We start from the raw sequence: 53,810 nt of genomic DNA, 5'->3' as shown, positions 1-53,810 counted from the left end.
CATTGTGCAAGGGCAAATTCAAGGCCGGCGGCAAGACCTCCTATTTGTTCGAGGACCCCGTCAGCCTGAACGCCGGCGGGATGATTGCCGGGCTGAAAGCCGCCGGCGTGACCGCCTTGAAGATCGAAGGACGCCAGCGTGGCAAAGGTTACGTAACGGAAGTGGTCCGCGCCTTCCGGAAGGCCGTCGACGCCGTCGAGCAAGGTGGCGACGCGATCGAGATCGATCGGATTCTTGCTGGCCAGTCGGAAGGGTCCCGGCAGACGGCAGGAGCGTACAGCAAGAAGTGGAGATAGAACCTTGTCCGCAATTGCGTTGACGCTTGGGCCGGTCTTCTTCCACTGGTCGCCCGACCGCCTCTTGGACTTCTACCGCAGGATAGCAGACGAGGCTCCGATCGACCGCGTCCATGTCGGCGAAGTCGTATGCGGCAAACGGATGCCGTTTTCGGACCCGGCATGGCCCGAGATCATCGAACGTCTCGAGCGCGCGGGAAAGGAAGTGGTGCTGTCCACGCTTGCGGCGCCGGCAACCGTTCGAGAACGCAGAAGCATCGCGGACCTCTGCACCGACGAGCGGCTGGTGGAGATCAACGATGTCACCGCCCTGCCATCACGCGCCGGCAAGCTCTTCGTGACCGGTCCGTTCCTGAACGTCTACAATGAGGCTTCCGCGCAGTTCCTGATCCGGCGCGGTGCCACAACGATATGCCCGCCCGTGGAATTGTCGCTCGCCGCCGTCGGCGCCATGGCCGGCGCATGTCCGGAGGCGGAATTCGAGATTTTCGTCTTCGGTCGGCTGCCGCTCGCGCTTTCCGGCCGATGCTATCACGCACGCATCCACGGCCTTCACAAGGATTCCTGCCAATTTACCTGCGAACGGGACCCGGATGGTCTTGCCGTGGGCACGCTCGACGACCAGCAGTTCCTCGCGATCAATGGCGTGCAAACGCTCTCCAATCAGGTGCAGGCCTTCTGCCCCGCACGCGCGGATATCACCTCCAGAGGCGTCCGGCGTATCCGCCTGTCTCCGCATGCGTGCGACATGGTCGAGGTGGCAAAGATCTATCGAGCGCTTGCCGATGGGAGCGAGGATCCCAAGGCTGCCCGCTTCATCCTCTCGTGCCTCGATCTGCCCAGCACGCTCGTCGATGGATACGCCCTTGGCAAGCCCGGCTGGCAGGCAGCGACTTCGATCTGAAGCCGGGTCTCGAACGAAAACACCCAGGGCGAAGTCGCTCTGATCCTCGCAACAGGCGGAACCGTGCTCGCCAACAAGCCGGACGGCATCACGTTCGGGCACTGTGGTGCGTCGATCGAGACCAGCTTGCGCTTCCGAACCAAGGCCAGGATTCAGGAAAGCAACATCCGCCCGGCCGTGATCGCCAGGAAGAACGCAAAGGCAAGTTTCAGGTAGCGCGGGTTGAGCGCGTGGGCGAGCCTCGCGCCCAGGGGTGCGAACAAGAAGCTCACGGGCGCTATGATGGCTACCGCTGGAAGGCTGACGTAACCCAGGCTGAGCGGAGGCCTGCCAGCAACCTCGAGGCCCGACCAGATGAAGCCGGCCACCGCTGGAAGCGCGATAAGAAGGCCAAGCGCCGACGATGTGCCGACGGCCCGATGGACCGGAAAGGAAAAGCTGGAAAGCGTCGGCACCGAGAGCGTGCCGCCGCCAATTCCCATCAGCGAAGAGACAAAGCCGATGACAGAGGCAACCGCACGGTTGATCCACGCGCTTTGCGGCAAGTGATCGGAGATGACAAGATTCTTCGGCATCGCCATGTTGACGGCCACCAGCACGCCAACGACGCCGAAGACCAGTCGCAAGCCGGCGCCCGGAATGAATTTCGACATGATGCCGCCGATGAGGGCACTGATGAAAATAGCCGGCCCCCACAGATTGAGCAGAGGCCGATCGACATTGCCGCGCTTGTTGTGCGACCGCATCGATGAGATCGAGGTCGGGATAATGACCGCAAGCGACGTCGCGACCGCCAGGTGACTGATCACCGTCGGCGAAAAGTGAAACAGCGTAAGCACCCAGAAAAGCACGGGGACGATGACGATGCCACCACCGACCCCGAGCAGGCCGGCCAGCACGCCGGACGCCACACCGGTCACAGCCATGCCGGCGACCAGCATGGCAATCGTCAGCCCGTCGAACATCGACGTGTCGAACCCGAAATTCACGATGATTTTCCCCTTGATTGGCCGTCTATGTCAGGCCTTGCGGATAGGCATTTGGCCATGCCCATCCGCCGTTGCGACCCGATGCAGGTCGCCCAAAAATGTGCAGCGGTATTGGGACTCGGCGCGCTCTAGTGGCGCACCATCCCGGCGTCGACATTGAGCGTCTGGCCGGTGATCCAGCGCGCATCGTCGGAGGCCAGGAACGAAACCACATCGGCGATATGTTCCGGCTGGCCCTTGCCTTTCATCGCCTGAAGCATCTCGACGAAGCCGAACGCTTCATTGTGCGGGCTCGCCTTGACGCCGTCGCTCTCGATCAGGCCAGGCGTTACAGCGTTGGCGGTGATGTTGTATTTGCCGAGCTCCGTGGCGAGCGCCCTGGTGAAGCCGATGACGCCGCCCTTGGCCGCCACATAGGCCGCCATGTTCGGCGTGCCGGCAAAGAAGGTGTTGGATGCGATGCTGATCACCCGTCCAGCCTTGCCCGCCGCACGCATCTGGTCCGTGCCGGCGCGGCTGACGATGAAGGTGCCAGTCAGGTTGACGTCGATGATCTTGCGCCAATGGTCGAGATCGACATCGTCCCAGGCGACGAACGGCACGATGCTGGCATTGTTGACCAGAATGTCGATGCCCCCGGTCAGGGCCTGGATTTCAGCGAAGAGTGCCTTGACGGATGCCGGATCGGAAATATCGGCGGCGATCGCCTTCGCCTTTCCGCCGATCGCTGCGGCCGCCGCCTTGGCGCCTTCGGCATTGATGTCGCTGACGATGACGGTTGCGCCGTCGGTGGCAAGCCGCGCCGCGATCGCCTTGCCGATACCCTGCGCGGCGCCCGTAACCAGGGCCGTCTTTCCCGCAAGCCGTTCAGTCATGAAAATACTCCCTCAATCCGTGATCTGGTGATGTCTGTTCAGGCGTCGGCGTCGATCACGGCGAGCGCCGCATCGATGCCTTTGCCGATCGCGAGATTCTGCCCTGCCGCTTTCATGGCGCCGCCAAGTGCCGCCAGCGCCGCGATCGCATAGATCGGCTGGGCGGTCGGTCCCATATGGCCGACGCGCGTCAGCTTGCCCAATGTTTCGCCGCGCCCCGACGAAAACACCACGCCGTAGCGGGCCCGCGCGGCTTGGCGAAGCGCCTTCTCGTCGACGCCTTCGGGCGTGCGGACAGCGGTCGTGGTTGGCGACGCGATCTTGTCGCTGGCGGCCCAGATCGACAGGCCCATCGCGGCGACGCCCGCGCGCATGGCCTTGGCGGTGAGCGCGTGGCGCGCCCACACCGCCTCCGGTCCCTCACCAAGGTAGAGGTCGAGCGCGACGTCGAGCCCGCTCATCTCGGAGACGGACGGCGTGAATGGAAACGGCTCGTCCCTTGACCACGCATTTTCCCAGTCGACGATGCTCAGCATCGATGCGCGCGGCGCCAGGGGATTGGCCTTCATCTTGGCCCAGGCCCGCTCGCTGACGCCCATCATCGTGAGGCCGGGAGGCGCACCCAGGCATTTGTTCGGGCCGGTGACATAGATATCGGCCTTGCAATCCTCCGGATGCGTCTTCATGCCACCAAACGACGAGACGGCGTCGACGATGAGATAGCCGCCATGCGCCGAAACCAGGGCGCCGATGGCGTCGATCGGATTGATGGTGCCAGACGGCGTGTCGTGGTGACAGACGGAAACGACGGTGATTTCCGGATGCGCCTTCAGCATTGCCGCGACCGCCTGCGGGTCGATCGCCTCGTTGTAGGGCACTTCGATCTCGAGCAGATGCGGCGAATAGCGCTTCGCCCAATAGCCAAACCCCTTGCCGTAGACGCCGGAGGCAAGGTTGAGCACGACGTCGTCGGGCGCGATCAGGGAGGCGGCGGCGGCCTCCAGGCCAAGCACCGGCTCGCCATGCAGAATGACCGGCCTGTTCGACAGCCGCATCGCCTTCTGCGCCTTGTCGATCACCTTCTCGTAGAAGAGCTGGAACGCTGGGTCGTAGTCGTAGAGCACCGTGCGACCAAGGCCGCGCAGTACGTCAGGATAGGCATTCACCGGCCCTGAGGTGAGCGTGATGACCGGTTCGGCATGGTCGGAATAGCGCATGGTCTTGTCTCCGCATTGGTGACGGTCAGCCGTAGAATTGCGTGCCGGTCCGGTAGGTCTTGAAGTTGTCCATGTCGTGCGAATACATCAGCTCGGCGCCATGGTCCTCGGCGAGCTTCTTCACCCTGCGCATCGAATTGACGCCCGCCACCGGATCGATGTGAAAGGATGCCTGGCACAGCGTTTCAAGGCTCTTCTGCGTGTAGGCGGCATCGATGGTGAACATGATCGGCTTGCGTTTGGGAAACTCCACCAGCAGGCTGTAGTGACCGATCGAGTGGCCGGGCGTGGAGATCAGCTTGACGCCCCTGGCGAGGTCGACGTCGCCGTCGATGCCCTCGAAGGTCGAGTTGGCGCGCGTCGTGCCCTCCAGCAACTGCGCGGTCGCGCCACGCGCCTCCGCCGCTTCCGCCGAGAAGCTCAGGTCGGAATAGCCAAGATGTTCGAAAGGTTGGGGATTGCAGGCCTGCGGCACCTCGCTTCGGTGACAGATCTTCTTGGCATGCGGAAAATACTTGTTGCCGCCGCAATGGTCGAAGTGGAAATGCGAATTGACGACGACGTCGATGTCCTTCGGTTCGAGGCCGAGCAGCGCCAGGGCGCCAGGGATGGTCTGGTGCTTTTCCTGGATCGGCTTTTCGAAAGGCAGCACCTTCATCACGTGATCGTAGTCATAGCCGGTGTCGATGAGAAACCGGCCCTCGGCATGCTCGATCAGGATCGAATAGACGGGGAAGCGCACTTCGCCGCCAGGGCCCCGGTTCCAGAACACGTGATACCCGTCGAGAACGAGCGAGCCGCCGTCGAGCAGGTAGACCTTGGTATCCGACATTCTTGCCTCCTGTTTTGGCGCGGGTCCCGTCCGCGCATGAATTGTCGTCAGCGCGCGCCGCGCTCGTATGGAATGCCAAGCGCCGCCGGCAGGCTGGCGCGCCGGCCGAACAGCACCAGCATGATCATCACCGCCAGGAACGGCAGCATCTGGATGATGTCGGTCGGTATGTTGATGCCGGCCACCTGCATCGCCGTCGTCAGCGACAGGCAGACGCCGAACAGCAACGCGCCGAACAGCACCCAGATCGGGCGACCGCGCGCCAGCATGGCCAGCACGATGCCGAGAAAGCCCGCACCATTGGTGATGAAAGGAATGAACAGCCCGGCTCCGACATTGGCCAGATAGGCGCCGCCAAGCCCGGCCAGCGCTCCGGTCGTCAACACGGCGACGGTGCGGGTTCGCACGACGTCGATGCCGGCCACATCGAGCGCGGCCGGCTTGTCACCCGCGGCCTGCAGGTTGAGGCCCAGCTGCGTGCGCCGGTAGACGTAGCCCATGCCGAAAACCAGCGCGACCGCCAGATAGACGATGAGATGCTGCTTGAAGAGCGCTGGCCCTATCACCGGAATGTCAGACAGTAGTGGAATGACCGTCACTTCAGCCGCCGGCAGGCGTGGATAGCTCCGCGAAAACTGGAAATGGTGGAGCAGTGCCGTCAGGCCTTCCAGTCCCAATGTCAGCGCGATGCCAATGACGATCTGGTTCAGCCCGATGCGCACGCAAAGCAGCGCCATGACAAGCGCCACCGCGACGCCGCCGGCCGCACCGGCGAAAAAGCCCAGCCACAGCGACCCGGAATAGAAGGCGCCGACAAAACCGAGATAGGCGCCGGCCAGCATCATGCCTTCGATGCCGATGTTGAGCACGCCTGCCTTTTCCGACATCTGCTCGCCAAGTCCGGCAAGCAGCAGCGGGATTGCCGCGGTGACGGCGCCGAACAGCAGCGCGCTGAGAAAGACTTCGCTGAACAGCCCGGTCATGCCTCAGGCCTTTCTCGACTGGCTGTAGCGGTGATCGACATACTCGGCCAGAGCGAGCACGATCAGCACGATGGAGACCAGCACCAGGGTGAAATGATTGGGCACGCCAAGCCGCCGCGCCGCGCTCTCGCCACCGATCGACAGCACCGAAAGCAGGAACACGAAACCGATGGCCGCAAAGCCGTTCATGCGGGCGAGAAACACGGCGGGGATCACGGCAAGCCCGTAGGCGGGATTCCAGTCGGCGCGCACATTGCCCTGCACGCCGATGATGTCGACGGCGCCGGCAAGGCCCGCCAGCCCGGCCGAAATGGCGAAGACAGCGATGGTCAGGCCAGGGACGCCGAGCCCTGAGTGGACCGCCGCGCGTGGATTGGCGCCGACGATCCTGAGCTTCAGCCCGAACGCCGTGCGCGTCATCACCAGATGCACGATGATGATCGCCGCCAGCCCGAGCAGCAGGCCGCTGGTGATGGTCGTATCGAACAGGCGCGGCAGCCGGTCTTCCACCGGCAGCGTCCGGGTCTGCGGCACGGTCGTGCCTGGATCGCGGAACACCAGCTTGACCAGCACATTGGCGAGCGAGGTGCCGAGGAACGTCATCATCAGCGTGGTGATGATCTCGTTGACGCCCTGGTAGGCACGCAGCAGGGCCGGCACCAGGGACCAGGTCATCGCCACCACCATGGCGATGAGGAACGAGCAGAACAGCGCCAGCCAGGCCGGCATGATCTGAACGAACACCGGAGCGCTGGCCGCCGCCGTCACCGCGCCGAGCAGGAACTGGCCGTCGCCGCCGAGATTCCACATGCCCGCGCGAAAGGCCACGATGAGGCCGGCGGCAAGAAACAGCAGCGGCGCCATGCGTGTCAGCGTCTGCTGGATGCCGAGCGGCGAGAACAGACCTTTCTCCAGCACGTAGCCATAATAGGCGAGCGGATCGACGCCGACGGCAAGCAGGATGCAGCCGGCGATGACGAGAGCGGCAAGGATCGGGCCGAGCGTCATCAGCAACCGATGCAGGATGTCGCGGCGCGTCGCCGCCCCGCTCGTGGCATCGAGTGCGGTCGCACTGACTGTGGGCGCGGTGTCGATGCTCATGCGGCAAGTCCGATCATCAGGCGACCGACCTTGGTGCGGGCGTCGTCGGCATTGTCGACGATACCGACCAGCGCTCCGTTCGCGATGACGGCGATGCGGTCGCACATGCTCAGCAATTCCTCGAGGTCGGTGGAGATGAGCAGCACGGCGAGGCCACGCGCCGCGGTGTCGCGGATGCGCTGGCGCGACGCCAGTGTGTTGGCGAGATCGAGCCCATAGGTCGGCTTGTTGAAGATCACCACCTTGGCGCCCTCCGCCAGTTCGCGCGCCAGAAGCACCTTCTGGATGTTGCCGCCGGACAGCCGGGCGACCGGCGTCTTCAGGCTTGGCGTGCGCACATCGTATTCGCGCACGAGCTGTGCGGCGCGCTTGTCGATCTCCGCGCGCTGCTCGACGCCGTTGCTCCAGAACGGGGCCGCGCCGACCTGCTTGAGGAAGAAGTTGATCGAGACCGGGAAGGTGCCGACAGTGCCCTCGCCCAGCCGGTCGTCGGTCAGGTAGCGAAGGCCGCGCTGACGGCGTTCGCCGACGTTCAGCGTCTCGATGGCGGCGCCGTCCAGCCGCATTGAACCGCTGGTGGTCGCGCGCTGGCCGGCCAGCGCTTCCGCCAGCTGTTTCTGACCGTTGCCGTCTATGCCGGCTATGCCCAGGATTTCGCCTGGACGGATGTCGAAGGAGATCGATGACAGGCCTGGTGCATTGTCCGTCGGCGCGACCGTCAGATCCGCGACCCGAAGCAGCGGAGCCGCTTCGGCGTGGACTGTACGGACCGGACGCTCGACAGCTTCCGGATCATCCTTCTGCTGGCCGAACATCAATTCCACGATCTCCGAGATGATCTCCTGCTCGCCCAGCGCTCGAAACCGCTCGGGCGGGATCTCGCCGACCTTGCGGCCGAGCTTCAGCACCGAGATGCGGTCGCCGAAGGCCGCCGCCTCCTTGAGCTTGTGGGTGATGAAGACGATCGCCAGGCCCTGCTCGACGAGGCGGCGCATCAGCGCGCCCAGTTCGTCGATGCCCTTTGGCGTCAGCATGGAGGTGGACTCGTCAAGGATGAGCAACCGGCTGTTGCGCACCATTGCGCGCAGGATCTCGACCTGCTGCTGCTCGCCCAGCGAAAGCTCCGATACCTTGGCATGCAGCTTGATGGTGATGCCGAGCGTGCTGGTGATTTCGGCGACGCGCGCCGCCAGTTCCTCTGTCCTGGGGCGCTGCCACCACGGCCCGCCAAGCAAGAGGTTTTCCGCCACCGTCAGCGTCGGCACCAGCATCATGTGCTGGAATACGGTCCCGATGCCGAGTGCCAGCGCATGGCGTGGCGAGGTGATCGGGGTCGGTTTGCCATCGACCAGTATGCGTCCCTCGTCCGGCTGCTGCAGGCCAGACAGCATGCCGATCAACGTCGATTTCCCGGCGCCGTTCTCGCCAAGCAGCACATGCACCTCGCCTGGACGGATCGCCAGGTCGATGCTGTCATTGGCGACGATGCCGGGGAACCGTTTGGTCACGCCTTCGAGCGCGACGATGTCGCGCCCGGCAGCAGACGATGGAGAAGAACTGCTCATGAAAGCCCAGCACCAGAGAATGGGAATCGTCCGGAGGGGTGAACGGATCACCCCTCCGGCAGCCGACCTTGGTCGCCTTACTGGGCGACGCTTGTCATCAGCGCCCTGACGGCGGCCGCGTCATAGACCGGATCGACCGCGATCTTGCCGGAAATGACATCTTCGCGCAGCGCCTGGATTTCTGCCCAGACATTGTCCGGGATCGCGGCGGTTTTGAGAAGCTTGACCGAGTCGTCCTTGAGGCCGATCGTATAGTGTTTGGTGCCGAACGTGTCGGCCTTCAGGTCGGCGATCATCGCCGCGTAGACCGGCTCGATGTTCCACACCACCGACGACAGCAGGAAGCCCTTGTCGATCGGCGACTTGTCGCCGATGACGTCGATGAAATAGACCTTGCCGCCATCGGCTGCCTTGGTCGTCTCGACTGCCTGCAGCATGCCGAAGCTGGAGCCGTTGCCCTGCCCGAAGATGATGTCGGCGCCCGATGCGATCACGCTTTCGGTGACGCGCTTGCCGCCGGCCGCATCGCTGTAGGCGGCCGGTCCGATCACCGCATAGGTGATCTTGACGGCCGGGTTCTCCGCCTTCACGCCCTGCGCGAACGCCGCCGACTGCGAATTCCACGATGGCGGCTCACCCGACACCACGATGCCGACCGACTTGGAGCGCGACATCTTGGCGGCGAGACGGCCGGCGAGATAGGCACCCTGGTGGCCGCTCAGCGTATAGTCGGCGACGAGGCCCTTCTCCAGGCCGTTCGGCGTGTCGACGATCGCCACCGGAACTTTCAGTTCCTTGGCGATCTCGGGCGCCGAAGTGTTGTAGCCGCTGGCGTGGGCGATCAGCAGGCTGGCGCCGTCGGACGCAAGTTCGCGCAATGTCGGACGAACGTCGCCATAGCCGAGGCCCTGGGCCACGACCACTTCGACGCCGGCGGCCTTGCCGGCCGCCTTGGCGGCGTCGATGCCTTGCTGGTTCCAGCCATAATCCGTGCCTTCTTCGGGCGTCAGGATGGCAATCGACTTGATCTCGGCGGCAAGCGCGCCGCTCATCAAGACGCTGCTCAATATAACCGCACTTACACTGCTCTTAAGAAGCTTTAACATGTTACCCTCTCTGTTTGATCTACCAATCAATATTCTTATTGTTATTGCGCGAAAGCGAGATAGACTGCCCAAGAAAATTACCTATGGAGCTCAGGCAAAGTGAAAATCCGTTATGTCCTTCCGGTGATGCTGGCGGTCTCGTCCTTCGCCAACGCGGTTGAGTTGCACCATGTCACCGTCCGCACCGGCACTGACGGGCTCGACATGGTGCCGTTGACGATTTCGAATGCGGGCAGCGAAGGCCTGTCCTGCAATGCCGACTTCGCCCACTGGTATTCAGCCGGGATCGCGACGGTCGAACCGGGCAAGAGCGCCCGCGTCGAACTCTGGTTCGATGCGAAGACCGGCACGTTCACGATCCTCAACGACAAGCGCGAGAACCTGCCCGTCGAGCGGCTTTGGTGCGGCCTTTCGGGCCGCGCATATGCCACCCGCGTGCAGATCGCGCTGGATCGCGCCGACGCCGCCAAAGGCGAGCGTGCCGTGTCCTGCGCCATGGCGCAGGACAATCTGGTCTGCCGATAGGCGGTCATCGATCCGTCCGCTCGAACACCACGCGCCCCTTATTCTTTCGCCAGGAATGTGTCGGTGAAGACATCGTCCGCGGACAGGGCTGCCTTGAGCACGCCCTGATCCGTGAGCGTCTTCAAGGTTTCCTCCCACTGCGTCTTCGTCATCCAGCCGAGACCGTGTTCCTTGGTATCGGGGCTGGTGAATGTCGAGGCGATGTCGGCCTTGATCTGCGCCAGCAAGACGTCCTTCTTGTCCGCATAACCCGGGGCGGCCTTGGCCGTGATCTCGGCGGCCTCTTCGGGATGAGCAACGACATAGTCGAAGGCTTCCCTGTAGGCCTTGACGAAGCGGTGCACGATTTCTGGCTTGTCCTTGATCATCTTCTGCGAGGTGAACAGGCCAGAGCCATAGGCCTTCCAGCCATAATCCGAGCCCATCATGATGCTGAGCGAACCGGGACCGCCGGCCTTGGCCTCCAGTTCGGGAACTTCGGCATCGACATAGCCGACCACGGTCTGGACACGGCCGAGCAGCAGGTAGCTCTCATAGGGCGGCGAGACGCTGTTCAGCGTCATGTCCTTTTCGGTCAGGCCGTTGGCGGCCAGGAAGCCCTTGAAGAAGATGTAGGTGGAGCCGGCGGGGTGAATGCCGATGGTCAGCCCCTTGAGATCGGACGGCTTTGCGAGCTTCACCGTCTTGGCCAGCGAAATGACTGCCAGGGGCGAGTGCTGGTTGACGGCCGCCAGCGCCACGACCGGAACATTCTGCGACCGCGCGACGGCAAGCGTGGGAAGATCGCCGAACCCGAAATCCGCGTTCTCATTGCCCACCAGCCGCATTGCGTCGGGCGAGCCCGACCCCTTGCGGATCTCGGCCACATCGATGTCGTTCTTGGCGAAGAAGCCTTTTTCCTTGCCGACGAAGAACATGGCGTGATTGCCGCGCACCACCCAGTCGAGCTGGACGTTGACCTTGTCGGCCGCCAGGGCCGCACTGGAGAAGCCGATGGCTCCGACAAACGCCGCGAAGGTAGCGGCCTTGATAAGTGAGCGTCTCAGCATTTTTTGTTCCCCTTTGGTGTTCGAAGGCCTAGGCCTGGCTGAATTTCGGCGCCCACGGCACCACGATGCGTTCGAGAATTTCGGCTGCGTAGTAGAAGGCGATGCCGAGCACGGAAACGAGCAGCAGCGCCGCAAAGACCAGCGCCGTGTCGAGCTGGGTCGAAGCGAACTGGATGACGTAGCCGAGACCATCCGAGGCGCCGGCGAATTCGCCGACAATGGCGCCGATCACACTCAAGGTGGCGGCGATCTTGGTTCCGGCCATCAGATTTGGCAGCGAGTGCGGAACGCGGATCCTGAACAGGATCTGCGTTGGACTGGCACCGACCGAATTCATCAGCGACAGCAGCGAGCGGTCGACCGACTGCATGCCGGCCAGCATCGACAATGTCACCGGGAAGAAGGCGATGACGAGGATCAGGCCGATCTTGGGCGCGAGCCCATAACCGAACCACAGGATGAAGATCGGCGCGAGTGCCACCTTGGGCACATTCTGGAACAGCACCACCAGTGGATAGAGCGCTCGACCCAGCCAATCGAAACGCACGATGACCAGTGCGATGGCGATGCCGACCACGACCGATACCAGGAAGCCGAACAGGATCTCGCCTGCCGTCACCAGCGTCGCCTGCATCAGCGTACCCCATTGCGCGACCAGCGATTGTGCGATCTCGGTCGGGGCGGGAACGACGAAGGAGGATATGGCAAAGATCCGCACGGCGGCTTCCCACATCACGATCGTCACCAGCAGGAGGATGACTGCCGGAAGCCAGCTGCCCGTCGCGGCACTCCAGCCCGTGACGAGCCGCGGCTCGGAAAGACTGGTGATGGGTTGCTCGCTCAAGACGCGCCTCCCGGCTGATGGCTGGAGCGCAGCATCGTGCGCAGTTGCACCACCAGCCTGACGAATTCCGGATCTTCGGTGACCGACAGGTCGCGCGGATAGGGCAGCGCAATGTCCAGGCTCTCGGTGATCCGCCCCGGCTTGATCCCCAGCACATGGACATGGCGCGACAGGTGAATGGCCTCGTCGATGGAATGGGTCACGAGCACGATCGTCTTGCCGGTGCGCTGCCAGATCTCCAGCAGCGATTGGCCCATGGAATCGCGGGTGATGGCGTCGAGCGCGCCGAACGGCTCGTCCATCAGCAGGACCGCCGGGTCGAGCGCCAGGGCTCGGGCGATGGCGACCCGCTGCCGCATGCCGCCCGACAACTCGTTTGGGCGCTTGTGGGCGCTATCGCCCAGTCCCACCAACTCCAGCATCTCCTGTCCGCGCGCCCGCAACTGCGAGCGCGACAGCGACCTGTCGGCGATGCCCAGCAGCATCGAGGCATTGTCGACGGCGTTCTTCCACGGCAGCAGGTTGGCGTCCTGAAAGACGAGGCCGATCATTCGCTTGCGCGTCGCCTCGGCCGGCGCGAGCCCGGCTATCGAAACGCTGCCCTGGCTCGGCTGCACCAGCCCGGCCAGCACCTTGAGCAAGGTGCTCTTGCCGCAACCGGAAGGACCGATGAGCGATACGAACGATCCCTTCGGCACCGAAAGATCGATGTTCTGGAGGACCAACTGCCGGCCCATGACCACCGAAACGCCCTTGGTCGAGATGAGGTCGTCATGGCGGATGTGGGCGGGCCGGCCGCCAGCGGCTCGGATGGTTTCAATGCGCATGGCTGGTCGCCCCGCGCGCTGGTTCCGATCGCGCCCGCGCCGTCTCGATTGCGAAGGTGGCCTTCACACAAACGGCCGACCGGCGGAACTCCCCAAACCGGCCGGCCCTCCGCGCACTGTGTGACATTGGCTACTCCCGGCCTTCCAGGATGCGCCGCACCGCGACGAGCTTGCGTGCCCGTTCGCCTTGCAGCGCCTTTGTCTGCTCGGGTGTGTAGGAGAACATCCCCTCGCCCGACTTGATGCCGAATTTCGACGCGCCGGTCTTCTCCAGCACCATCGGCGCGACATCATCGCGGTTGGAGAGGTCGGCATTCAGGAAGGACGAGACGGACTTGTAGATATCCAGCCCCGCCATATCGAGCAGCGCCATGGGCCCGATGACGGCGATCTTGTAGCCGATGCCCCAGGATACGCAGGTGTCGAGATCTTCCGGCTCGATGACGCCGCGCTCGACCAGATCGACCGCCTCGCGCAAGAGCGCATACAGCACGCGGTTCTCGACGAAGCCCGGAACATCCTTTTTCACCACCACCGGCAGCAGGCCGATCGAGCGGATGAGGTCACGGATCGTCGCCACGGTTTCAGGCGCGGTCTTTTCGCCGCCGATCACCTCGATCATCGGAATGATGTGCGGCGGGTTCGACCAGTGCATGCCCACCATCCGCTCGGGATGCGAGATGTGCGCCTGCAGTTTGGTGATCGGGATACCTGACGTGTCGGACGCGACAATGACCGACGGGCCGATCAGCGGATCGATGGCACGATAGGTCTGCGCCTTGATGTCGATATTCTCCGGCACATTCTCGATGACCAGTTCGGCGCCATCAACGGCCTCGGCGATGGTCTCGACAAAACGCACGCTGCCGGCACCTGTCCCGGGCGACTTGATGTCGAGACGGTCGAGCACGCCGCCGGCAAGATCAAGCATGCCTCGGGCACGCTCGACTGCCGCCGACGAAACATCATACGCCGTGACATCGAGCCCGCCACGCGAAAGCCGCGCGGCAATGCCCGGACCCATCGTACCCAATCCGATGAGGGCAGCGCGCTTGATCATCATGCGGCCTTTGCCGGAGCCGCTGCGGTTGCCGCCTTGAAGGCCGGGCGAGCGGCGATCGCGGCCACCCAACGCTCCAGATTGGGCATCGACGGCCGGTCTATCTTGAAGTCGACGCAGCGCTTCAGGATCGGCGCGCAGGCGATATCGGCAAGGGTCAGCTTGCCGAGCGCCAGGAAATCCTTGCCGGCCAGGTGGCTGTCGATGATCTTGAGCTGCGCCACAAGGTCCTTCACCTGTTCCTTGTATTCGGCGGTCTGCTCCTCGGGCGTAAGCTTCGCGCCTTTGAAAGCAGCCAGATAGCCGGGATTGACGGCAGCCAGCAGGAAGTCCATCCAGCGCTCGACTTCGGTCTTTTCCGCTGGCGTCGCGCCATTCAAATGTTCGCCGCCGGATGCCGCGAGATAGCGCAGGATCGTGTTGGACTCCCAGATCACGGTGTCGCCGTCGACCAGCGTCGGGACCTTCGAGGTCGGGTTGAGCGCCTTGTATTCCGCCGTCTGCGTGTTCTCGAACTGGCGGCCGTAATCCTCACGCGTGTACGCGGCGCCAAGCTCCTCGAGCATGAAGAGCACCTTTTGAACGTTGCCTGATGTCTGGCGGCCTAAGAGCTTGTACATGTCGTCTCCTCGATTGTGTCCAGGGCCTACTTGCCGGCCTGCAGCGGCTTGTAGACGATGGCGTCCATTTCGATCTTGGTGTTGATGACCGCCTTGGCCTCGACGGTCGTGCGCGCCAGCACCGCGTCGCCGATCCCTTCGAGGAACGCCTTGTTGTAGCGGCCGAAATCGCGCGTATCCTCGAGATAGGTGGTGATCCGCACGACATCCGACAGCGTCGCGCCCTCATGCGCGATGACGCGCGCGATGGTCTTCAGCGTGGCCAGCGTCTCTTCCTCGATCGTGCCGCTGATCATGTTGTTGTTCTCGTCCTTCGGCACTTGGCCGGAGACGAAGATGAAATCTCCGGCACGCACCGCCGGATGAAACGGCAGGTTCGGATTCTTCTTGCCGATGGCGTAGTGGCTGGCGGATTTTCGCGTGCTGTCGCTCAATGCCTGCTCCTAGAGAACGCTGGTTTCGATGATGTCGACGCCACGGATGCGGTCGATCAGATAGACGATGCCCCGGTCGTCGATGGTCACGTCGTTGGACGAGGATCGCTCCGCACCTTCCGGCGCGTCGGGCATGAAATGGCCGACTTCCTTTGGCGCGAACGGGTCGGCGATGTCGACGAGCCGCAGCCCCTGCGCGAACCATGCGAACGGAATGACCGTACCCCTGAACCGTTCGGAAGGCTGATGGCATCCCGTCATCGGCGGTTGTGGTGCGCCGTCCGTGTCGAGGCCCGGCACCTGGAAGGTCGAGATCGGCAAGGGGTTCGTCTCGTCGGTGATATCGTAGATCCACGCAAAGGCCGGCGCCGAGGGTCGGAGTTTGGCGACATCCTCGTCCGCCACCACCATGATGTTACGACCCTTGAGCAACTGCGGGATCGGCAGGCAGGTATGCGTGGGATGCGGGAAGCTCGGGCTCGAATTGACGTGCGAGACCAGCTTCGGCTTCGTGATGTCCGAAATGTCGAGGATGAACAGGCCGTGATGCCAGTAGCTGACATAGAGCCGGTCGCCCATGCGCAGCGGATGGTGGCAACGCGGCGTGACGTAGTCATGCCAGGGATATTCTTCGCCACCGCCGGTCCACTGGCCGGGAATCCACCAGCGTCCGACCTCGACCGGCTTCGTGGGATCGATCAGGTCGAGGATCATCACGATATTGCCGACATAGCCGTCGGCGGTCGGCGAGATGTAGGCGTAACGGCCGTCGAAGTCGTAGCGGTGGACGCCCTTGCCGCCGGTTATCCATTTCGAGATGAGCTTGGGCTGTGCTGGCTTGGTGGTGTCGTAAAGCGCCAGTCCACCGCCGAAGTCGGCCGGGCCTTCGCTGCCGAAGCGCTCGTGGTTGATGATCATCAGCCCGTCCTTGGCGCGTACCTTGTGCGAATGCCAGCCGGGCGGGACATCGATCGTCGTTATCTTGCGCGGATTGCGCGGGTCGGAAATGTCGACCAGCGTCGTGCCGCTCGGCGGCCGCATGTGGCCGATATAGAGGATGTTGCCGTCGACCCAGACCTGGCCGCCGCCTGGGCAGTCGACATGGCCGATCTGCTTGGTGTTGAACGCCGAAACCAAATGCATACGCCCTTGCTGCTGAAACGTCTTTTCGATGTCCGCGCCGCCATTGGCGGCGCGACATTGCTGCCGGAGGACCAGGATCAGGCGAGGCGAAGCAGATCGCCGGCCTGGTTGCGACCCCAGCGTTTGTAGAGGAGCAGCGCCTTCTGGGTCGGCGCGTCGGTCGCGCCGAAGAAGATCACCGGCTCCGTCGCGGAGCCGTTGACGTGCTCGACCCATGAACCACCCGGTATGGCGATGGTGTCGAACTGGTTCCAGTCGTAGCGCTTGCCGTCGATGATCGAATGGCCGTTGCCGCGGAACGGAGCCAAAAGCAGGCTGGCGGTCTCCCGCTGCGGCAAGGTCTTCTCACCTGGGCGCAGCATCTGAACGTAGAAATTGATGGTGCGGAAGACCGGCCCGCCGGTGGTCGGGTCGACATAATCGACGACGATGCCCTCATGGGGGTCGCCGTCCCAATCCTTGTGGGCGTCGAGGACCGCTTCCATCTTCTCCCAGCGGTAGACATACATCGGTGACGACAGGCCGCCGCCGCGCTTATGGTCGACGAAGCGCGGCATCAGGCCACCCTCGCCATAGATGCGCTGTGAGTAGTCGTTCGGATAGCGCGCGGTCTGCACCTTCTTCTCGACCTCCTTGCCGTCGACCATCTCGGTGTATTTGTGGTCGAAATGGACGGCATGCAGCGTCTCGACCAGCGGCAGGTCGAGCACCGACAGGTTGACCGCCTGCTCACCGCCGACGGTGCCGTGATTGTGCCAGGCGTCGTTGGGCGTCAGCACCATGTCGCCCGGACCGAAGACCACGTCCTCGCCCTCGACGCCGGTGAAGTTGCCCTTGCCGGTCAGGCCGAAGCGGATGGCGCTCGGCGAATGCTTGTGCGGCGGCATGATCTCATCTGGATCATTCAGGCGGTAGGCGGTGTACATGGTGCTGACCGATGCACGCTTGGGCGCAAGGCCAGGATTGACCAGGATCAGCGAACGGCGCTCGCTGTCGTCCATGGTCACCAGTTCGGCGGCGCGCTGCAGCAGCGGCTCGATGTCCGAATAGGACCAAACGAAGGGAATGGCCTTCGACGTCGCCATCAGTTGCTTGATCTCGTCATGATCGACGCCTTCCGACGTCGCCCAGAACGGAAACATGTTCTTTTCGTAGAGGGCGTCATAGAGGCCCTTGAGAGCCGCCTTCTTGTTGGTGAGCACATCGTTAGCTGGTTGCGCCAGGGACATATCGGACACCTCTCATCGCGAAGAAAATGCTTCTAACCAACTCAACCGTATTCGCATTGGTTTTGCTCGACAATCCCCAATTTGCGAAATTTGAAAGTTTTTGGTTGAGGTGCATTTTCGAGAGGCAAATGCCGGAAAATAGGCAGAAATGGCCAAAGATCGCACAAAATGTGCTCATGGATGCGAGTTGCGACCACCCCGCTACGGCCATGCGCGATCACACGGCAGCTCAACCAATGCAGATTTTGGTCTCAACCAAAAGATTTTGGTTGTATTCCAGCCGCCATTCTCAGGCCGCCATGCTCTGTTGAGCGCGGCTGCGGATCAGATCCGCGGCCTTTTCGGCGATCATGATGACCGCCGCATTGATGTTGCCGCAGACGAGATCCGGCATCACGGAAGCGTCCACGGCACGAAGTCCGGCAACGCCGCGCACGCGCAATTCCGGATCGACCACCGAGTCCGCATCGACGCCCATGCGGCAGGTGCCGGCCGGATGATGCACGGTGATCGATGTCTTGCGGATATGCTCGTCGATCTCGTCGTCGCTCTCGCATTTCGGGCCGGGGAAGAATTCCGCGCCAACGAACGGAGCCATGGACGGCTGGCTGGCAAGGTTGCGCGCGACACGAAAGCCGGCGCGAAGCGACTGCCAGTCGCGCTGCGAAGACAGGAAGTTCTGATGGATCAGCGGCGCGGCGAGCGGATCGCTCGACGCTAGGTTGACGCTGCCGCGGCTCTCCGGCTGCACGGCGACAATGCGTGTCGCGAAGCCATCCGCGAAGGGCGCCTTGAACGGCGGCATATAGGGCCACGCGGCAAGAGGCGCCGCGGTGAAAAGCAGCTGGACATCCGGCAACGGCCGGCTTGCATCGCTTTTCAGGAACGCCACGACCCCGCCAGGCACATCTGCCGAAAAGCCCTTTCCGGTGAGATAGGTCTTGACGAAATCGAGCCCGATGCGATCGGCCCGCATCATCTTGAGAAACGGTCCCGGCTGCTTGCGCCGATACATCAGGATGACCGAAACGTGGTCCTGCAGGTTCTTGCCGACCTGCCGGCGATCGACCTTGGTCTCGATGCCATGTGCCGCAAGTTCGGCGCTGTCACCGATCCCCGACAGCATCATGAGCTGCGGCGTATTGATGACGCCACCGGCCAGCAGAACCTCACGCCGTGCCAGAACCTCGTGTGTCGCGCCACCCCTGGTGTAGGCGATGCCCGTCGCGCGCCCGTCCTTGAGCAGAATCCTCGTCGCCATCGCGCCGGTCAGCACCTTAACGTTGCCGCGGCGCATGGCTGGACGCAGATAGGCTGACGCGGTCGAGCAGCGGCGGCCGTTGGCAATTGTCATCTGCAGGCGGCCGAACCCCTCCTGTATGGCGCCGTTGTAGTCGTCGGTCTGCGGATATCCGGCATCCCGGCTGGCCGTGGCGAAGGCATCGATCAGTTCGTCCTTGTAGCGGCAGAATTGGGTGTTGAGCGGCCCGCTGCCGCCGCGATACCGGCTTTCGCCTTTTTCCCAGCGCTCCTGCTTCTTGAAGTAGGGCAGCACCTTGTCGAACGACCAATCGGCCAGTCCGCTTGCCGCCCAGCGATCGTAGTCGCCACGATTGCCGCGCACGTAAGCCATGGCATTGGTGGAGGAAGAGCCGCCGATGACCTTGCCGCGCGCGCATTCGACCTTGCGCCCGCCGACATTGGCCTCGGGCTCGCAGAAGTACATCCAGTCGTGACGGCGCTCGGTCAGGATCTTGCCCCAGCCGAGCGGGATGTGGATCATCGGATCGCGGTCCCATTCCCCGGCCTCCAGCAGCAGCACGGAAACCGCGGGGTCCTCGCTCAGCCGGTTTGCCAGCACGCAGCCGGCCGAACCCGCGCCGACAATGACGTAGTCAAAGGTTTCGCCAGCCGGCATGCGTGATCCTCGGGAGAAGGACAGCCGCGATGGCAGCCGTCAACGAAGTCAGTCAACCATCGCGCAACTGGTGTTGTCAACCATCGCATGCAGATGTAGATTGGTTGAATTGGTTGAGTGCCGTTTCCATCAGGTTTCGTGTCACAATATGATAACCGGACGTTGAGTCGGCACCTGCCGATCGGACAGGAGATTTGGTTTTGAGCGCATTCGAGCCGCAGGTCGAACCATCGGATCTCGACGACATCATTGCCGCGGTCCGCCAGTTGCAACAAGGCGGCGGCAAACTTCCGTCCGAGCGCGATCTTGCCGAACATCTGAGCGTGAAGCGCCATCAGCTTCGCAAGGCGCTCGAAGTGCTGCGCCATTCAGGCGACCTCAAACCGGCGCGCGCCAGGCGGGCGCCGACCGCCCTGCCAAGATATGGGGAGGAACTGGTAAGGGTAACCAACCCGATCGAGGTTCTGGAATTGCGCCTGCTCATGGAGCCCGGGCTCGCCCGGCTGGCATCGCTGCGCGCCTCCTCCTTCGAGACGGCGCGCATCATGGACGCCGCAACCACGCCGGAGAACGCCCCCTCGGGCGCGGTCGACTTCGCCTTCCATCTCGCCATCGTCGCCGCGGCTCGCAATCATCTCGCCGCGGAATTCTACAAGATGCTGCGTCAGGTCGGGGTCGATGCGCGGGTGAAGATCGCACGTACCGCCGCACCCACCTGCCCCAAGCGGATCGCCGAGCGCGATGGCGAACACCGTCTGATTGCCGAAGCGATCTCGCAGCGCGATCCCGAAGCGGCGGAAGCCGCCATGCGCGCGCATTTGCTGTCCGTGCAAAGACAGATCACGGAACGGTCGAATGCCGGCGCTTTTGCCGCATGATCGTTGCGCGTTCTAGCCAACAAGCCTGCTCGCGGGGACTTCCAAATTGACGCGTCATTTCGATGTGCTGGTCATCGGCGCGGGATCCGCCGGGGCGGTGGTGGCCAGCCGGCTGAGCGAGGACGGTTCGTGCCAGGTTGGCCTCATCGAGGCCGGCGTCATGCCGTCCGATCCGGATATCGCCGACCCTCTGAAATGGACGATGCTGCAAGGCCGCGCCTACGACTGGGCCTACCGGACGGTGCCGCAACCGTTTACCGCCAACCGCGTCCATGAATGGCCGCGCGGAAAAATCGTCGGCGGTTCGAGTTGCCTGCATGCCATGGCCTATGTGCGTGGCCATCCCGATGATTTCGAACCCTGGGCGCAAGCCGGCGGCGAACGTTGGTCTTATCGAGGGCTGTTGCCGGGCTTTGTTCGCAGCGAAGCCTTCACGGCCTTCGACGCGCCGGCGCGCGGCCGGAACGGACCGTTGGACGTGTACCTCCCGGACGCCGAGGTCAGTCCGGTCGTGCGTGCCTATATCGCCGCCGGCCGAGCCATGGGGGTCCCCACCCTGACAGACCACAACAGCGGCGAACTGGCCGGCACCAGCCCCAATTCACTCAACATACGCGACGGCAAGCGCCTGAGCGTGGCCGACGCCTATCTGCCCCGGGAGGTCATGGCGCGACCGAACCTGACCTTGCTCACGGCCCACGAGGTCGAGCATCTGGTGCTGGATGGCCACCGGGCCACCGGCGTGGCTGTCGTCTGCAATGGAGATCCCATGACGGTCTCCGCCGACAGGATCGTTCTTTGCGCCGGGGCGGTGTCCTCGCCGCTTGTCCTCATGCGGTCGGGCATTGGCGATCCAGACACGCTGAGGCAGGCGGGGATCCGCTGTCTTGCCGACAGGCGCGATGTCGGCCGCAACCTGCAGGACCATCTGCTGGCGCTCGGCAATGTCTACGCCGCGAAAAAGCCGGTGCCGCCGTCCCGCCTGCAGCACTCCGAATCGCTGATGTACCTGCACAGCGACGACCTGACCCGTTCCGCGGGAAGTCCCGACATCGTGCTGGGCTGCGTCGTCGCTCCGTCAGCGGCCGGGGGCCTGAATGCCCCGTCCTACGGATCCGCTTTCACGATTCTATGCGGCGTCACCCATCCGACGAGTCGTGGCCGCATCGCACCGGGCGGGCCGGGCCGCACCGATACGCCGGTCATCGACCCGCATTATCTCGAAACCGAGCACGACCGAGCGGTTTTCCGGAAGGCCTTGAAGACGGCGCGCGCTGTTGGCCGTCACCCGGCGCTCGACGAATGGCGCGACGTGGAGGTTCTGCCGGGATCATCCGTGCAATCGGACGACGATCTCGACGCTTTCATCGCCAAGGCAGCCTCCACGCATCATCACCCCGCCGGCACGTGCCGGATGGGCAAGGATGCCGACGCCGTCGTCGACCCCGACTTGCGGCTGATCGGCTTCGACAACATCTTTGTCGTCGACGCCTCGGTGATGCCGATAATCCCGAGCGGACCGATCAACGCCGCGATCGTCGCCATCGCGGAAACCTGGGCGGCGTCTTCACGGGTTACCGCGTCGGCATCGTGATCCCCGATTCCGCGCCAGGCATGCTGGGCATGATCGGCCGCATTGCGTTCTGCAACCGCTCGCTGGATAGTCCCGGCAATGTTGCAGACCCTGGCGACTCACTGGCCGCAAATCCTCGCGATCATCTCCGTGGTGATGGCGACCGTCGGCATTGTCCACGCCGTCATGACGAAGGAGGATGTCCGCGCGGCCACCGGCTGGGTCGGCGTGATGGTGCTGTCGCCGATCCTTGGCGTGCTGATCTATGCCGTGGCTGGCATAAACCGCATTCGTCGCGCCTCGATCAGCGCGCAGCGCCCGCTGGCCGACGATGCGGCATCCGCCAAGCAAGACCGCGATATCGCCGCTGAAGAGGCCCTGATCATCGAGCGATACGGGCCACGGTTCACCGGCTTGAGGACACTGGGCGACAGGGTGGCGCGGCGCGCGCTCAAGCCGGGAAATGCAATCACGGTGCTGGAGACGGGCGACGAGGCCTATGCCGCCATGTGCGCTGCGATCGATGGCGCCGAACGCAGCATCCTGCTCGAGACCTACATTTTCGACAATGACGCCGTCGGCCTGCGCTTCGTCGAGGCACTCGCCGGCGCCGTCCAGCGTGGCGTCACTGTCCGCGTGCTGATCGATGCCGTCGGCGCCCGCTACTCCGTGCCGAGCATCCTGGGGCATCTGCGCGATTCCAACATCACCGCCGATGTCTTCAACGGCAACATCGTCATGGGCCTGCGCCTGCCCTACGCCAACCTGAGGACGCACCGGAAAATCCTCGTCGTCGACGGCACGGTCGCCTTTACCGGCGGCATGAACATCCGCCAGGGCTTCTCTGCCGAGTTCGCCGGCTCCAGCAGCGCCAGGGACACGCATTTTCGGGTCACCGGCCCGGTTGTCGCCGATCTCTTCTCGGTCGCCGCCGAGGACTGGCGCTTCGCCGGCAACGAGGCGCTGAAGGGCGATGCCTGGCGGATTGCCCCGCTGTCGCCGGCCCCCGGCCTGCCGATGCTGGTGCGGGCGGTGGCGTCCGGTCCGGACGCCAGCATCGAGACCAACCAAAAGCTCCTGATCGGCGCCTTCTCCGTCGCCCGCAAATCGATCCGCCTGATGTCGCCCTATTTCCTGCCGGACCGCGAACTGATCAGCGCCTTGACGACCGCGGCAAGGCGCGGCGTCGAGATCGACATCGTGGTGCCGGCGGTGAACAACCTCTTCCTGGTCGATCGCGCGATGACCGCGCAGTTTGATCAGGTCCTCAAGCACTACTGCCGCGTCTGGCGCAAGGAGGGGCCCTTCGACCATTCGAAGCTGCTTTCGATCGACGGCGTGTGGGCCTATGTCGGCTCCTCCAATCTTGACGCCCGGTCGCTCCGGCTGAATTTCGAGATCGACCTCGAGATCCTCGATGCCGGATTTGCCAGCGAGATCGAGACGCGGATCGGGTCGGCAATCGCTTCCGCCGTGCCGGTGACGCTCGACTCCTTGCGGGCCCGGCCGTTCCTCATTCGACTGTTTGACCGGGTATTGTGGCTCGGCTCACCCTATCTTTAGGCAAGATTGGCTTGTTTCGGGAGCTCGCCTGTCATTGAACATACGCCGACGGATTCTATTTTGACTGTATCCAGGTTCTGAATTGAAGCCAGCAAGGACGAGCACCACAGACATGCAGAGAACTGGACGCAGCCTCCCGGCAAGCATGCTTCTATCCATCCGCGACAGGCGGATGCAGAAAGCAAACGCCAGCGCGCCCAAGAGAACGGGCACGACCGGAACGCTGGTTGCCTCCTACAATGTCCACAAATGCATCGGCATCGACAGGAAGTTCGATCCCGAGCGGACCAGTCGAGTCATCCGCGAAATCGACCCGGATGTCATAGCACTGCAGGAAGCGGACAACCGCTTTGGCGACCGCGTCGGGCTTCTCGACCTGTCCCGCCTCGAACTGGAAACCGGCCTGGTGCCGGTGCCGATCGCGGCCAATGGCAAAGGGCACGGCTGGCATGGCAATGTCCTGCTGTTCAAGAAGGGCGTCGTTCGCGACGTGCATCAGATCAGGCTCCCGGGGCTGGAACCGCGCGGCGCCGTGGTGGCGGAAATCGATCTTGACGGAAACCAGACCTTGCGGGTCATCGCGGCCCATCTCGGCCTGCTGCGCCGGTCGCGATCGCAGCAGGCCCAGGTCGTGCTGGATATCATGAACAACGCCGACGAGACGCCAACGCTGCTGCTCGGCGATCTGAACGAATGGCGGCTTGGCAATCGCTCGTCACTGAAGACGCTGCATGTGACCTTTGGACCGCTGCCGCCGGCGGTTCCCACTTTCCCGTCCAACCTGCCGCTGCTGGCGCTCGACCGCATCATGGCCAACCGGCACGGGATGATCTCGGCCGTGGAAGCGCACGACACGCCGCTTTCGCGGGTTGCCTCGGATCACCTGCCGCTGACAGCTTTTGTTCGCTTATAGGGCCATAGCGCCAGCCGTTGATGGCGCGCTTGACGCCCACCGCTCTGAAAAGCTTACGGATCGCTATTGGAACGCTAAGTCCTCCCAAGAGTTGATGTAGCTGAAACCGCGAGAGGACGAGACATGAAAAAGTTATTCCTGGCTTCCATGGTGGCATTGGCCGCAACAGCCGCCGTGATTGCGCCAACCCAGGCCGCAAGCGTGATTATCCAGTCCGACGACAACAACCAGTATTCACCGGACGACCAGTCCGACAATGGCGAGGTCATCGTTCGCCGCCATCACGACCGGCGGATCTATGACAACCAGTATGGCAACGATCAGAACCGCGAGGTGCAATATGGCGACTACAATGACGGCCAGTATCGTCGCCATCACCGGCATCACCGCTGCCATATCGAGTTGATCAAGCACTGGCGCCACCATCACAGGGTGATCGAAGAGGTCCGCGTCTGCGGCTGATCTCATCTGGCTCCAGCCAAACCGGCCGGCGAAAAGCAGGCCGGTTTCGTCTTGTGTCTCAACCCGCAATCAGCTGACGAAATAGCGCTGCCACTCGAAGTCGGTGATGTGCGACGCCTGCCAGGCGTCGAACGCCGCCTGCTCGGCGCGCCGGCTCTCGGCGTAGTTGTCGCGGAAGGTCTCGCCGAAGGCATCGGCGCAGAAGTCTGATGCGACGAAGGCCTCGATAGAGGCGTTCAGCGTGCGCGGCAGTTTCGGCTTGTCGAGATTGGCGAGGTTCGATGTCACTGGCGCTTCGAGCGGCAGCTCCTTCTCGATACCCTCGCAGCCCGCCGCCAGGATCGCCGCGATCGACAGATAGGGGTTGATGTCGGCTCCCGGTGCACGGTGTTCCAGCCGGCAGGCGCCGTCGTTCGGCGTGGTGATGGCGCGGATGGGTGCCGTGCGGTTTTCGAAACCCCAGGCGACGTCTTCCGGCGACCAGGCGCCACGGTCGAAGCGACGGTACGAATTGACCGTCGGCCGGAACAGGAGATGCGTTTCCTGCATCCGGTTCAGCACGCCGGCGAGGAACTTCTCGGCGACCGGCGTCAGCCGGTTCGGGCCGGCGGCGAAGGCTGGCTTGCCGTCGCGCCACAGACTGACATGGTGATGCGCGCCGCAGGCGCTTTCCTTGCCCGGCGGCTGGAAGCGCGTCATGAAGGTGGCGACAAGGCCGCGCTCGGCACAGAGTTCGCGCAGATGCAGCTTGGCGCGCATGGCGTCGTCGGCCGCCTGCAGCGCACTCTTCGGCGTCAGCGCATATTCATACATGCCGTAGCCATATTCGGTGACCAGCGAGGCGACGCCGATGCCGATGCTTTTCATGCGGGTGATGAACTCGGCGGCAAAATCCTGGTACTCGCCGCTGCGCACCAGATCATAGTTGATCAGCGAATGGCCCCACGGCTTCAGCTCGCGGTAGCGTCCGGCGCGCATCAGGTCGTGGTCGGCGTGGAAGATGCCGAACTCGTATTCGAGCGCGAACATCGGCTCGTAGCCAAGCGCCCTGGCGCGTTCCTCCACGCGAGCCAGCACGCCGCGCGGATCGAAGGGGCAGACCGCGCCGTCCAGCATGTAGGAGCGCGTGATGGCCGAGGCGAATTTCGGCTTCCAGCCGTGCCGGACGACGGTCGCCGGATCGATGATCCCCTTGATGTTGGGAAAGCCGTTCTCCTCATTGGCACTCGGCGATGCGAAGGCGACATCGCCCATCGGCTGGCCGTCGCCATGGGTGACGCAATAGAGGATGGCGTTGATCGATTCGCCGTAGGTCGAGAGTTTCAGCGGCGCGATCTTGGAACGGAACGCTCCTGATGTGTCGACCGTATGCACCTCGATAAACTCGACCCCGCCCGATGCCAGCTCGCGCTGCAACGCCTCGAGCTTCGGCGCGTATTCCGCGGCCCTGTCCTCAAATTCCACGTTCAAACCTCCACCAGGAAAACCAAGGGACTGCGCTATTTCGCGCTGCGCCTGAAAAGTCGCGACAAGAGTTCGTCGAGCTCGTAGCGGCCGCTGATGCCGCTTGGCCGGAAGGCCATGCAAAGCACGATGACGACGCCGAGCGCCACGCCCGACAGTCCGAGCAGTTGCGGCAGCTGGATGCCGGCGATCGTCACGCCCGATTCGATGCTGCGGATGAATTCGAGCCCGACCGAAAGCACGATGACGCCGGTCACGGCACCTGTCACCGTCGCCATGCCGCCCAGGATCAGCATCGCCAGCGTGTTGAAAATCATCTGGAAGTAGAACAGCTTGGGGCTGATCGTGCCGGCGAAATAGGCGTAGAGCACACCAGCCAGACCGCAGATCAGCGCCGACAGCACCCATGACATCAGCCGCAAGCGACGGGCGTCGATGCCCAGTGCGGCGGCGGCCTGCGGGCTCTGGGCACTGGCCCTCAATTGCAGGCCCCAGCGGCTGTCCTTGAACAGCCGCGCCAGCACGATCACCACCACCGAGAACACCATCATCCACGGCAGGCCAACCACCTTTGGAATGCCGAAGAAGGCCTGGTTGCCCTTGAACAGGTCGGTCCAGTTGAGAAACACCGAGTGGACGATGATCAGCAGCGCCAGGCTGACGATGGTCGCCGCGACGCCCGACAGGCGGCTGATGACCTTGCCGCTGACGGCGGCAAGGATGCCGACCACGACAAGCGCGATGAGCGCCGACGATACCGGATCGAGCTGCAGCGTCGCGAAGCCGAATGGTGCGTTGGGGATCGACAGCTTCTTCATCGCCAGCGGTGTGGAGAGGATGGCGACGCCATAGGCGCCGAGGCCGACAAAGGCGCTATGGCCGAGATTGGCGATGTTGCTGTTGCCCATGAACACTTGCAGGCCGACGACGACGATCAGGTTCACGAAGGCACCGAGCGCCAGATAGGTGTAATAGGTCGGCGCGAAATTCAGGATCGCCAGCCCGACCATCAGCACCGGCAGCGACGTCACCAGCCCGCCGATCAACGACCGCGTCAGCGCACCGCCGGGCCGCGCGACAGCGGCGGCAGGAAGCGCGGTATTTTCGATTGCCTGCGACACCTCAAATCTCGCCACCCTCAAATCTCCTTGTCGCCGAGTTCGACCCGCTGGCCGAGCAGGCCTTCCGGCCGGTAGACAAGCAGCGCGACGATGATCACGTAGGTGAGCGCATCCTTGAAGCCCCCATATTCCTGCGGTAGCGCGACAAGCAGGCCAACCTCGATGAAGCCGAGCAGCATGCCGCCGGCCGCCGCCCCCGCCAGCGAGCCGAAGCCGCCGATCACGCAGGCGACGAATGCCTTCAGCACCAGGCTGAAGCCGAGGTCGGGCGAAACGCTGCCACGTCGCGCGATGATGAACACTGCGGCGATGCCCGCCAGCGCGCCCGAGATGGCGAAGGCCGTTGCGATCACCCGGTTTGCCCTGATCCCCATCAGCCGCACGGTAGCGAAATCACGCGATGCCGCGCGGATGGCCAGGCCAAGCGTCGAGCGGTTGAGGAAGAGCACCAGCGCCAGAATGGTCAGGCCGGAGACGACCAGCTCCATGACCTGCAGCGACGACACAGCGAACGGGCCGAAGAACCACATCTGGTTCAACCCGTTGAGGATCGAGACCGACTGCGGCTTTGGCGAGATCAGCAGCATGAACAGGTTCTGCACGACGATGCTGACGCCGAAGGCAGTCAGCAATCCTGTCGTCGTCGGCGCATAGCGCACTGGCCGGAACGCCACCCTCTCGAAGACGATCGCCGCCAGCGCGGCGGCGGCAGCGGCGAGGAGTACGGCGACGATCGGCGACGTCAGCCCGAGGGCCGCCGCCAGGAACACGCTGTAGGCGGAGACGCCGATGATTTCGCCATGCGCGAAATTGACCAGGCCCATGATCGAGAACACCACGGCAAGGCCGAGCGCGACCAGCGAGTATTCCGCGCCGAAGGCCAGCGCGTTGAGAAGCTGCTGCAAGGCATAGTCCATGTCGCCGCCTACCCGCCAATGTAGAGATTGAAGAGGCCGTGTTCGTCGGCGAGGCCTGCCGGCGGCCCGCTGTGGCGAAGCGTACCGGCGCTGACGACATAGACGCGGTCCGCAAACCGAAGCGCCTGCCTGGCGTTCTGCTCGACCACCAGCAGCGTCAGCCCCTCGGCCTTGAGCTCACCGATGAAATCGAAGATCTGCACCACGATCTTCGGCGCCAGTCCCAGCGACGGTTCGTCGAGCAGAAGCAGCTTCGGCCGCGACATCAGCGACCGGGCGATGGCCAGCATCTGCTGCTCGCCGCCCGAAAGCGTGCCGGCCGCTTGCCCGTAGCGCTCGGAAAGCACAGGAAACAGCGCCAGGAAGCGCTCGATGTCCTGGCGTACCCCTTTCGGGTCACGCCGTGTCGCCGCACCGAGCCGCAGGTTCTCGCCGACCGTCAGATTGGCGAAGATGTGCCGGCCCTCCGGCGTCGAGGTCAGCCCGGCTCGTATGCGGTCCTCGGTGCGGACCCGCGAGATGTCCTGGCCGTCGAGAACGATGCGGCCAGAGGCCGGCGTGACCAGACCAGTCAGCGCGTTGATGGTCGAGCTCTTGCCGGCACCGTTGGGACCGAGCAGGGCGACAAGCTCGCCCCGCCCGACCCTCAGGCTGAGGTCACGCACCGCCGTCACCGCGCCGTAGCGGACGATCAAGTTGTCGACCGTCAGCACGACTGGGCCTGCGCTGCGAAGGCTCGATCCATCATCACCTGACCTGCCTGTCTCAGTTCAGCGCCGGGACGAAGGTCGGCGGCGTATCGGAGATCAGCACCCGCTTGCCGTTCGAGAAGCCCATCACCGGCACCGCCTTGACCGGGTAACCCTTCTTCTCGGCGAAAGAAATGACCGGCGCCGTGGTGCCGGGATAGCCACCCGGCGCACGGATCGCCTCGCGCAAGGCGGCGGGCTCGACGGTGCCCGATTTCTTCGCCGCTTCGTAGCTGATCTGCACCATGTCGGCGCCGAGCGCGTCGAAGATGCCGTTGATCTTGTAGCCATCGGCCTTGCACTGGGCCAGGAACTTGTCGATCGGGCTATCGACGCCGGTCGCGCCATGGGTGGCGAACATCACCTTTTCCAGCGACGCCGGATCGCCGACGGTGCCTTCCAGCGACTTGTCGTCGAAGGCGTCGCAGCCGGCCACCCAGCCGTCATAGCCGTTGGCGCGCAGCTGGCGGATGAAGATGCCGACATCCGGCAGCACGCCGCAGATGTGGATGGCGTCCGGCTTCTGCGGCAAGGCCTTGATGCTGGCGATCTGCGGCGACCAGTCGGTGGTGCCCCAGGAATAGTTGAGCTTGGAGACAACCTTGCCGCCGAGATGCTCGAACACCTCGCCGAACCATTCCGGCAGCTTTTCCGAATAGGAGCCGGCATCGGGCGAGACCATCAGCGCCACGCTGCGCGCGCCCTTGCCGTAGAGCGCGTTGGCGGTCGCCGCCGCGTTGATCGGGTCGGGCACCGCGCCGGCGATGAAATTGTCGAGGCCGGCCTGCTGCATCTCGAGCTGCGTGTTCGGCGCCGAGAAGACCGTGGCGCCATAAGGCGCCGCGATCTGCGCAGTCGGGATCAGCGCGTCCGGGAACGGCACGCCGGTGATGATCTGCGCGCCGGCATCGAGGAATTTCTGGCCGAGCGAAACCGAAAGCTGCGGATCGGAACGATTGTCCTCGATCATCAGCTCGATCTTGGGATCACCGGCGCCTGCGGCCTTGTTCAGTCTGTCGGCCATGCAGCGCGCGCCTTCGGCCTCGCTGTAGGGTGCGTAGGTGCCGGTCATCGCCACCGCGAGTCCGATCTTCAGGTCGGCGGCGCCGGCATGCGCGACCTGCGAAAGTCCCGCCGCGACGACCGCGGCTCCCAGAATCATCTTGTCCATTGAACCCCTCCTTCTCCCTTGTTGTTGCCGTTCCAGGGCGCCGTCACGATGTCTCGGACTGCCCGACATAAACCTCGATGACGCGCGGATCGCGCCACACTGCTTCGGTCTGCCCGGAAGCGATCACCTGGCCCTGGTCCATGACGCAGAGCCGGTCGCAAAGCCGGTTGATGAAGCGCAGATCGTGATCGATGACGATGGTGGCGCAGCCGACATCGCGGCGGATGCCCTCGATCGCCAGCGCGAGTGTCTCGGACTCGCCTTCGTTGAGGCCGGCGGCCGGCTCGTCGAGCAGCAGCAGCGAAGGACCGAGCGCCAGCGCACGGGCGATTTCGAGCCGTCGCTGGCTGCCATAGGACAGCGTGCCGGCCGGAACGTCGGCGAAGCCGTGCAGTTGATATTGGGCGAGCAGCTGATCGACGCCGATGCGCGCCGCGGCGTCCGGCCGAACGGACTGGCAGGTGATATGGGCGACCTCGACATTCTGCCGGACGGTCAATTCCTTGAACAGCCGGATGGTCTGGAACGTGCGCGCGACTCCTGCCCGTGCGCAATATTCGGGACCATGGCCGGTGATTTCCCTGCCTGCCAGCCTGACACTGCCGGCGTCGGGCTTGAGCACGCCGGAGATGGCATTGACCAGGGTGGATTTGCCGGCGCCGTTGGGGCCGATAAGGCCGAGGATTTCGCCCGCCTCGCAGGACAGCGAGGCACCGCGCAACGCCTGCACGCCGCCAAAGGTCTTGCTGACTGACTCAACCGACAGCATCGGTCACATCTCCCATCCCGGCCGATGGCTATTTCTCCTGTCGGCCGGTCAACAGGATGCTAGACCTCCGACTTTTCCATAACAAGTATTTTTTTCCATTTTAGAAAATATTCTTGAGACACCGCGTTTTCCGATCGGAATTCCATCCGGTTCGATCGACTGGGATCAGACCCCAGCGCCGGCCGGAAGCCCGTCGCGCGGCACGGTGTTCGACATCAGCATGACGACCGGCTCGCCGCCCAGCGCGACATAGGCATGCTGCATTTCGCCGTCGAACAGGATGCTGTCGCCCGGCTGCAGCACCGTCGGATCATAGTGGATGGTGTGCAGTTCCAGGTTGCCGCTCAGCACGTGGATGAACTCCTCGCCCGAATGGCTGCGCCAGCCGCCATTTTCCTCAAAACTCTTCGCGCGTAGCGTGACACGCCAGAAAATGTTGGTCTTGTCGCGAAAATCGCTGCACAGGACCTCGAATTCCATTGCATTGCCCTGATGCAGGATGCCGCTGCCGGCGCGCGTGATCGAGCGCCGTGCCTGCATGCCCGGCTTCGGGCTGAACAGGAAGGATGCCACCGGCACATGCAGCACGCCGGCGATCATCAGCGCGACGTCGACCGTCAGGCGGGCCTTGCCGTTCTCGAGCTTCGACAGTTGCGACACCGAAAGGCCGGAGCGTTCGCTGAGGTCGCGCAGCGTGATGTTGCGCTCCTTGCGCGCATCCCGGATCTTGCTGCCCACATTGCCCTGCATCGCCCACGCCCTTGGCTGTCGTGTTTCCAATTCGACAAGCTCTAGCGGCGTGGCATGGGGGCGTCCAGCCTTTAGACGGCTACGGCTGGTTTCGGCCATAACGACATCGCGACGGTGGCAAAGGCACCCTCCAGGGTGCGGCTGACGAGTTCGAATGTTTCCGGATCGGAAAGCAGATCGTTGCGGACTTCGAGATAGAGGCAAGGCCTGCCTTGCTCCAACCCGTGCCGGTTCAACGTGTAGCCGACAGCCTGACGCCAATCGTACGGCTCGTTGTCGCCGATCCTCAACCCGGCCTCCTTGCCCTGCGCACCGAGGGTTTTTAGCACCGAGGTGACGAACGGCGACGGCTCCCGCCACAGCACGCCAATATCGACATTGCGCCGCACGCCGCCCATCACCGGGGTGAAGGAATGCACCGAGATCAGCGCCTGCCGGCCCGCCGCCGCCTCGATGATCGCCTGTTCGACCGGCTCCCAGGCAACAAGGGTGCGCAGCCGGCGGTCCGTCGCATCGGGCGCCAGATTGGCGGGCACCGGAATGCCGCCGAGATCCGGACGCATGAAATCCCACTCGCTGGCCGGGCGGTTGTAGTCGAGGAACAGGCGCGAATAATGCGCGACCACGGCCGGCGCCCGCAACGTTTGCGAGAGCCGGCGCGTCAAGGCGTCGACGCCGATGTCGACGGCGAAATGCGTGCCGAGATAGGGCACCGCCAGGCCAAGATCATGCCATGGCGCGGGCACAAGATTGCCCGCATGTTCGGCGATCAGCAGATAGGGGCTGGCCGCCTCCGTGCGCAGCCGCTCGACGGCGGCCGCGGCCAGCGTGGTGATGGTTGCATCGTCAAGCCCTGCAAGGCCCGCCACGCTCATCTTGCCGCTCCTCGGCTCAACCGATGACGGAGCGGACATGATAGGCCTTCGCCGCTGTCGCTTCCGCCAGGCCGGCGCGGCCATTGCTGCGGCCGAGGCCGGAATTCTTGATGCCGCCCCAGGGCAGGTGCAGGTCGGCGTGGTCGCAGCGGTTGAGATAGACGGTGCCGGCCTCGACTTCGTCGAGCAGCGCCACGCCGCGCTCGATATCCCGCGTCCAGATCGAGGCGCTGAGGCCGAAGTCGCTGTCATTCATCAGGCCGATCGCCTGCTCGTCGCCGCTGACGGACTGGACGCAGGCCACCGGCCCGAACAGTTCGTCGCGCATGATCTGCATGCTGTGGTCGACACCGATGAGCACTTCCGGCGCGACATAGGCGGCCCCGAGGCCAGAGGCCTTGGCGATGCCGTCCTGCGGCATCAGGCGCCGGGCCCCTGCCCGCACCGCCTGTTCGGTGAGATCGCGGATCGTATCTGCGGCGCTCGCCCGCACCACCGGGCCGATCATCGGCTTCTCCTCAATGGGATGGCCAATGGTCCATTTCGCCGTCTCGGCGACCAGGGCTTCGACAAAGCGGTCATGGATCGCCTTGTCGACATAGATGCGCTCGACCGAGCAGCAGGACTGGCCGGCATTGGAATAGGTGCCTTCGGCGATCTGCGGGATCGTCGCCTCGAGGTCGGCGTCGGCCCGGACATAGGTCGGATCCTTGCCGCCGAGTTCGAGATGCACCTGGGTGAAGGTGCCGGCGGCGGCGGCATGAACGCGCCGGCCGCCATTGACCGAGCCGATGAAGTTCACCGCGTTGAAGGCGCCTGACGCGATCAGGCGCTCGGCATCGGCATGATCGAGATGCAGGCTCTGGAACATACCCTCGGGGCCGCCGGCGGCACGGAAGGCTTCCTGCGCCAATTCGGCAATCAGCGGCGTCTGCGGCGAATGCTTGAAGATCACGACATTGCCGGCCGCGAGCGGCGCGGTGACGAGATAGCCGAGCATGGCGGTCGGGTAATTCCAGGCGCAGATCGACAGATGCAGGCCGCCCGCGGTCGGCCGGGCATAGCGGCGGATGGTTTCGTCCGAGGGGTAAGGCACGTCGGCCAGCGTCTCCGGCGCGATCTCGGCAAGCAGCTGCCCGACCAGCGCCAGGCGCGGCGTCTCGTCGGCCTGCCACAAGGGCCGGCCGATCTGCCATGCCACCATCTCGGCCAGCGGCGTCGCCCGCGCCTTCATCTCCTCGCCGAAGCGCAGCAGGATCGCCAGCCTGTCGGCCAGCTTCATCCGCCGCCAGGATGGCGAGGCGGCACGGGCCCGGATGAGCGCCGCCTCGATTGCGGCGCCATCGGCATAGGCACGTGTCGTGTAGGTCGAGCCGTCGACGGGAGAGGTCACGGAGAAGGTCCGCGCGCCGGAATGCAGGTCCATGGTCGTGAAATCCATTCGAGCTGAGAGAGGATCGGTCCCGGCACGATATCGTTATTTTCCATTTTGGCAAATTTTTTCTAATACCGCTTGATGGAATTTTTATCCGCCCCTATTGTCCCGACATCGCGCGTTTGGCGGAGCACATGAGGGGTTGCAGATGATCGTTTATGATTTCACCGGCAGGCATGCGGTCGTCGCCGGGGCAGGCGGCGGCATGGGCGAAGCCATCACGCTGGCGCTGCTCGATGCCGGCGCCTCCGTCACCGCCATCGACGTGAAGCCACGTCCTTCGTCTCTCGCCTCCTATGACGACAGGCTCGCCTTCGCGCAGGGCGATCTCACCGACGCCGCCTTCGTCGAACAGGTCGTCGGCACGGCGGGCCGCGAGCGCGGTGGCATCGACTATCTCGCCAATGTCGCTGGCGTGTTGTGGTTCGGTCGCGACAAGTCGGCTCTCGAGATGGATCTCGACGTCTGGGACGAGGTGTTCAGGATCAATCTGAAGTCCTTCGTGCACACCGCGCGTTCGGTCGTCCCCCATATGCGCTCGGGCGGCCGCGGTGGCGCCATGGTGCACTTCTCGACCATCCAGTGGTATCGCGGCGATGCCAACCCGCAGGACGCCTATCAGGCATCGAAGGCCGGCGTCTGCGCGCTCTCGAAATCGCTCGCCATGCAGCTGGCCGGCGAGCGCATCCGCTCCAACGCCATCTGCCCCGGCATGGCGCTGACCCCGCTGCAGGCGCGCTGGGACACCGAGGAAAAGCGCTCGGCCGTGGCGAGCTACGCGCCGCTCGGTCGCATCGGCACGCCGCAGGACATGGCCAACGCGGCACTGTTCCTGCTTTCCGACGCGGCGAGCTACATCACCGGCATCGAGCTTGCTGTCGATGGCGGCTTGCTGATGCGCATGTAGCCGACATGCCCGCTACCGGGTCGCGATAGCGGCAACCGAGACGAATGGCCGGCCGGCAAGGCCGGGCTGAATCCGTCCACCCGCGCGACGGCCGGGATGACCTGGCTGCCTTGCGCGATGGCGTGGGTTGCCGGGCCCGCTCACCGGGATCGCCAGCGTGGAGAGCGCCCCACCAATTGTGCCACCATCGATCAGCTCCAGCCCGCCAATCGCATCGACGGGCGGCGGATTGGGCATGACTTGCGGTTGGCTTCGCGCATCCGCCATGAAATCCGAACTGACGAAGCCGGTGTCGTCGTTAGAACTGGCCGCATCGGTGGTGGTGCCCTGCCCGATCGCATAGGCTCCGACAGCCTCGCCCGAATCGCGGTCGCCGGCAGCGCCGTCAAGCGCACCGGCCATCAACCAGCCGTGATCGACAATGCCTGTTCTCCGCATTTGGTACCTATGGACACACGTTTTGAAGGCTGAAAAATGGGGAACATGACTCCGTTGTCGGAGTTGAAGAGAAACACGAGGAGCATAGCGCTGAATCTGGAAGACATTGTCGGCCATCCGGCCTTGCACCGTTACGTTCAGGAACAGTCGCTGGCGCTGATCCGAATCTATGAAGATAGCCCGCGGCTTGCTTCTATCTTTGCCACGCAGCAACGCTGGCTGATGGGTCATGTCGGCCTTGCCATGCATTTCAGGCGGGACCCGAACGACCGCCGCAAGGACCTGACAGTATCGCGTTTCATCGAGTTCGTGCACCAGCACGCGGTGGCCAGCCGCAACACGGCGGACGCTTTCATCAAGGAGATGCTGCACTACAACATCGCCGAGTATGTGTCGGGCGGGGACGGGCGCACGCACCCCTTGCAGCCGACGGCGGCGACCGTGCGGACATTCACGGGCTGGGTTCTTGCCCATCTGCGGACGCTGGATCATCTCGACGGTGGCGACCGGCTGGCCAGGTTCCTGGAGCGGCCCGACATGGTTGCCAGGCTGCAGCCTCTGGTGGCGGACGGCCTGCTTGCTTCCAAGCCAGTGCGCGAACCCAACCAGACCTTTTCCCTGTTCATCTGGCTCAACAATGGGGGCATCGTCATGGACTGGCTGATGTCGGGCATCGATCCCGATGATGCCGGCCTGGACCGGATTCCGACCAGCGTGGTTTCGATCGGCGACTTCGCCAGATGGCTCAAGCTGTCGCGGACCCATCTTGCCCGCAAGTTGCGCGATGCCGAAAATCTCGGCAGCATCGGCTGGCTCGGCCAGCGCGGCCATTCGGTCATGTGGGTGTCGAACACCTTCTACCAGGAATACATGACAGTCCAGGCCGCCAAGCTGGCCATTGTCGATGCCGCTTTCGACGTTTGTTTTCCGGCACCCCGGATCGGCTGAACATTCTCTCACATTGCGGCTGGCGGCGGCGTCAATCGGCGATTCGCCAAATGGCTCAAGCTGTCGCGAACCCATGCCGAAAGACCTCGGCAGCGGCCGCTGGCTCGGCCGGCGCGGACCGGCAGGCAATTGATCGGTGCGGCATCCCCCATGCGGGGGCTGGGCGGCGCCATGAGAGGGGCCGGCATGAAAAAGCGTCACCAAAAGCCGACGCTGGACAAGCGCGAAAACTGTCCAGCGTCACGGCGGTTTGCACGCCATCGACTTGCGTGGACTGATCGCCCGGCGATCAGGACACGCATTGGCGGCGAGCAGGCGTCGGCGTTCTCAATCGATGTCGAAGGAGACGCCCTGGGCGAGCGGCAGCGCCTTGGAATAGTTCACCGTGTTGGTGGCGCGGCGCATATAGGCCTTCCATGCATCTGAGCCGCTCTCGCGGCCGCCACCGGTTTCCTTTTCGCCGCCAAAGGCGCCGCCGATCTCGGCTCCCGACGTACCGATGTTGACGTTGGCGATGCCGCAATCCGAACCGTCGACACCGAGGAAGCGCTCGGATTCCTGCAGGTCGCGCGTGAAGATCGACGACGACAGGCCGGCGCCCACCGCATTGTGTTCGTCGAGCACGGCGTCGAAATCCGAATATTTCATCACATAGAGGATCGGTGCGAAGGTCTCTTCCGTCACCGGAGCCACCTGCTTCGGCATTTCGACCAGCGCCGGATGCACATAATAGGCATCCGGATGACCATTCTCGACCCGCTTGCCGCCGGTCACCTTGCCGCCATGGGCGGTGGCTTCCTTCAGCGCCTTCTGCATGGCGTCGAAAGCGGCCTTGTCGATCAGCGGCCCGACCAGAGAGGAGGTCTCCAGCGGATTGCCGACCGAGACGCTTTCGTAGGCCTTCTTGAGACGCGGAACCAACGTATCATAGACGCTGTCATGCACGAATAGGCGCCGCAGCGTGGTGCAGCGCTGGCCGGCCGTGCCCATCGCTCCAAAGGCAATCGCGCGCAGCGCCATGTCGAGATCGGCGGTCGGGCAGACGATGCCGGCATTGTTGCCGCCGAGCTCCAGCACGGCGCGGGCAAAGCGCTTGGCCAGGCGCGGGCCGACATCGCGGCCCATGCGGGTCGAGCCGGTGGCCGAGACCAGCGGCACCTTGGGGTGATCGACCAGGATTTCGCCGACGGCGCGATCGCCGATCAGCACCGGCGCCAGTCCCTGCGGCGCGTCCGCGCCGAAACGCTTGACCGCGCGCGCGAAAATCGCCTCGCAGGCGAGCGCCGTCAGCGGCGTCTTCTCGGACGGCTTCCACACCACGGCGTCGCCGCAGACCAGCGCCAGCGCCGCGTTCCACGACCATACCGCGACCGGGAAGTTGAAGGCGGAAATGACACCGACGACGCCCAGCGGATGCCAGGTTTCCATCATGCGGTGGCCCGGACGCTCGGTGGCGATGGTCAGACCGTACAGTTGCCGGGAGAGACCGACGGCGAAATCGCAGATGTCGATCATCTCCTGGACTTCGCCGAGGCCCTCGGACGGGATCTTGCCGACCTCGATCGACACCAGCCGGCCAAGCTCGGCCTTGTGCGCGCGCAGTTCCTCGCCGAGCAGCCGTACCAGTTCGCCGCGACGCGGGCCCGGCACCAGCCGCCAGGATTGGAACGCCTTGTGCGCGGCATCGATGGTCTTGGCCGCGTCAGCCGGCGAGATGGTCTTAAGCGCCGCGATCTGCTCGCCCGTCACCGGGCTGCGCACGATCAGGTCGCCACCGACAAGCGCCTCCTTGGCGACGCCCAGTTTCGCCAGCAGTTCGGTCGTTTCCTTCGCAATCGTCATTTTTGTCCCTTTCAGATCCGTTCGCCATCATATGGCTCCGGTCAAAGCCTTGCGCCATGCGCTCTGTGTGCCGACGGGCACATCAGCGCTGTCATGGCGTGGCATTACTCGTTTCAGGGCAAAATCGCCACCCCGGCATGGTCCAAGGCGGGCGCAGACCGTTGAACCAGAGGCAGCCGCGTCATTTTGCCGAGCGGGCAGTCCCCCGCACGGCACCGTCTTTCATCAAGCGGTCGATATGCATGCGGATATGGGCAGCTTCCGCCGCCGTGTTGGCAAGCGAAATGGCACGGTCGAAGGCAACACGCGCCTCTTCGCCCCGGTCGAGTTGCATCAGCAGGCCGCCCTTGAGGCCGAAGAAGTGAAAATAGCCTGAGAGCCTCTGTTCGAGCGGCTCGATCATGGCAAGCGCCGCTTCCGGGCCGCGCACCTTGGAGACCGCGACCGCACGGTTGAGCGTGACCACCGGCGACGGTTGCATCTGTTCGAGCAGGCCGTAGAGCAGGTCGATCTCCACCCAGTCGGTGTCCTCTGCCTTCTCGGCCCGCGCATGCAGCGCGCCGATCGCCGCTTGCACCTGGTAGGGGCCAGGCTGGCGATGGCGCAGCGCCTTGTCGACCAGCGCCAGCCCCTCGTCGATCATCTTGCGGCTCCACAGGCTGCGATCCTGGTCCTCGAGCAGGACGATCTCGCCGCTCTCGTCGAAACGGGCCGGAGCGCGCGCATGCTGCAGCAGCAGCAGCGCCGTTAGCCCCATGATCTCCGGTTCGGTCTGGAACAGCCGCAGCAACAGCCGGGCCAGCCGGATCGCCTCCTCGCACAGCGGCGCGCGGGCCGGTGCCTCGCCGCTGTTGGTCGAATAGCCCTCGTTGAAGATCAGGTAGACCATTGCCGCGACCGCGGCGAGCCGCTCGGAGCGCTCGACAGCGTCCGGCGTCTCGAACGGCACGCCGGCATCGGCGATGCGCGCCTTGGCGCGAGTGATGCGCTGCTCCATGGCGCTTTCCCCTACCAGGAAGGCGCGCGCGATCTGTTTGACGGTGAGGCCGGAAACGACACGCAGCGCAACCGCGATCTGCTGCGTCGCCGGAAGATCGGGATGACAGCAGATGAACAGCAGCCGCAAGATGTCGTCGCGGTAATGCGCCCCGTCCAGCCGCTCGGCTATGTCGCTTTCGGCATCTTCCAGATCGGAGATCTGATCCTCTTCAGGCATCGGCGCCTGCTTGGCACGCTTGCGCACCGCATCGATGCCGCTGTTGCGGCCAACGAAGATCAGCCAGGCCGCCGGATCGCGCGGCGGCCCGTTTTGCGGCCAGTTCTTCAGCGCCCTGAGACACGCGTCCTGGAAAGCCTCCTCCGCGGTATCGAGATCGCGGAAGTAACGCAGCAGCGCGCCCATCGCTTGCGGGCGGGCGGCGCTGATCGCCGAGCTGATCCAGGCGAGCTCGGTCATGCGGGAACCTTGCGGGGATTGAAGACCGATACCGGCCTGATCTCATAGGAGCCGCCGCTCGGATTGACCTCGGAAAGTTCGCGGGCGAACTCCACGGCCTCGTCGAGATCGGCGCACTCGAGCGTATAGAAGCCGAGGAACTGCTCCTTGGTCTCGGCGAACGGACCATCGATGACGACCGCTTCGCCCTTGACCTTTCTCAGCGTCGTTGCCGCCGTGGTCGGCAGCAGCCGCGCCACCGGGCCAAGCCGGCCGGCCTTGGCATACTTGTCCTGGACATCGAGGAGCTTGGCCATGACGTCGTCGTCCTGCGCCTTGCTCCATGAGCTGACGACATCTTCGGAAGCATAGCAGAGGATTGCGTAGAGCATTGCTGGTCCTTTTCTCTGTCAAAGGACGAAACACTAGGACCGATCCCGACATTGCGTCGATAAAAAAATCCGGGCGCCACGGAATTGGTGACCGTCGTGCCGCGTCAGCGCTCGTGCGTCTTCAGCCACCGCAGCACCAGCGCCTCCTCGTCATCGAGCCCGTCAATCGAGCGCTTGCGCTTGTTGGCCTCCATCATTTCGTCGAGTAGCCGGCCTTGCGCCCAGGCCTCGAAGATCTGCGGGTGGATATAGCATTTGCGGCAGACGGCGCGGGTGTTGCCCAGCCGCTCGGCGACCTTGTCGATGACGCCGTTCATCACCTGCTTTTGCTGCGAGCGGCTTTCCGGCAATTCCGTCCGTGCAAACAGGGACGCCGCACGGATGGTGCCGCCCCATGTCCGGAAATGCTTGGAGCTGAAGTCAGTGCCCACGGCCTCCCTGATAAAGCAATTGACGTCCTCGGAATGGACCGGCCGCCTGTTGCCATCTTCATCGAGATACTGGAACAGTTTCTGACCGGGCAGCTCCTGCGCCCCGCGAACGATCCTGGCGATGCGGCGGTCGACCAGCTTCAGTCTCCATTCCTTGCCGGACTTGCCCTTGAAGGCGAAACGCAGGCTCGAGCCGACGATATCGACATGGCGGTCGCGCAATGTCGTCAGCCCGAAACTCTTGTTGTCGCGGGCGTAGGCGGCATTGCCGACCCGGATCATCGTATTGTCGAGCAGCCAGACGACCGCGGCGACGACGCGCTCGAGCGGCAAGCCGCGACGGCGCAGATCGGCGTCGATCCGGCGCCGCAGTTCGGGCAGGCTTTCGGCGAAACCGGCAAGGCTCGAATATTTGGCACCATCACGCTCGTCGGCCCATTGTGGATGATAGCGGTATTGCTTGCGCCCACGCTGGTCCCTGCCGGTCGCCTGGATATGGCCATCGGCATCGGGCGAAATCCAGACATCCGTCCAGGCCGGCGGAATGGCGATCGCCTCGATGCGTGCCCTGTTGGCGTCCGACACTGCTCGTCCATCTGGTCCCCTGTAAGAAAATCCCTTGCCCGTCTTCACCCGGCGGATACCGGGCCCGGCATCGCTGACATAGGTCAGCGCGGCATGATCGGCCGAAGTTTGCGCCCCACCGTTCGGCGCATCATTTTTGGCCACGGTATCTTCGTCAGCCGACCGGCCGTGCGACAGCCCGGATCTTTGCAACATGTCCGCTCCACGCAAATATCCGTGGATAATCCGCTGGCCGATTGCTGGTTCCACATATCGTCCGAAAAGCCGGCGGCGCCGACGAGGTTGGCGCCTACAGAGCGCCTTGCAGCTGGATCGACGGCGCGGACAGGCGCCGCCGCGCGGCGAGCTTGAACCTGTAGCGCAGGCAGCGCCAGGCTTCCGACCGTCGCTTCGGCGCCGCCGCGGCGACCGCCAGGAAGCGCGCGGCGGTGTCCAGGTCGCCGCGCGCATAGTGGACGCGGGCGATCTTGAGGGCGACGAGCCCTTCCCTGGTCTTGAGCGCCGATATCGGGATATTGCAATCGGTGAGTGTGTGCAGTTCTCGGCGCCAATCCAGGAAGCGCCGCACCGGATTCATGGCAAAGCGGTCGTCGGAACGCGCCACCGAAACCTCATAGACCATGACCGGGTCGGGAATCATGGCCAGGGATGCCTTGCTCATCAGCCGTGCCCAGAACAACGTGTCTTCGTCATAGGCCAATCCGACCGGGAACCGTGTCTCGCCGATCAGGCGCCGCGAAGCCAGCACGCTGCCAACGGCGACCGAGCGTATATCGCCTTTGACATAGGCCGAAGCGTTCGCGTGGCAGGCAGCCTGATAGCCGTTCGGCACCTTGATCTGCCGATTCTGGCCATTCACCCGGCGCCGGTAGGCGCCAACGATCATATCGGCTTTCGGTTGATTCTCCGCCTGCCGCAGCAGCGCGCGCAATCCGCCCGGAAGATGCAGGTCATCGGCGTCGATCAGGTATACCCAGGGATGAAGCGCCTGCGCCAGCGCCACATTGCGGGCGCCGCCGGCATCGTGGCAATCGGCCGGCAGCACGCGCAACGGCAGGGACAGCTGCGCCGCGGCCTGCTGCGCGACAGCCACCGTGCTGTCCGTCGATGCATCGTCGACCAGCAGGATCTCGCCGATGACCGCGGCCTCGCTGCGAAGCGACGCCAGCGTTGCCGCGATGGTGGTCGCCGCGTTGTAGGCAGGAATTACGACGCTGACCGCTCTCAATTACAAAACCCCGCATCGATGCGTTCTAAGAACATGCAATTATTGTCCACCTCGAAACGGATGTAGACTAGCGGCCGCATCGATGTTTGAGAAGCAGTCTTATCCACCTGGAATTGCACCGATGGGCCCGTGACACATCTTCGGGTTCGGTTTTACGCCTTTTCGAGCACGACCGGAATGACGTCGACAGCCTGCTCGCCGACTTGTCCGCCGGTGGTCTTGAGAACGCCGACGATCGGCGCCACGTCCGAATAGTCGCGCCCATAGCCGACGGTGATATGGTCGTTGCTCGCCCGCATGCCGTTGGTCGGGTCGAACTCCTGCCAGCCGGCATCGCGCCCGCACCAGACCTTGACCCAGGCATGCATGGCATCGGCGCCTTCCAGCCGGGGCTTGCCCTTCGGCGGGATGGTGCGCAGGAAGCCGCTGACATAGCCGGCAGGAATGCCGAGCCCGCGCAGGCCGGCGATCATGATGTGCGAAAAGTCCTGGCAGACGCCGCGTTTCAGCCGGAAGGCATCGCTGGCCCTCGTCCGCACCGTCGTCGCCTCGCCGTCATAGGTGAAATCGCGATGGATGCGATTGCAGAGCTTCATGGCCGTGCCGGCGGCCGAACCGGCAACGCTGTCTTGCGCGTAACCGGTGATCGCACCGTCGATGCCGGAATGAGCGCTGCCGGCCAGAAAATGGTGAGGCGAGGACGGCGCCAGCGACCGCACCGCGGCGAGCTCCTGCCTGAGCCGGCCGATATCGGGCGATACGTCGAGCCCAGGCTCGGGCCGCGACACCGAAACGCGCGCACTCATCCTGATATCGAGCGCATCATGCGCCTCGCGAAAGGCGATCGAGGTGACGTTGTTGCCGAAGAAGTCGGAAAAGTCGGAACGTTCATTGGGCGCCGGCGCAAAGGACAAGGATGCGGCGATGACGCGCTGTACGCCGGAAATCGTCGACGGCAACACGCGAATCTGATGGCGGCCGCCGCCGGCCGCCGCCGCATAGTCGTAGTGGAGATGAAGCCTGATGTCGTAGAGCATGCGCTATCCGAAGTAGGCCTTGGCGAGGCTGTTGTAGAGGCCGCCGATTTCATAGGCGAGATCGTTCAGGGCCTTTGCCGTCATGTCCGAAGGCTCCTTGATGGCGATCTGCGTGTTGAGCTGCAGGATTTCCTTGGCCGCCGGCGACATGTGCCCCTCGCCGCCCACCGATGGCAAAAGGCCGATTTCGGCCTTCAGCCTTTCGAGCTGGAACAGGATGGAGCGCGGATTGAGCGGGTCGAGCGCCAGAAGATCGATCACCGTGCGCCGGCCGGTCTGCACCGGATACTGACGGCGGTGGGTCATCACGCTGTCGCCGATCTCCAGCATCATGTCGAGCGCGCCATCCGGCGCCTTGGCACTGGTCAGCCGGGACAGCGTGCGGGCGATCTGGATGCCGCGCTCCAGCCGCCGGCCGATCTCGAGGAAACGCCAGCCGGCGAAGCGGTACATGTTCTCGTGCAGCAGGCCTGAGAAGCCGGCAAGCTTGCGCAGGATCACAGTCATCGCCCTTGTCGCATCGTCACCCGGCGCCACCGTCGTCGCGAACTGATGGATGGTCTTTGACAGGTCCTTCAGCGCCAGCCAGCCATCAGGCGAGAAGCGGTCGCGGATCTGCCCGGCACTGTAGACGGCGCTATCGAGCGTGCCGATCAGCCCTGGCGGGATCGCCGTCTCGACATCGATGCCGAAGGGGTCGAGATAGTCCCTGATATCGGCGAGCAGCGGCATGTCGGGATCGGACGTTTCGGCCAGCCGCACATGGTAGGCGCGCAGGATGCGCACCGTGTCTTCCGAGCGCTCTATGTAGCGGCCGAGCCAGGTCAGGTTTTCCGCCGCCCGGCTGGGCAGGCTGCCCGGCCTGGTGCGGGTGAAGCTGTCGCTCTCTTGCGGCAGCAGCGTCTCGCGCTCCACCGGTCTGTCGCTGACCACCCAGACATCCGCCGCCTGGCCGCCGCGCTGCATGGCGATCGCCGTCGGATCGAGCGACAGGCCGACACGGGCAAAACCGCCCGGCATCACCGTCCAGCCCTCCGGGGTTCGCGCCAGATAAACCCGCAGGCTCGCCGGCCGCGGCTCCAGCCAGCCGCCAACAAAAACGGGTGTCGTCGAAAGCGTCACCGCTTCCTGGCCGACGAAGTCACCGCCGCCGCGTTCGATGCGCGCCACCAACTCCGCCCGCTCCCCGGCGGACAGCGCCGAGCCGAGCTTCGTCTGATCGTCATCCTCGAAGGCAAGCCGGGTCGACAGCGCCGGGCCAATCACCATGCGGTCGATATTGGCCAGCACATGCGCGCGCTCCGTCTCCTGGCCACACCACCACGTGGCGACGCTTGGCAAGAGAAGCTCCTCGCCCCGCAAGGCGCGTGAAATCTTGGGCAGGAAGGCAAGCAGCGCCCGCGTTTCCATCAGACCCGAGCCCAGCGCGTTGACGGTGGCGACCGCGCCATGGCGGATCGCCTCGACCAGCCCCGGCGTGCCGATCTGCGAATCCGAGCGCAGTTCGAGCGGATCGGCGAAGGCCGCGTCGAGCCGCCGCCACAACACGCTGATCGGCATCAGGCCGGAAACCGTGCGCACCATCAGCCTGCCGCCGGAAACAGTCAGATCCTCGCCTTCGAGCAGCATGATGCCGAGATAGCGGGCGATATAGGCGTGTTCGTAGTAGGTCTCGTTGAGAGGTCCCGGCGTCAGGATGGCGACCCGACCGTCGGTCTCCTCGGCCATGCCGATCAGCGCGTCGCGAAAGCGGCGGAAAAAGCCGGCAAGACGATGCACATGCATCTCGCCATAGATGTCGGACAGCGCGCGCGTGGTGGCGACGCGGTTCTCGAGCGCGAAGCCGGCGCCGGACGGCGCCTGGGTGCGGTCTCCGAGCACCCACCACTGGCCGTCGGGTCCGCGGCCGAGCTCGAACGCGCAGAAATGCAGGAAATGGCCGCTGGCCGGCACGGTGCCGACAATGGGACGCAAATATTCCGGGCTGGCGGCGATCAGCCCAGCCGGCAGGATGCCTTTTTCGACAAGCCGGTTCGGCCCGTAAATATCGGCGATGGTTTCCTCGAACAGCTCGGCGCGCTGCACGAGGCCGGCACTGATGTCAGCCCACTCCTTGTCCTCGATCAGCAGCGGCACATGCGCCAGCGGCCATTCGCGCTCATTGGCGCCGGCCTTGTCGTAGACACGGTAGTAGACACCGGCGTCGCGCAGATACTGGTCGGCGCGGGCGAAGCGCTGGCCGAGCGTTTCAGGCCCCAGTTCGTCGAGCGCCTCGATGAAGTCCTTCCAGACCGGACGAGGGTTGCCTGAAGCATCGACCATCTCGTCGACGACGCCGTCGATCGGCTGGTAGTGTTCCAGCAGGCTGTGGATCTGCGGCTTGCCGCGTATCCTCTTGTGATTCCCCTTTGCCATCGCTGATCAGAGTCTTGCCGGCCGCCGAAGGTCAAGGGTCATCGGGAAATCTTCCGCGGGTTGTTCGTCGCGCAGCACATAGCCGGACGGCGTGTGGCCGCGCGGTTCGAAGCGGGCGAGCCGCCGTGCCTCCGCCTCGTTGCCGTTGACCGGGAAGGTGTCATAGTTGCGCCCGCCGGGATGCGCGACATGGTAGACGCAGCCACCGACCGCACGGCCCGACCAGCGGTCATAGATATCGAAGACCAACGGCGTGTTGACCGGCAGCGCCGGATGCAGGCCCGAAGCCGGCTGCCAGGCCTTGAAGCGCACGCCGGCCACCGCCACCTCACGGTTGTCGGTAACCTTCATTGGCACGATGCGGCCGTTGCAGACAATGGCATGGCGCTCCGGATTGAGCCCCTCGGTCTTGACCTGCAGCCGTTCGACCGAGGAATCGACGAAGCGCACGGTGCCGCCGATGGCGCCTTGCTCGCCCATGACATGCCACGGCTCCAGCGCCTGCCGCAGTTCCAGCTTGATGCCGGCATGCTGCACCTCGCCGCAATACGGGAAACGGAACTCGAGCTGGGCGTCGAACCATTCGGGACGGAACTCGAAGCCGTTGAGTTTGAGATCGTCGAGCACGTCGAGAAAATCGGCCCAGACATAATGCGGCAGCATGAAACGATCGTGCAGCGACGTGCCCCAGCGCACGAAGCGGCCGTCGAGCGGGGTTTTCCACGCGCGGGCAATGATGGCACGGACCAGAAGCTGCTGCGCCAGTGACATGCGCGCGTTGGGCGGCATCTCGAAGCCACGGAACTCGACCAGGCCGAGCCGGCCGGTCGGGCCATCGGGCGAAAACAGCTTGTCGATGCAGATTTCCGAGCGGTGTGTATTGCCGGTGACGTCGGTCAACAGGTTGCGGAACAGCCGGTCGACCAGCCACGGCAGGGGTGCCGCGCCCTTGTCCGGATGCGGCACCTGCGCCATGGCGATCTCGAGCTCGTAGAGCGAATCGTGACGAGCCTCGTCGAAGCGCGGCGCCTGGCTCGTCGGGCCGATGAACAGGCCCGAGAACAGATAGGATAGCGACGGATGCCGCTGCCATTGCAGCACCAGGCTCTTCAACAGATCGGGCCGGCGCAGGAACGGACTGTCATTGGGCGTCGCGCCGCCGACCACGACATGGTTGCCGCCGCCGGTTCCTGTGTGGCGGCCATCGATCATGAACTTGTCGGCGCCAAGCCGCGTCAGCCGGGCCTCCTCGTAGATCGCCGTCGTCGTCGCAACGCAATCCTGCCAGTTGGAAGCGGGATGGATGTTGACCTCGATGACGCCGGGATCGGGCGCGACGCGGATGACGTTGAGGCGCGGATCGTGCGGCGGGCCATAGCCCTCGATATGCACCGGCAGGCCGATCGACTTTGCCGCGTTTTCGGCCGCGGCGACGAGTTCGAGATAGTCCTCCAGCGCCTCGACCGGCGGCATGAACACGCACAGCCGCCCATCGCGCGGCTCGACCGAAAGCGCGGTGCGCACCGCGCCGCCGATCTCGGTGATCTCCTGTTCGACCCGGTCCTGCTGGCCACTGGCCGCCGTGAAGGATACCGCCTGCTGGCGGCGCGCCATTTCGTCGGCGCCTTCGAGTTCGGCCGGAGCGGCGGTGGGCAAGATAGCCTCGCGTGCCGGCAGCGGGCCGCGCGGCAGCGAAGGATCGACCGGCACGATATAGGGGAACTGCGCCGGCGGCACATAGGGCAGCGTGCCGAGCGGCAAGCGGTAGCCGACCGGTGAATCGCCCGGCACCAGGAACAGCCGCCCGCGCCGCGTCTTCCACTTTTCCGAGCGCCAGCGCGGGCTCGACGCCTGGCTGTTCCAGCGCTGCACCGGCAGCACATAGCCCGACGGCTTGGTCAGCCCGCGTTCGAACACTTTCGCCATGCGGCTACGTTCCTCCGGGTCTTCCAGCTTGGAATTGGAGGGATCGACATTGTCAGGCAGCTTGCCTTCCTTGAGCAGCCACTCGGCCGGGTCCTCATAGGCTTCGCTGACCATGTTCTTGTCGATGCCGAGCTCGCCGGCGATCGCGGTGAGCAGGCTTTCGGCCTGCTTCGGGCCGATGTCGGCCTCGCTCTTTTCACGCGCGATCAGCGACGGATCGCTCCACACCGGCTCGCCGTCGGCGCGCCAGTAGAGCGAGAAGGTCCAGCGCGGCAGGCTTTCGCCGGGATACCATTTGCCCTGGCCGTAATGGAGGAAGCCGCCCGGCGCGAAACGCTCGCGCAGTTTTCGGATCAGCGCGTCGGCCTTCTCGCGCTTGGTCGGCCCGACGGCGGCGGTGTTCCACTCGGCAGACTCGAAATCGTCGATCGACACGAAGGTCGGCTCGCCGCCCATCGTCAGCCGCACGTCGCCAGCCGCCAGCGCGGCATCGACTTGGTTGCCGAGCGCATCGAGCGCCTGCCAGCTTTCGTCAGAGAACGGCTTGGTGATGCGCGGATGCTCGGCGATGCGATCGACCCGCATCTCGAAGCCGAATTCGACGTTGGCGAAGCTCGCCATGCCGGAAATGGGGGCAGCATTGCGGAAATGCGGCGTGGCGGCGAGCGGCACATGGCTTTCGCCGGTAAGCAGACCGGAGGTCGGGTCGAAACCGATCCAGCCGGCGCCGGGAAGATAGACCTCGCACCAGGCATGCAGATCGGTGAAGTCGACGGCGGTTCCCGGCGGCCCATCGAGCGCGACAAGATCGGGCTTGAGCTGGATCAGGTAGCCGGAGACGAAGCGCGCAGCAATGCCAAGATTGCGCAGGATCTGCACCAGCAGCCAGCTCGAATCGCGGCACGATCCCTTGGCCGCGGCCAGCGTTTCCTCCGGCGAGAACACGCCGGTCTCCATGCGCACGATATAGGCGATCTCGCGCTGCAGCCGGGCATTGAGGTCGACGAGGAAATTGACGGTGTTCTTCGGGCTGGTGTCGATGGTTTTCAGGAACGCCGAGAGCAGCGGTCCCGCCGGCTCCGGTGTCCGGTAGATGGTGAGATCGTCGCGTATCTCTTCCGGGTATTCGAACGGAAATGTTTCGGCCGACGGCTCGACGAAGAAATCGAACGGATTGTAGACTGTCATGTCGGCGACGAGGTCGACCTCGATCTTCAGCTCCGTTACCGGCTCGGGGAAGACGAAGCGGGCGAGGAAATTGCCGTAGGGGTCCTGCTGCAGGTTGACGAAGTGGTTCGCCGGCTCGACCTTGAGCGAATGGCTCAACACCTTGGTGCGGGAGTGCGGCGCCGGCTGCAGCCTGATGATTTGGGGGCCGAGAACCACCGGCCGGTCATACTTGTAGTGGGTCAGGTGGTAGACAGCTGCCAGAATTGCCATGGGACCCCGGAATTCAGCGTTTCAAAACGAATTCGCTGAACCCTGACACATTTGGCGGCCATTCTCCAAGCAGAGATGTTGCGGTGCACCTAATTTAAACGGCTACCGAACGCTCAGAAAAACGCCTGCAAACCCGTCTGCGCCCTGCCGAGGATCAGCGCATGCACGTCATGCGTGCCTTCATAGGTGTTGACCGTCTCCAGGTTCTGCGCGTGGCGCATCACGTGGTAGCCGATCTGGATGCCATTGCCGCCATGCATGTCGCGGGCCTGACGGGCGATATCGAGCGCCTTGCCGCAATTGTTGCGCTTGACGATCGAGATCATTTCCGGCGCCATCTTGCCTTCGTCCATCAGCCGCCCGACCCGCAACGATGCCTGCAGCGCAAGCGCAATCTCGGTCTGCATGTCGGCGAGCTTCTTCTGGTAGAGCTGCGTGCCGGCCAGCGGCTTGCCGAACTGCTTGCGGTCGAGGCCATACTGGCGGGCGCGATGCCAGCAATCCTCGGCGGCACCCATGGCGCCCCAGGAAATACCGTAGCGCGCCCGGTTGAGGCAGCCGAACGGGCCTTTCAGCCCAGAGACATTGGGCAGCAGCGCGTCCTCGCCGACTTCGACGCCTTCCATCACCACTTCGCCAGTGATCGACGCCCGCAGCGACAGCTTGCCGCCGATTTTCGGCGCCGAAAGGCCCTTCATGCCCTTTTCCAGCACGAAGCCACGGATCTCGTCCTTGCCGTTCTCGCCCTTCAACTTCGCCCAGACGACGAACACATCGGCGATCGGCGCGTTGGAAATCCACATCTTCGAGCCGCTGAGCTTGTAGCCGTTCGCCGTCTTCTCGGCGCGCGTGTTCATGCCGCCCGGGTCCGAGCCTGCATCGGGCTCGGTCAGGCCGAAGCAGCCGATCCATTCACCGCTGGCGAGCTTGGGCAGGTACCTCTTGCGCTGCTCTTCGGAGCCATAGGCGTGGATCGGATACATCACCAGCGACGACTGGACGCTCATCATCGAGCGGTAACCGGAATCGACGCGCTCGACCTCGCGCGCCACCAGCCCGTAAGTCACATAGTTGGCGCCGAGACCGCCATACTCTTCCGGGATGGTAATGCCGAGCAGGCCGGCCTCGCCCATCTCGCGAAAGATACCTGCATCGGTCTTTTCATTGAGATAGGCGTCCTCGATCCGCGGCGCGAGCTTGTCGGCGGCAAAAGCCGCCGCGCCGTCGCGCACCATGCGCTCGTCTTCCGAAAGCTGGTCCTCGATCAGGAACGGGTCTTCCCAGACGAATGCATTCTTGTCGGCGGCCATGGCGATGTCCTCGAGCTGATGCATGTCGCCCAAAAGTGTTCAGCGGTTTTGGGACAACGACATGCACAAAACAAAAAACCTGAAGTGCCCGGCTTATCGGCCCATGGCCTGAAAAAATCAAACGAAATTGCTTCACCGATCAATGAGCGTTAGTAATGGATCATGAGTGTCCAACGCCGCCTTTTGCCCAACATCAGCGCCCTTGCCGCCTTCGAGGCGGTGGCCCGTCTTGGCAGTTTCACCGCTGCCGCCCAGGAGCTCGATCTGACCCAGGGCGCGGTCAGCCGGCAAATAAGATTGCTGGAGGATCAATTCGGCCGCCGGCTGTTCGAGCGCGACAGCCGCAATGTCAGGCTGTCGGCACCGGGTGAAATCTATGCCGAGGCGGTGCGTTCAGCGCTGGGCCAGTTGCGTGACGCAGCGCTTGGATTGATGAGCAATCGGCATAGTGGCATCCTGAACCTGGCCATACTGCCGACCTTCGGCACGCGCTGGCTGATGCCGATGATCCCCGATTTCGTCGAAAACAACCCTGATATCACCATCAACTTCGTCACGCGCGTTGGCCGCTTCGACTTCGCCCGAGAGCGGCTGGATGCCGCCATCCACTATGGGCTGCCGGATTGGCCGGAGGCCGACTCGACGCTGCTGGTGCGCGAAACGGTGGCGCCCGTGGTGTCACCCGAATTCCTCGCCGGCCGCGCCATCGCCACCCCGGCCGATATCGGCCGCTTGCCGCTGCTGCACATGGCGACGCGCCCCGGCGCCTGGACCGAATGGTTCGAGCATCAGGGCCTCAGCGCGCCGACGGGGCCGGGCATGCAGTTCGAACAGTTCGGCACCGCCGCCCAGGCCTGCATGGCGGGGCTCGGCGTGGCGCTGTTGCCGCTGATCCTCATAGCGGGCGAATTGCAGCGCGGCCAGCTGGTGCCGGCGCCCGGCCAGCCCATGCAAAGCCGCAGCGCCTATTATCTCGTCGTCCCGCACGACAAGCGCGGCCATCCGCCCGTCGCCAGTTTTCGCGACTGGCTGCTGGGCCAGGTCGAGAAAGAGCCGGCTGTTCTGGCGTGGTAGCTACTTCCGCTTCAAGGCATCCGCCAATGCCGCGCCGAACGCACCTTGTTGCGCCGGCCGCTCCGGCTGGCGCTGTGGCGCCGGCGAACGCGGCGCCGGCCTGCCGCCGCCATTGTCGCGCGGCCCGCCTTTCGGTGCGCCGCCTTCGCCGCCGTCCTTGCGCATCGACAGGGCGATGCGCTTGCGCTTGATGTCGACGTCGACGACGCGCACCTTGACCACGTCGCCAGCCTTGACCACCTCATGCGCGTCCTTGATGAAACGGTCGGCGAGTTGCGAGACATGCACCAGCCCATCCTGGTGCACGCCGATATCGACGAAGGCGCCGAAGGCGGCGACATTGGTGACGGTGCCTTCCAGCAGCATGCCAGGCTTCAGATCCTTGATGTCGTCGATGCCGTCGGCGAAGGTCGCCGTCTTGAAGCCGGGGCGCGGATCGCGGCCCGGCTTTTCCAGCTCCGCCAGGATGTCGCGCACCGTCGGCAGGCCGAAACGCTCATCGACGAAGACACGCGGGTCGAGCGCCTTCAGCGCGGCACTGTCGCCCATCAACGAGCGCACATCGCGCCCACAGGCGGCGACGATCTTCTTGGCCACGCCATAGGCCTCCGGATGAACCGACGAGGCGTCCAGCGGCTCCGGGCCATTGGCAATGCGCAGGAAGCCGGCGGATTGTTCGAACGCGCGCGGCCCGAGGCGCGGCACCTTGAGCAGGTCCTTCCGGCTGGCGAAGGGACCAGTCGCATCGCGATGCGCGACAATGGCATCGGCCAGCGACGCGCCAAGGCCCGAAACCCGCGCCAGCAACGGCGCCGAAGCGGTGTTGAGGTCGACGCCGACGGCATTGACCGCGTCCTCGACCACCGCCTCCAGTGAACGGCCGAGCCGGTACTGGTCGACATCATGCTGGTACTGGCCGACACCGATCGATTTGGGCTCGATCTTGACCAGTTCGGCCAGCGGGTCCTGCAGCCGCCGCGCGATCGACACGGCACCGCGCAGCGACACGTCGAGACCAGGGAATTCCGCCGCCGCCGTCGCCGATGCCGAATAGACCGAGGCGCCCGCTTCGCTGACGATCACCTTCAGTGGCTTCGGCCCTGAATCCGACGGCATGTCGGACAGCATGTCCGCCACCAGCTTTTCCGTCTCGCGGCTGCCAGTGCCGTTGCCGATCGAGATCAGCTCGACCTTGTGCAGGCGAATGAGCTTGGCCAGTTCGGCCTGCGTGCCGCGCACATCGTTCTTCGGCGGAAACGGATAGACCGTCGTCGTTGTCAGCACCTTGCCGGTACCGTCCACCACGGCGACCTTGACGCCGGTGCGGATGCCGGGATCCAGCCCCATCGTGGCACGCGAACCGGCGGGCGCGGCGAGCAGCAGATCCTTGAGGTTGCGGGCGAAGACGTGGATCGCTTCCTCCTCGGCCCGCTCGCGCAGGTCGCGCATCAGATCGAGCGTCAGGTGCAGCGACAGTTTGATCCGCCAGGTCCAACCGGCGACCTCCATCAACCAGCGATCTCCCGGCAGGCTGCCACCGATGGCATAGGCATTGGCGATCATTCGCTCGACCGGCTTGACCGGCGAGGCGTCATCGGCATCGACCTCGATGTCGAGCGACAGCACTTCCTCGTTGCGGCCGCGCAGCATGGCCAGCGCCCGGTGGCTTGGCACATTTGCCCAGCGCTCGACATGGTCGAAATAGTCGGAGAACTTCGCGCCGGCCTCCTGCTTGCCGTCGACCACCCTGGCGCGCATGAAGGCGCGTTCCTTCATGTAGGTCCGCAATTTGCCGACCAGGTCGGCGTTCTCGGCGAATTGTTCCGACAGGATATCGCGCGCGCCCTCAAGCGCCGCCTTGGCGTCGGCCACCTCCTCGGTGACATAGCCCAGCGCCAGTTCGGCAGGCACCAACGCGCGGTTCGCGAGGATGGCTTCGGCCAATGGTCCCAGCCCACGCTCCCTGGCGATTTCGGCCTTGGTGCGCCGCTTCGGCTTGTAGGGCAGGTAGATGTCTTCCAGCTCCGCCTTGGTGGTGGCGGCGATGATCTTGCCTTCAAGCTCCGTGGTCAGCTTGCCCTGCTCGCGGATGGAGCCAAGGATGGTGTCGCGGCGCGCGTCGAGTTCGCGCAGATAGACAAGACGCTCGGAAAGCAGCCGCAACTGCGTGTCGTCCAGACCGCCGGTCACCTCCTTGCGGTAACGCGCCACGAACGGCACCGTCGCGCCCTCGTCGAGCAGTTCG

Annotated in this window: 48 protein-coding genes (1 of these 48 only partly in view); 11 read left to right on the top strand and 37 right to left on the bottom strand. The window is 64.3% G+C overall.

Annotated elements, in window-relative coordinates; genetic code table 11:
• Both NR193_RS15150 and NR193_RS15145 read left to right on the top strand, forming a co-directional pair.
• The coding region (locus NR193_RS15150) for a U32 family peptidase (RefSeq protein WP_256751605.1) at positions 1-296 on the top strand (296 nt) is incomplete at its 5' end.
• A 4-nt stretch (positions 297-300) separates the two neighbouring features.
• Positions 301-1,200, top strand: a complete 900-nt coding sequence (locus tag NR193_RS15145) for a U32 family peptidase (RefSeq protein WP_256751604.1) — start codon at positions 301-303, stop codon at positions 1,198-1,200.
• 152 nt (positions 1,201-1,352) lie between these two features.
• Here NR193_RS15145 and NR193_RS15140 read toward each other — a convergent pair whose 3' ends face one another.
• From NR193_RS15140 to NR193_RS15105, 8 genes are all read right to left on the bottom strand, one after another.
• Entirely contained in the window at positions 1,353-2,189 is an 837-nt protein-coding gene (locus tag NR193_RS15140) for a sulfite exporter TauE/SafE family protein (protein ID WP_256751603.1), read from the bottom strand.
• Positions 2,190-2,317: 128 nt separating this feature from the next.
• The gene (locus tag NR193_RS15135) at positions 2,318-3,064 is read right to left on the bottom strand and encodes an SDR family NAD(P)-dependent oxidoreductase (protein WP_256751602.1); all 747 of its coding nucleotides are present in this window, start codon (positions 3,062-3,064) and stop codon (positions 2,318-2,320) included.
• 38 nt (positions 3,065-3,102) lie between these two features.
• Positions 3,103-4,281, bottom strand: a complete 1,179-nt coding sequence (gene ppaT / locus NR193_RS15130; protein ID WP_256751601.1) for a pyridoxamine--pyruvate transaminase — start codon at positions 4,279-4,281, stop codon at positions 3,103-3,105.
• Positions 4,282-4,306: 25 nt separating this feature from the next.
• On the bottom strand, positions 4,307-5,113 hold the full coding sequence (locus NR193_RS15125; protein ID WP_256751600.1) for a 4-pyridoxolactonase: 807 nt from the start codon (positions 5,111-5,113) through the stop codon (positions 4,307-4,309).
• Positions 5,114-5,160: 47 nt separating this feature from the next.
• On the bottom strand, positions 5,161-6,096 hold the full coding sequence (locus NR193_RS15120; RefSeq protein WP_091577679.1) for an ABC transporter permease: 936 nt from the start codon (positions 6,094-6,096) through the stop codon (positions 5,161-5,163).
• 3 nt (positions 6,097-6,099) lie between these two features.
• Positions 6,100-7,197: an ABC transporter permease gene (locus tag NR193_RS15115; protein ID WP_256751599.1), complete on the bottom strand. Its 1,098-nt coding sequence runs from the start codon at positions 7,195-7,197 to the stop codon at positions 6,100-6,102.
• Positions 7,194-8,762, bottom strand: a complete 1,569-nt coding sequence (locus NR193_RS15110) for an ABC transporter ATP-binding protein (protein WP_256751598.1) — start codon at positions 8,760-8,762, stop codon at positions 7,194-7,196. The genes NR193_RS15115 and NR193_RS15110 overlap by 4 nt, the downstream gene beginning before the upstream one ends.
• A gap of 77 nt (positions 8,763-8,839) precedes the next feature.
• A complete protein-coding gene (locus NR193_RS15105) occupies positions 8,840-9,868 on the bottom strand; it encodes a BMP family protein (RefSeq protein WP_306280084.1) in 1,029 nt (342 codons plus the stop codon).
• Positions 9,869-9,967: 99 nt separating this feature from the next.
• On the opposite strand from NR193_RS15105, the gene NR193_RS15100 reads away from it, so the two are divergent.
• On the top strand, positions 9,968-10,393 hold the full coding sequence (locus tag NR193_RS15100) for a hypothetical protein (RefSeq protein WP_256751597.1): 426 nt from the start codon (positions 9,968-9,970) through the stop codon (positions 10,391-10,393).
• A 38-nt stretch (positions 10,394-10,431) separates the two neighbouring features.
• On the opposite strand, the gene NR193_RS15095 is transcribed toward NR193_RS15100, so the two are convergent.
• From NR193_RS15095 to NR193_RS15055, 9 genes are all read right to left on the bottom strand, one after another.
• Positions 10,432-11,442 (bottom strand): ABC transporter substrate-binding protein, encoded by a 1,011-nt coding sequence (locus tag NR193_RS15095; protein WP_256751596.1) that lies wholly within the window; start codon positions 11,440-11,442, stop codon positions 10,432-10,434.
• Positions 11,443-11,470: 28 nt separating this feature from the next.
• The gene (locus tag NR193_RS15090) at positions 11,471-12,286 is read right to left on the bottom strand and encodes an ABC transporter permease (protein ID WP_256751595.1); all 816 of its coding nucleotides are present in this window, start codon (positions 12,284-12,286) and stop codon (positions 11,471-11,473) included.
• Positions 12,283-13,113, bottom strand: coding sequence for an ABC transporter ATP-binding protein (locus NR193_RS15085; protein WP_256751594.1), 831 nt, complete (start codon positions 13,111-13,113; stop codon positions 12,283-12,285). The genes NR193_RS15090 and NR193_RS15085 overlap by 4 nt, the downstream gene beginning before the upstream one ends.
• Positions 13,114-13,243: 130 nt before the next feature.
• Entirely contained in the window at positions 13,244-14,173 is a 930-nt protein-coding gene (fhmpcd1, locus tag NR193_RS15080; protein ID WP_306280099.1) for a 5-formyl-3-hydroxy-2-methylpyridine 4-carboxylate 5-dehydrogenase, read from the bottom strand.
• Entirely contained in the window at positions 14,173-14,793 is a 621-nt protein-coding gene (locus tag NR193_RS15075) for a glutathione S-transferase family protein (protein WP_256751592.1), read from the bottom strand. The genes fhmpcd1 and NR193_RS15075 overlap by 1 nt, the downstream gene beginning before the upstream one ends.
• A 26-nt stretch (positions 14,794-14,819) precedes the next feature.
• Positions 14,820-15,227 carry a RidA family protein gene (locus tag NR193_RS15070; protein WP_256751591.1) on the bottom strand — a complete coding sequence of 136 codons (408 nt, stop codon included), beginning with the start codon at positions 15,225-15,227 and terminating at the stop codon, positions 14,820-14,822.
• A 9-nt stretch (positions 15,228-15,236) separates the two neighbouring features.
• Complete coding sequence (locus NR193_RS15065; protein WP_256751590.1) at positions 15,237-16,370, bottom strand: LVIVD repeat-containing protein; 1,134 nt, start codon at positions 16,368-16,370, stop codon at positions 15,237-15,239.
• Positions 16,371-16,447: 77 nt separating this feature from the next.
• On the bottom strand, positions 16,448-17,599 hold the full coding sequence (locus tag NR193_RS15060; protein ID WP_256751589.1) for a cupin domain-containing protein: 1,152 nt from the start codon (positions 17,597-17,599) through the stop codon (positions 16,448-16,450).
• Between the two features lie 289 nt (positions 17,600-17,888).
• Positions 17,889-19,517, bottom strand: a complete 1,629-nt coding sequence (locus NR193_RS15055) for a GMC family oxidoreductase (protein WP_256751588.1) — start codon at positions 19,515-19,517, stop codon at positions 17,889-17,891.
• A gap of 200 nt (positions 19,518-19,717) precedes the next feature.
• Here NR193_RS15055 and NR193_RS15050 point away from each other — a divergent pair, with 200 nt between their 5' ends.
• From NR193_RS15050 to NR193_RS15030, 5 genes are all read left to right on the top strand, one after another.
• Positions 19,718-20,395, top strand: coding sequence for a FadR/GntR family transcriptional regulator (locus NR193_RS15050; RefSeq protein WP_256751587.1), 678 nt, complete (start codon positions 19,718-19,720; stop codon positions 20,393-20,395).
• Between the two features lie 46 nt (positions 20,396-20,441).
• On the top strand, positions 20,442-21,989 hold the full coding sequence (locus NR193_RS15045; protein WP_256751586.1) for a GMC family oxidoreductase: 1,548 nt from the start codon (positions 20,442-20,444) through the stop codon (positions 21,987-21,989).
• Positions 21,990-22,067: 78 nt separating this feature from the next.
• Positions 22,068-23,531 (top strand): phosphatidylserine/phosphatidylglycerophosphate/cardiolipin synthase family protein, encoded by a 1,464-nt coding sequence (locus NR193_RS15040; protein ID WP_256751585.1) that lies wholly within the window; start codon positions 22,068-22,070, stop codon positions 23,529-23,531.
• Between the two features lie 112 nt (positions 23,532-23,643).
• Entirely contained in the window at positions 23,644-24,444 is an 801-nt protein-coding gene (locus NR193_RS15035; protein ID WP_256751584.1) for an endonuclease/exonuclease/phosphatase family protein, read from the top strand.
• A gap of 123 nt (positions 24,445-24,567) precedes the next feature.
• Complete coding sequence (locus tag NR193_RS15030; protein WP_256751583.1) at positions 24,568-24,906, top strand: hypothetical protein; 339 nt, start codon at positions 24,568-24,570, stop codon at positions 24,904-24,906.
• Positions 24,907-24,975: 69 nt separating this feature from the next.
• Here NR193_RS15030 and NR193_RS15025 read toward each other — a convergent pair whose 3' ends face one another.
• The 9 genes from NR193_RS15025 to NR193_RS14985 form a co-directional block, all read right to left on the bottom strand.
• On the bottom strand, positions 24,976-26,370 hold the full coding sequence (locus tag NR193_RS15025) for a glutamine synthetase family protein (RefSeq protein ID WP_256751582.1): 1,395 nt from the start codon (positions 26,368-26,370) through the stop codon (positions 24,976-24,978).
• A gap of 35 nt (positions 26,371-26,405) precedes the next feature.
• Positions 26,406-27,506, bottom strand: a complete 1,101-nt coding sequence (locus NR193_RS15020; protein ID WP_256751581.1) for a branched-chain amino acid ABC transporter permease — start codon at positions 27,504-27,506, stop codon at positions 26,406-26,408.
• Between the two features lie 2 nt (positions 27,507-27,508).
• Positions 27,509-28,408 carry a branched-chain amino acid ABC transporter permease gene (locus tag NR193_RS15015; protein WP_256751580.1) on the bottom strand — a complete coding sequence of 300 codons (900 nt, stop codon included), beginning with the start codon at positions 28,406-28,408 and terminating at the stop codon, positions 27,509-27,511.
• A gap of 8 nt (positions 28,409-28,416) precedes the next feature.
• Entirely contained in the window at positions 28,417-29,121 is a 705-nt protein-coding gene (locus tag NR193_RS15010; RefSeq protein WP_256751579.1) for an ABC transporter ATP-binding protein, read from the bottom strand.
• Positions 29,122-29,173: 52 nt separating this feature from the next.
• On the bottom strand, positions 29,174-30,328 hold the full coding sequence (locus NR193_RS15005) for an ABC transporter substrate-binding protein (RefSeq protein WP_256751578.1): 1,155 nt from the start codon (positions 30,326-30,328) through the stop codon (positions 29,174-29,176).
• A gap of 43 nt (positions 30,329-30,371) precedes the next feature.
• Positions 30,372-31,097 carry an ABC transporter ATP-binding protein gene (locus NR193_RS15000; protein ID WP_256751577.1) on the bottom strand — a complete coding sequence of 242 codons (726 nt, stop codon included), beginning with the start codon at positions 31,095-31,097 and terminating at the stop codon, positions 30,372-30,374.
• 165 nt (positions 31,098-31,262) lie between these two features.
• Positions 31,263-31,847: a helix-turn-helix domain-containing protein gene (locus tag NR193_RS14995; RefSeq protein ID WP_091577713.1), complete on the bottom strand. Its 585-nt coding sequence runs from the start codon at positions 31,845-31,847 to the stop codon at positions 31,263-31,265.
• A 71-nt stretch (positions 31,848-31,918) separates the two neighbouring features.
• Positions 31,919-32,722, bottom strand: a complete 804-nt coding sequence (locus tag NR193_RS14990; RefSeq protein WP_256751576.1) for an N-formylglutamate amidohydrolase — start codon at positions 32,720-32,722, stop codon at positions 31,919-31,921.
• Between the two features lie 16 nt (positions 32,723-32,738).
• Positions 32,739-34,148: an aldehyde dehydrogenase family protein gene (locus NR193_RS14985; protein WP_256751575.1), complete on the bottom strand. Its 1,410-nt coding sequence runs from the start codon at positions 34,146-34,148 to the stop codon at positions 32,739-32,741.
• Between the two features lie 157 nt (positions 34,149-34,305).
• Here NR193_RS14985 and NR193_RS14980 point away from each other — a divergent pair, with 157 nt between their 5' ends.
• On the top strand, positions 34,306-35,064 hold the full coding sequence (locus NR193_RS14980) for an SDR family NAD(P)-dependent oxidoreductase (RefSeq protein WP_256751574.1): 759 nt from the start codon (positions 34,306-34,308) through the stop codon (positions 35,062-35,064).
• A gap of 12 nt (positions 35,065-35,076) precedes the next feature.
• On the opposite strand, the gene NR193_RS14975 is transcribed toward NR193_RS14980, so the two are convergent.
• A complete protein-coding gene (locus NR193_RS14975) occupies positions 35,077-35,502 on the bottom strand; it encodes a hypothetical protein (protein WP_256751573.1) in 426 nt (141 codons plus the stop codon).
• 36 nt (positions 35,503-35,538) lie between these two features.
• Between NR193_RS14975 and NR193_RS14970 the strand changes: the two genes are divergently transcribed.
• On the top strand, positions 35,539-36,450 hold the full coding sequence (locus NR193_RS14970) for a hypothetical protein (RefSeq protein WP_256751572.1): 912 nt from the start codon (positions 35,539-35,541) through the stop codon (positions 36,448-36,450).
• Between the two features lie 327 nt (positions 36,451-36,777).
• Here the strand turns inward: NR193_RS14970 and NR193_RS14965 are convergent, their stop codons facing one another.
• From NR193_RS14965 to NR193_RS14925, 9 genes are all read right to left on the bottom strand, one after another.
• On the bottom strand, positions 36,778-38,292 hold the full coding sequence (locus NR193_RS14965) for an aldehyde dehydrogenase family protein (RefSeq protein WP_256751571.1): 1,515 nt from the start codon (positions 38,290-38,292) through the stop codon (positions 36,778-36,780).
• Positions 38,293-38,473: 181 nt separating this feature from the next.
• Positions 38,474-39,748, bottom strand: a complete 1,275-nt coding sequence (locus NR193_RS14960; RefSeq protein ID WP_256751570.1) for an RNA polymerase sigma factor — start codon at positions 39,746-39,748, stop codon at positions 38,474-38,476.
• The gene (locus NR193_RS14955; protein ID WP_091577722.1) at positions 39,745-40,119 is read right to left on the bottom strand and encodes a YciI family protein; all 375 of its coding nucleotides are present in this window, start codon (positions 40,117-40,119) and stop codon (positions 39,745-39,747) included. Before NR193_RS14955 ends, NR193_RS14960 begins: the two co-directional genes overlap by 4 nt.
• A gap of 104 nt (positions 40,120-40,223) precedes the next feature.
• Complete coding sequence (locus NR193_RS14950; protein ID WP_256751569.1) at positions 40,224-41,330, bottom strand: DNA topoisomerase IB; 1,107 nt, start codon at positions 41,328-41,330, stop codon at positions 40,224-40,226.
• 94 nt (positions 41,331-41,424) lie between these two features.
• Positions 41,425-42,363 (bottom strand): glycosyltransferase family A protein, encoded by a 939-nt coding sequence (locus NR193_RS14945; protein WP_256751568.1) that lies wholly within the window; start codon positions 42,361-42,363, stop codon positions 41,425-41,427.
• A gap of 152 nt (positions 42,364-42,515) precedes the next feature.
• Entirely contained in the window at positions 42,516-43,400 is an 885-nt protein-coding gene (locus tag NR193_RS14940; protein ID WP_256751567.1) for a transglutaminase family protein, read from the bottom strand.
• 3 nt (positions 43,401-43,403) lie between these two features.
• Positions 43,404-45,815 carry a circularly permuted type 2 ATP-grasp protein gene (locus NR193_RS14935; RefSeq protein WP_256751566.1) on the bottom strand — a complete coding sequence of 804 codons (2,412 nt, stop codon included), beginning with the start codon at positions 45,813-45,815 and terminating at the stop codon, positions 43,404-43,406.
• Positions 45,816-45,821: 6 nt separating this feature from the next.
• Positions 45,822-49,181: a DUF2126 domain-containing protein gene (locus tag NR193_RS14930; protein WP_256751565.1), complete on the bottom strand. Its 3,360-nt coding sequence runs from the start codon at positions 49,179-49,181 to the stop codon at positions 45,822-45,824.
• A 113-nt stretch (positions 49,182-49,294) separates the two neighbouring features.
• Complete coding sequence (locus NR193_RS14925; protein ID WP_256751611.1) at positions 49,295-50,491, bottom strand: acyl-CoA dehydrogenase; 1,197 nt, start codon at positions 50,489-50,491, stop codon at positions 49,295-49,297.
• Between the two features lie 162 nt (positions 50,492-50,653).
• Between NR193_RS14925 and NR193_RS14920 the strand changes: the two genes are divergently transcribed.
• Positions 50,654-51,565: a LysR family transcriptional regulator gene (locus NR193_RS14920; RefSeq protein WP_256751564.1), complete on the top strand. Its 912-nt coding sequence runs from the start codon at positions 50,654-50,656 to the stop codon at positions 51,563-51,565.
• Here the strand turns inward: NR193_RS14920 and NR193_RS14915 are convergent, their stop codons facing one another.
• A protein-coding gene (locus tag NR193_RS14915; protein WP_256751610.1) for a Tex family protein crosses the window boundary here: on the bottom strand, positions 51,566-53,810 show its 3' portion. The gene runs 80 nt beyond the window's last position; 2,245 of the gene's 2,325 nt are visible here — the last part of the coding sequence; its start codon lies off the right edge, out of view; its stop codon occupies positions 51,566-51,568.

The organism is Mesorhizobium sp. Mes31, from assembly GCF_024519675.1.
Lineage (GTDB): Bacteria > Pseudomonadota > Alphaproteobacteria > Rhizobiales > Rhizobiaceae > Mesorhizobium.
Note: the sequence above shows the minus strand (reverse complement) of the source record. Positions and strands in the feature narration are given on the sequence as shown.

Excerpts from the sequence above, each read along its gene's own strand:
- NR193_RS14990 (WP_256751576.1), bottom strand. The coding sequence starts at position 32,722 with ATGAGCGTGGCGGGCCTTGCAGGGCTTGACGATGCAACCATCACCACG.
- NR193_RS14965 (WP_256751571.1), bottom strand. The coding sequence starts at position 38,292 with ATGACGATTGCGAAGGAAACGACCGAACTGCTGGCGAAACTGGGCGTC.
- NR193_RS14935 (WP_256751566.1), bottom strand. The coding sequence starts at position 45,815 with ATGGCAAAGGGGAATCACAAGAGGATACGCGGCAAGCCGCAGATCCAC.
- NR193_RS15060 (WP_256751589.1), bottom strand. The coding sequence starts at position 17,599 with ATGTCCCTGGCGCAACCAGCTAACGATGTGCTCACCAACAAGAAGGCG.
- NR193_RS14975 (WP_256751573.1), bottom strand. The coding sequence starts at position 35,502 with ATGCGGAGAACAGGCATTGTCGATCACGGCTGGTTGATGGCCGGTGCG.
- NR193_RS15005 (WP_256751578.1), bottom strand. The coding sequence starts at position 30,328 with ATGGACAAGATGATTCTGGGAGCCGCGGTCGTCGCGGCGGGACTTTCG.
- NR193_RS15135 (WP_256751602.1), bottom strand. The coding sequence starts at position 3,064 with ATGACTGAACGGCTTGCGGGAAAGACGGCCCTGGTTACGGGCGCCGCG.
- NR193_RS14930 (WP_256751565.1), bottom strand. The coding sequence starts at position 49,181 with ATGGCAATTCTGGCAGCTGTCTACCACCTGACCCACTACAAGTATGAC.
- NR193_RS14940 (WP_256751567.1), bottom strand. The coding sequence starts at position 43,400 with ATGCTCTACGACATCAGGCTTCATCTCCACTACGACTATGCGGCGGCG.
- fhmpcd1 (WP_306280099.1), bottom strand. The coding sequence starts at position 14,173 with ATGATCAAGCGCGCTGCCCTCATCGGATTGGGTACGATGGGTCCGGGC.
- NR193_RS15040 (WP_256751585.1), top strand. The coding sequence starts at position 22,068 with ATGTTGCAGACCCTGGCGACTCACTGGCCGCAAATCCTCGCGATCATC.
- NR193_RS15095 (WP_256751596.1), bottom strand. The coding sequence starts at position 11,442 with ATGCTGAGACGCTCACTTATCAAGGCCGCTACCTTCGCGGCGTTTGTC.
- NR193_RS14925 (WP_256751611.1), bottom strand. The coding sequence starts at position 50,491 with ATGGCCGCCGACAAGAATGCATTCGTCTGGGAAGACCCGTTCCTGATC.
- NR193_RS15030 (WP_256751583.1), top strand. The coding sequence starts at position 24,568 with ATGAAAAAGTTATTCCTGGCTTCCATGGTGGCATTGGCCGCAACAGCC.
- NR193_RS14970 (WP_256751572.1), top strand. The coding sequence starts at position 35,539 with ATGGGGAACATGACTCCGTTGTCGGAGTTGAAGAGAAACACGAGGAGC.
- NR193_RS15000 (WP_256751577.1), bottom strand. The coding sequence starts at position 31,097 with ATGCTGTCGGTTGAGTCAGTCAGCAAGACCTTTGGCGGCGTGCAGGCG.
- NR193_RS14920 (WP_256751564.1), top strand. The coding sequence starts at position 50,654 with ATGAGTGTCCAACGCCGCCTTTTGCCCAACATCAGCGCCCTTGCCGCC.
- NR193_RS14985 (WP_256751575.1), bottom strand. The coding sequence starts at position 34,148 with ATGGACCTGCATTCCGGCGCGCGGACCTTCTCCGTGACCTCTCCCGTC.
- NR193_RS15015 (WP_256751580.1), bottom strand. The coding sequence starts at position 28,408 with ATGGACTATGCCTTGCAGCAGCTTCTCAACGCGCTGGCCTTCGGCGCG.
- NR193_RS15055 (WP_256751588.1), bottom strand. The coding sequence starts at position 19,517 with ATGCCGGCTGGCGAAACCTTTGACTACGTCATTGTCGGCGCGGGTTCG.
- NR193_RS15115 (WP_256751599.1), bottom strand. The coding sequence starts at position 7,197 with ATGAGCATCGACACCGCGCCCACAGTCAGTGCGACCGCACTCGATGCC.
- ppaT (WP_256751601.1), bottom strand. The coding sequence starts at position 4,281 with ATGCGCTATTCCGACCATGCCGAACCGGTCATCACGCTCACCTCAGGG.
- NR193_RS15035 (WP_256751584.1), top strand. The coding sequence starts at position 23,644 with ATGCAGAGAACTGGACGCAGCCTCCCGGCAAGCATGCTTCTATCCATC.
- NR193_RS14955 (WP_091577722.1), bottom strand. The coding sequence starts at position 40,119 with ATGCTCTACGCAATCCTCTGCTATGCTTCCGAAGATGTCGTCAGCTCA.
- NR193_RS15120 (WP_091577679.1), bottom strand. The coding sequence starts at position 6,096 with ATGACCGGGCTGTTCAGCGAAGTCTTTCTCAGCGCGCTGCTGTTCGGC.
- NR193_RS15110 (WP_256751598.1), bottom strand. The coding sequence starts at position 8,762 with ATGAGCAGTTCTTCTCCATCGTCTGCTGCCGGGCGCGACATCGTCGCG.
- NR193_RS15065 (WP_256751590.1), bottom strand. The coding sequence starts at position 16,370 with ATGCATTTGGTTTCGGCGTTCAACACCAAGCAGATCGGCCATGTCGAC.
- NR193_RS15105 (WP_306280084.1), bottom strand. The coding sequence starts at position 9,868 with ATGTTAAAGCTTCTTAAGAGCAGTGTAAGTGCGGTTATATTGAGCAGC.
- NR193_RS15075 (WP_256751592.1), bottom strand. The coding sequence starts at position 14,793 with ATGTACAAGCTCTTAGGCCGCCAGACATCAGGCAACGTTCAAAAGGTG.
- NR193_RS14980 (WP_256751574.1), top strand. The coding sequence starts at position 34,306 with ATGATCGTTTATGATTTCACCGGCAGGCATGCGGTCGTCGCCGGGGCA.
- NR193_RS14960 (WP_256751570.1), bottom strand. The coding sequence starts at position 39,748 with ATGACCGAGCTCGCCTGGATCAGCTCGGCGATCAGCGCCGCCCGCCCG.
- NR193_RS15125 (WP_256751600.1), bottom strand. The coding sequence starts at position 5,113 with ATGTCGGATACCAAGGTCTACCTGCTCGACGGCGGCTCGCTCGTTCTC.
- NR193_RS14950 (WP_256751569.1), bottom strand. The coding sequence starts at position 41,330 with ATGTTGCAAAGATCCGGGCTGTCGCACGGCCGGTCGGCTGACGAAGAT.
- NR193_RS15085 (WP_256751594.1), bottom strand. The coding sequence starts at position 13,113 with ATGCGCATTGAAACCATCCGAGCCGCTGGCGGCCGGCCCGCCCACATC.
- NR193_RS14995 (WP_091577713.1), bottom strand. The coding sequence starts at position 31,847 with ATGCAGGGCAATGTGGGCAGCAAGATCCGGGATGCGCGCAAGGAGCGC.